This window comes from Marinifilum fragile JCM 15579, assembly GCF_001310955.1.
In the GTDB taxonomy this organism is placed as follows: Bacteria; Bacteroidota; Bacteroidia; order Bacteroidales; family Marinifilaceae; genus Marinifilum; species Marinifilum fragile.
Genome location: NZ_BAZX01000001.1, coordinates 172503 through 230173 on the forward strand (window position 1 = coordinate 172503; position 57671 = coordinate 230173).

General features: G+C 35.8%; 51 protein-coding genes and 1 pseudogene (2 of these 52 cut by a window edge). 26 read left to right on the forward strand and 26 right to left on the reverse strand.

From position 1 onward, the window contains the following. The 7 genes in view from JCM15579_RS00840 to JCM15579_RS00870 are tightly spaced (at most 38 nt apart) and all read right to left on the reverse strand, a layout consistent with a single transcriptional unit that may run on beyond the window. On the reverse strand, positions 1–187 hold the start of the coding sequence (locus JCM15579_RS00840) for a D-glycero-alpha-D-manno-heptose-1,7-bisphosphate 7-phosphatase (RefSeq protein ID WP_054714361.1). It extends 311 nt beyond the left edge of the window; only the first 187 of its 498 coding nucleotides appear in the window; it begins with the start codon at positions 185–187; its stop codon lies beyond the left edge, outside the window. Between the two features lie 3 nt (positions 188–190). Further along, complete coding sequence (locus JCM15579_RS00845; protein ID WP_054714363.1) at positions 191–796, reverse strand: rhomboid family intramembrane serine protease; 606 nt, start codon at positions 794–796, stop codon at positions 191–193. 11 nt (positions 797–807) lie between these two features. Continuing rightward, positions 808–2889 carry an OmpA family protein gene (locus JCM15579_RS00850; protein WP_054714367.1) on the reverse strand — a complete coding sequence of 694 codons (2082 nt, stop codon included), beginning with the start codon at positions 2887–2889 and terminating at the stop codon, positions 808–810. Between the two features lie 5 nt (positions 2890–2894). Continuing rightward, entirely contained in the window at positions 2895–3848 is a 954-nt protein-coding gene (locus tag JCM15579_RS00855) for a PorP/SprF family type IX secretion system membrane protein (protein WP_054714369.1), read from the reverse strand. A gap of 2 nt (positions 3849–3850) precedes the next feature. Further along, positions 3851–4534: a T9SS type B sorting domain-containing protein gene (locus JCM15579_RS00860; protein WP_083464483.1), complete on the reverse strand. Its 684-nt coding sequence runs from the start codon at positions 4532–4534 to the stop codon at positions 3851–3853. 38 nt (positions 4535–4572) lie between these two features. Further along, the gene (gene holA, locus JCM15579_RS00865; RefSeq protein ID WP_054714375.1) at positions 4573–5574 is read right to left on the reverse strand and encodes a DNA polymerase III subunit delta; all 1002 of its coding nucleotides are present in this window, start codon (positions 5572–5574) and stop codon (positions 4573–4575) included. A 9-nt stretch (positions 5575–5583) separates the two neighbouring features. Further along, positions 5584–6354: an AMP nucleosidase gene (locus JCM15579_RS00870; protein WP_054714378.1), complete on the reverse strand. Its 771-nt coding sequence runs from the start codon at positions 6352–6354 to the stop codon at positions 5584–5586. Between the two features lie 60 nt (positions 6355–6414). Between JCM15579_RS00870 and JCM15579_RS00875 the strand changes: the two genes are divergently transcribed. Then, entirely contained in the window at positions 6415–6873 is a 459-nt protein-coding gene (locus tag JCM15579_RS00875) for a type I restriction enzyme HsdR N-terminal domain-containing protein (protein ID WP_054714382.1), read from the forward strand. Here the strand turns inward: JCM15579_RS00875 and JCM15579_RS00880 are convergent. The 5 genes from JCM15579_RS00880 to recR form a co-directional block, all read right to left on the reverse strand. Next, complete coding sequence (locus JCM15579_RS00880; RefSeq protein WP_054714385.1) at positions 6860–7396, reverse strand: GNAT family N-acetyltransferase; 537 nt, start codon at positions 7394–7396, stop codon at positions 6860–6862. The genes JCM15579_RS00875 and JCM15579_RS00880 overlap by 14 nt on opposite strands. 39 nt (positions 7397–7435) lie before the next feature. After that, positions 7436–10033 (reverse strand): TolB-like translocation protein, encoded by a 2598-nt coding sequence (locus JCM15579_RS00885; RefSeq protein WP_054714387.1) that lies wholly within the window; start codon positions 10031–10033, stop codon positions 7436–7438. Between the two features lie 77 nt (positions 10034–10110). After that, positions 10111–10503, reverse strand: coding sequence for an outer membrane protein assembly factor BamD (locus tag JCM15579_RS00890; RefSeq protein ID WP_054714390.1), 393 nt, complete (start codon positions 10501–10503; stop codon positions 10111–10113). Positions 10504–10795: 292 nt separating this feature from the next. Continuing rightward, positions 10796–12112, reverse strand: coding sequence for a dihydrolipoamide acetyltransferase family protein (locus JCM15579_RS00895; RefSeq protein WP_054714393.1), 1317 nt, complete (start codon positions 12110–12112; stop codon positions 10796–10798). 295 nt (positions 12113–12407) lie between these two features. After that, complete coding sequence (gene recR, locus JCM15579_RS00900; RefSeq protein WP_054714395.1) at positions 12408–13028, reverse strand: recombination mediator RecR; 621 nt, start codon at positions 13026–13028, stop codon at positions 12408–12410. A 236-nt stretch (positions 13029–13264) separates the two neighbouring features. Here recR and JCM15579_RS00905 point away from each other — a divergent pair, with 236 nt between their 5' ends. Together JCM15579_RS00905 and JCM15579_RS00910 are read left to right on the forward strand one after the other, a co-directional pair. Then, positions 13265–14578 (forward strand): sodium:solute symporter, encoded by a 1314-nt coding sequence (locus tag JCM15579_RS00905; protein WP_306305802.1) that lies wholly within the window; start codon positions 13265–13267, stop codon positions 14576–14578. A 364-nt stretch (positions 14579–14942) separates the two neighbouring features. Continuing rightward, on the forward strand, positions 14943–15800 hold the full coding sequence (locus tag JCM15579_RS00910; RefSeq protein WP_054714398.1) for a ChaN family lipoprotein: 858 nt from the start codon (positions 14943–14945) through the stop codon (positions 15798–15800). Positions 15801–15858: 58 nt separating this feature from the next. Here JCM15579_RS00910 and JCM15579_RS00915 read toward each other — a convergent pair whose 3' ends face one another. After that, on the reverse strand, positions 15859–16602 hold the full coding sequence (locus JCM15579_RS00915) for a DUF6261 family protein (RefSeq protein ID WP_054714401.1): 744 nt from the start codon (positions 16600–16602) through the stop codon (positions 15859–15861). 913 nt (positions 16603–17515) lie between these two features. Here JCM15579_RS00915 and JCM15579_RS00920 point away from each other — a divergent pair. The 8 genes from JCM15579_RS00920 (at position 17516) to JCM15579_RS20505 (ending at position 23165) form a co-directional block, all read left to right on the forward strand. Continuing rightward, entirely contained in the window at positions 17516–17971 is a 456-nt protein-coding gene (locus JCM15579_RS00920; RefSeq protein ID WP_054714406.1) for a hypothetical protein, read from the forward strand. Positions 17972–17986: 15 nt separating this feature from the next. Then, positions 17987–18586 carry an RDD family protein gene (locus JCM15579_RS00925; RefSeq protein ID WP_054714408.1) on the forward strand — a complete coding sequence of 200 codons (600 nt, stop codon included), beginning with the start codon at positions 17987–17989 and terminating at the stop codon, positions 18584–18586. A 10-nt stretch (positions 18587–18596) separates the two neighbouring features. Beyond that, entirely contained in the window at positions 18597–19136 is a 540-nt protein-coding gene (locus tag JCM15579_RS00930; RefSeq protein ID WP_054714411.1) for a hypothetical protein, read from the forward strand. Between the two features lie 6 nt (positions 19137–19142). Further along, positions 19143–19445 carry a hypothetical protein gene (locus tag JCM15579_RS21135; protein WP_054714414.1) on the forward strand — a complete coding sequence of 101 codons (303 nt, stop codon included), beginning with the start codon at positions 19143–19145 and terminating at the stop codon, positions 19443–19445. A gap of 8 nt (positions 19446–19453) precedes the next feature. Next, complete coding sequence (locus JCM15579_RS00940; protein ID WP_054714417.1) at positions 19454–20002, forward strand: hypothetical protein; 549 nt, start codon at positions 19454–19456, stop codon at positions 20000–20002. Positions 20003–20055: 53 nt separating this feature from the next. After that, entirely contained in the window at positions 20056–20616 is a 561-nt protein-coding gene (locus JCM15579_RS00945; protein ID WP_157471252.1) for a hypothetical protein, read from the forward strand. Positions 20617–21343: 727 nt separating this feature from the next. Continuing rightward, a complete protein-coding gene (locus JCM15579_RS00955; RefSeq protein ID WP_054714427.1) occupies positions 21344–22165 on the forward strand; it encodes a DUF4412 domain-containing protein in 822 nt (273 codons plus the stop codon). A gap of 166 nt (positions 22166–22331) precedes the next feature. Beyond that, positions 22332–23165 carry an FKBP-type peptidyl-prolyl cis-trans isomerase gene (locus JCM15579_RS20505; protein WP_218186008.1) on the forward strand — a complete coding sequence of 278 codons (834 nt, stop codon included), beginning with the start codon at positions 22332–22334 and terminating at the stop codon, positions 23163–23165. Between the two features lie 67 nt (positions 23166–23232). Here the strand turns inward: JCM15579_RS20505 and JCM15579_RS00965 are convergent, their stop codons facing one another. After that, entirely contained in the window at positions 23233–26298 is a 3066-nt protein-coding gene (locus JCM15579_RS00965; RefSeq protein WP_054714430.1) for a cytochrome c biogenesis protein, read from the reverse strand. 491 nt (positions 26299–26789) lie between these two features. Here JCM15579_RS00965 and JCM15579_RS00970 point away from each other — a divergent pair, with 491 nt between their 5' ends. From JCM15579_RS00970 to ccsA, 6 genes are all read left to right on the forward strand, one after another. After that, positions 26790–28049 (forward strand): alginate export family protein, encoded by a 1260-nt coding sequence (locus JCM15579_RS00970; protein ID WP_054714433.1) that lies wholly within the window; start codon positions 26790–26792, stop codon positions 28047–28049. Between the two features lie 30 nt (positions 28050–28079). Next, positions 28080–28679, forward strand: a complete 600-nt coding sequence (gene nrfH, locus JCM15579_RS00975; protein ID WP_054714435.1) for a cytochrome c nitrite reductase small subunit — start codon at positions 28080–28082, stop codon at positions 28677–28679. 18 nt (positions 28680–28697) lie between these two features. Beyond that, entirely contained in the window at positions 28698–30215 is a 1518-nt protein-coding gene (nrfA, locus tag JCM15579_RS00980; protein ID WP_054714438.1) for an ammonia-forming cytochrome c nitrite reductase, read from the forward strand. Between the two features lie 110 nt (positions 30216–30325). After that, positions 30326–31567 carry a cytochrome c biogenesis ResB family protein gene (locus JCM15579_RS00985; RefSeq protein ID WP_054714441.1) on the forward strand — a complete coding sequence of 414 codons (1242 nt, stop codon included), beginning with the start codon at positions 30326–30328 and terminating at the stop codon, positions 31565–31567. Positions 31568–31609: 42 nt separating this feature from the next. Next, on the forward strand, positions 31610–32131 hold the full coding sequence (locus tag JCM15579_RS20510; protein ID WP_218186009.1) for a hypothetical protein: 522 nt from the start codon (positions 31610–31612) through the stop codon (positions 32129–32131). After that, positions 32110–32394, forward strand: a complete 285-nt coding sequence (gene ccsA / locus JCM15579_RS22175; RefSeq protein WP_218186024.1) for a cytochrome c biogenesis protein CcsA — start codon at positions 32110–32112, stop codon at positions 32392–32394. The genes JCM15579_RS20510 and ccsA overlap by 22 nt, the downstream gene beginning before the upstream one ends. 219 nt (positions 32395–32613) lie before the next feature. On the opposite strand, the gene JCM15579_RS00995 is transcribed toward ccsA, so the two are convergent. Together JCM15579_RS00995 and alaS are read right to left on the reverse strand one after the other, a co-directional pair. Next, positions 32614–32964, reverse strand: a complete 351-nt coding sequence (locus tag JCM15579_RS00995; protein WP_054714444.1) for a DUF5684 domain-containing protein — start codon at positions 32962–32964, stop codon at positions 32614–32616. A 262-nt stretch (positions 32965–33226) separates the two neighbouring features. Further along, complete coding sequence (alaS, locus tag JCM15579_RS01000; RefSeq protein ID WP_054714446.1) at positions 33227–35860, reverse strand: alanine--tRNA ligase; 2634 nt, start codon at positions 35858–35860, stop codon at positions 33227–33229. A 132-nt stretch (positions 35861–35992) separates the two neighbouring features. Between alaS and JCM15579_RS01005 the strand changes: the two genes are divergently transcribed. From JCM15579_RS01005 to JCM15579_RS01025, 5 genes are all read left to right on the forward strand, one after another. Continuing rightward, positions 35993–36961 carry a M23 family metallopeptidase gene (locus tag JCM15579_RS01005; RefSeq protein WP_054714449.1) on the forward strand — a complete coding sequence of 323 codons (969 nt, stop codon included), beginning with the start codon at positions 35993–35995 and terminating at the stop codon, positions 36959–36961. A 147-nt stretch (positions 36962–37108) separates the two neighbouring features. Beyond that, complete coding sequence (locus tag JCM15579_RS01010) at positions 37109–37444, forward strand: MerR family transcriptional regulator (protein WP_054714452.1); 336 nt, start codon at positions 37109–37111, stop codon at positions 37442–37444. Between the two features lie 19 nt (positions 37445–37463). After that, positions 37464–38558: a Nif3-like dinuclear metal center hexameric protein gene (locus tag JCM15579_RS01015; RefSeq protein WP_054714455.1), complete on the forward strand. Its 1095-nt coding sequence runs from the start codon at positions 37464–37466 to the stop codon at positions 38556–38558. Positions 38559–38562: 4 nt separating this feature from the next. Further along, positions 38563–39399: a zinc ribbon domain-containing protein gene (locus JCM15579_RS01020; protein WP_054714458.1), complete on the forward strand. Its 837-nt coding sequence runs from the start codon at positions 38563–38565 to the stop codon at positions 39397–39399. A gap of 71 nt (positions 39400–39470) precedes the next feature. Next, the gene (locus JCM15579_RS01025; protein ID WP_054714461.1) at positions 39471–39794 is read left to right on the forward strand and encodes a thioredoxin family protein; all 324 of its coding nucleotides are present in this window, start codon (positions 39471–39473) and stop codon (positions 39792–39794) included. A 53-nt stretch (positions 39795–39847) separates the two neighbouring features. Here JCM15579_RS01025 and JCM15579_RS01030 read toward each other — a convergent pair whose 3' ends face one another. From JCM15579_RS01030 to porU, 4 genes are all read right to left on the reverse strand, one after another. Beyond that, complete coding sequence (locus JCM15579_RS01030) at positions 39848–40216, reverse strand: CoA-binding protein (RefSeq protein ID WP_054714464.1); 369 nt, start codon at positions 40214–40216, stop codon at positions 39848–39850. Between the two features lie 125 nt (positions 40217–40341). Further along, complete coding sequence (gene ispF / locus JCM15579_RS01035) at positions 40342–40818, reverse strand: 2-C-methyl-D-erythritol 2,4-cyclodiphosphate synthase (RefSeq protein WP_054714467.1); 477 nt, start codon at positions 40816–40818, stop codon at positions 40342–40344. Continuing rightward, positions 40818–41993: a type IX secretion system outer membrane channel protein PorV gene (gene porV, locus JCM15579_RS01040; protein WP_054714470.1), complete on the reverse strand. Its 1176-nt coding sequence runs from the start codon at positions 41991–41993 to the stop codon at positions 40818–40820. The genes ispF and porV overlap by 1 nt, the downstream gene beginning before the upstream one ends. Before the next feature lie 59 nt (positions 41994–42052). Further along, on the reverse strand, positions 42053–45832 hold the full coding sequence (gene porU, locus JCM15579_RS01045; RefSeq protein WP_054714473.1) for a type IX secretion system sortase PorU: 3780 nt from the start codon (positions 45830–45832) through the stop codon (positions 42053–42055). A gap of 338 nt (positions 45833–46170) precedes the next feature. On the opposite strand from porU, the gene gldJ reads away from it, so the two are divergent. The 3 genes from gldJ to sugE all read left to right on the forward strand — a co-directional run bounded on the left by gldJ (position 46171) and on the right by sugE (position 49397). Then, positions 46171–47685, forward strand: coding sequence for a gliding motility lipoprotein GldJ (gene gldJ, locus JCM15579_RS01050; RefSeq protein ID WP_054714475.1), 1515 nt, complete (start codon positions 46171–46173; stop codon positions 47683–47685). 93 nt (positions 47686–47778) lie between these two features. Then, complete coding sequence (locus tag JCM15579_RS01055; protein WP_054714479.1) at positions 47779–49068, forward strand: UDP-N-acetylmuramoyl-tripeptide--D-alanyl-D-alanine ligase; 1290 nt, start codon at positions 47779–47781, stop codon at positions 49066–49068. Positions 49069–49070: 2 nt separating this feature from the next. Next, positions 49071–49397, forward strand: a complete 327-nt coding sequence (gene sugE, locus JCM15579_RS01060) for a quaternary ammonium compound efflux SMR transporter SugE (RefSeq protein WP_305067095.1) — start codon at positions 49071–49073, stop codon at positions 49395–49397. Positions 49398–50304: 907 nt separating this feature from the next. On the opposite strand, the gene JCM15579_RS01065 is transcribed toward sugE, so the two are convergent. The 6 genes and pseudogenes from JCM15579_RS01065 to JCM15579_RS01090 form a co-directional block, all read right to left on the reverse strand. After that, on the reverse strand, positions 50305–51339 hold the full coding sequence (locus JCM15579_RS01065) for a glycosyltransferase family 2 protein (protein WP_054714482.1): 1035 nt from the start codon (positions 51337–51339) through the stop codon (positions 50305–50307). 65 nt (positions 51340–51404) lie between these two features. Next, positions 51405–52286 (reverse strand): lysophospholipid acyltransferase family protein, encoded by an 882-nt coding sequence (locus JCM15579_RS01070; RefSeq protein ID WP_054714485.1) that lies wholly within the window; start codon positions 52284–52286, stop codon positions 51405–51407. A gap of 26 nt (positions 52287–52312) precedes the next feature. Further along, a pseudogene (locus JCM15579_RS22180) lies at positions 52313–53112 on the reverse strand (inositol monophosphatase family protein). Between the two features lie 71 nt (positions 53113–53183). After that, complete coding sequence (gene mtaB / locus JCM15579_RS01080) at positions 53184–54515, reverse strand: tRNA (N(6)-L-threonylcarbamoyladenosine(37)-C(2))-methylthiotransferase MtaB (protein WP_054714488.1); 1332 nt, start codon at positions 54513–54515, stop codon at positions 53184–53186. A gap of 132 nt (positions 54516–54647) precedes the next feature. Further along, positions 54648–55553 carry a Ppx/GppA phosphatase family protein gene (locus JCM15579_RS01085; protein ID WP_054714490.1) on the reverse strand — a complete coding sequence of 302 codons (906 nt, stop codon included), beginning with the start codon at positions 55551–55553 and terminating at the stop codon, positions 54648–54650. A gap of 101 nt (positions 55554–55654) precedes the next feature. After that, positions 55655–56986, reverse strand: a complete 1332-nt coding sequence (locus JCM15579_RS01090) for a PhoH family protein (RefSeq protein ID WP_054714492.1) — start codon at positions 56984–56986, stop codon at positions 55655–55657. Between the two features lie 267 nt (positions 56987–57253). Here JCM15579_RS01090 and JCM15579_RS01095 point away from each other — a divergent pair, with 267 nt between their 5' ends. Further along, positions 57254–57671, forward strand: the 5' portion of a protein-coding gene (locus JCM15579_RS01095; protein WP_054714496.1) for a bifunctional folylpolyglutamate synthase/dihydrofolate synthase. Its footprint extends 869 nt past the window's final position; only the first 418 of its 1287 coding nucleotides appear in the window; it begins with the start codon at positions 57254–57256; its stop codon lies beyond the right edge, outside the window.

Sequence of the window (57671 nt, forward strand, 5' to 3'; positions counted from 1 at the left end):
TATAAATTCCTTTTGCAACTCCACCTTGATTGGTAACAATAAACAACTTGTAGCCAGCTTCAGTGAATTTTTTCAATGATGGAATAATACCATCGTTAATTACAAAGTCTTCAATACGATAAATGTAATAATGCCCCACATCGGAGTTGATTACACCATCGCGGTCAAGAAAAATAGCTTTTTGCATGCTTTAAAAATTGAGAATCTGCTGCAAAAATAAGGAGAATAATTTGGGTTTAATGATTAATGGAAACAGAAATCCGAACAAAGCTCCATAGAAGTGTGCACTATGACCTATATTGTCAATATTTTTCTTTCCCATATAGTAAGAATAATAAAGGTATCCTGCTGCGAAAATTATTCCGGGAATCGGTATTACAAAGAACAAATAAATTGGCTGTAATGGGGCAAAAAATATGGTTGCAAAAACAACGGCTGAGGTAGCACCAGAAGCACCAACTGCATTGTAATGGTAGTGTTCTTTGTGTTTGTTTAAATCATATAGCGTAGATAGAACAATAGCACCAAGATATAGGACAATGAAATAAATTACTCCTGCAGAACCAAAATTATAGCTAAAGTAGTATTCCAAAGCATCTCCAAAAAAATACAGCACAATCATATTTACCAGCAGGTGATCCCAATTGGCATGTAAAAATCCGTACGTAATTATTCTGTACCACTGATTTCTTTTTGTGATTTGATATGCATTAAACTGATATTTGTACAGCAAATCGTTGTTCTGAAAAGCTGCTAGTGAGATCAGTACTGTTATGGCAATTATTATTATGGTCATGTTGTGTTTTTCTAAAAAGCTTCTAACAGTTTAACTGTTAAAGCAGGTTTGCCTGGATCATATCCTCCAGCTTTGTATTCAACTCTATTTGTGGTAATTCCTTTTGAAATTACATATTCGGCAGCTTGTGAAGCTCTTTCAAGGCTAATAATATTATTATCCCTTTTGCCATTGTCAAAGTTTGTGAAGCCGATTATTTGAATGGCAATATTCGGATTTACAATCAATAGATTCGCTAAATTATCAAGCTCAAGAATGGTATTTTTACTTAGTTCAGCCGAGTTTTTTTCATATTCAACACCAAATAGTTGCATGTTCTCATTTTTATTGAACTTTTGCAATTCTATTTGCTCAAAATGATCCGATTGATAACGATAATTTGTAATCACTTTTGTGAAATATCCATCTTTTCGAATGATAACATCATATGATTTTGAAGGATCTATATCTTGTGAAAATTCCCCGTAATCATCAGTTTCGCATACGCTATTGATCTTATAACTACGATTAATAAGTTCGATGTTGGTTTGCTTTAGTGCACGTCCGGAAAACTGGTCAACAACACTTCCTTTAAATTTTATCCAAGGTGTTGTTTCCATGGATATATTCAGTTGTTTAGGTGCAGCATCATTTTGAGCAAAATAAAGAATCCTCTTCGTTTTATAGCCTGGTTTACTAACTATTAAACTGTAATTTTTATTGTCGAAAATATCGATTTTGAACATTCCATTCTCACTACTTTGAATCGACTTTTCTTTGGACAAATTATCCATTAAAACAATATCCACCTTGGGAATGCTTTTCTTTGAATGATTATCAACTATTCTTCCGTGTAAGGCAATAATTTTTTCTGGATTTTGAGTAAATGAATAAATATCATCATTTCCTCTTCGGTTTGAAGAAAAATAACCGCTTTCTTTCGATCCTTTAAAAATAAATCCAAAATCATCTTTTTCTGAATTGAATGGAAGACCAAGGTTTACCGGATAAGTCCAGCTATTCTGTTCAAATGTTGTTTTAAAAATATCCAGACCTCCTAAGCCAATATGTCCATCAGAGGCAAAATACAGGTAATTGTCATCACCAATGAAAGGAAACATTTCGTTACCGGAAGTGTTAACCGTAGGTCCCAAATTAATTGGTTTACTCCAAGAGAATCCCAGTTTTCGACAAACGTAAATATCTGTTCCCCCGTATCCACCTTTCATATTTGAGATGAAATACAAATATCTCCCGTCCGAAGATATACTAGGATGTCCAATTGAATAGGCATGACCTGCAAAAAGAAACAATTCAGGTTTGTCCCAAGAGCTGCCATTAAAACGTGATGAATAAATGTTCAACTCTGACTTACCTTCAAGGTTTAGATTGCCTTTGTTGCGAGTGAAATATACAAATCGTTCGTTTGGTGTAAAGCAAGCCGGACCTTCATGATATTTGGAATTAAAGGTTTCGCTAAATGGAATTGGATCCACAAAACGATCTCCTATTCTTTCGGTATAGTACAAATCAAGATAATGCTCTCCTGTTCTGCCATCAATTTCTTTTGAAGTTTTGTTATGTCGTCCTGACACGAAAACCAATCCATTTTTGTAGAGAGCTGACGCAAAATCTGACTGTGGAGAATTTATAGGAATAGATTTTACAATATATTGTTGATTGTCCTCTAATTCGTTGATAAGGTTACAGGACAGAATTAAATTTTGAATGTTTTTATCTCGAGGGTTAAGCCTGGCGTATTTTTCAAACCAAACTTTTGCTTCATTATAATTCCTAGTTCTTTTTAATAGGAGAGCATAGCTAAGAAAATCTTCAGAATTGGCTCTTGGATCCACAACCAATTTTTCCAATAAGTAAAGAGCTTCAGTATCTTCATTGATTTTAATATAACATTCAGCCAATTTTCTTTTTACATCAATATCATTTGAACTTTCCAGATATTTTTCGAAATAATTGATTGCATGGGCAAACTCACTATTATCAAAATATCGATTGCCTTTTTCGACCAATTGTGATTGTGCAAATGAAGAGATATTTCCTAAAGTGATTAGAAAAAATACTAATATGATATTTAATCCAGCTTTACTGTTCATGGTACTTAGAAATATCTTGGTGACGTAATTTTGCTCTTTTTTAAAGATAAATTGTAATTTAATATTATTTCGTGATTTGTAAAGCCTTTTGATTGATATTTTCCGAAATATTTTTCATAAGAATATGAGAAACTTAATTTCTGACTCAATTGATACCCAATGTTACCAGCCACAGAATCATCAGTTCTATATCCCAAACCAAAAGATATACCACTTTCATGAAGCATATCAAAATTAGCCATGGCTGTTGTCGTTCCTGAATAGGAACTGATTACCAAAGCAGAAGGTTTAAACTCAAATTCTGGATTAATAGGCAAGGTAGCACCAGCTCCCAAATAGCAGACTGTATTTTTGAATTTAAGCTTCATATTATCCGAAAAACCTTCAGAAGCAGGTTGATCGTTTGAGAGTAGTCTTGGGGCTGAAAATCCTAAGTAATATTTGGGTGTGTAGTAATAAAATCCGATTCCAAAATTCGGAACCCAAGTTGAAATATCCTGATTAGGAAAAGCTGGATCATCCAGAGATGGAAAATTAGGATCGTAGGTTGTCAGTTCTGTCCAGTTAATTTGCTTGTTGATAAATCCTGCCTGAATTCCCATTGACAAAGTCCCTTCGATGCTAACTTGCAGATGGTAGGCATAATTAAAAAATACAGCATTATCTTTCTGAATTCCAAACCTGTTGTTGTACACAACTGCTCCTAAACCAAAATTAGTGTAGTTTACAGGAGCTTGTATTGATAAAACGGTTGTTTCTGGAGATCCTTCTACATCTACCCACTGATTACGATAGGCAAGTACAGCTTCCATAAAGCGACTACTACCTGCATAAGCAGGATTGTAAAATAATCGATTATAAGAAAAATTTGAAAATCGGATGTCTTCTTGTGCCCAAGATTTAAAAATGGGTAATAAAAGGAGTCCAATTAATATTGCAATTTTGTAAAGTTGATTCATTCTCAATATTTAACGACAATATATCCACTTTTAACATATTCCTTGTTCTTAATAATTAGTTTAAAGAAATAGGTTCCTTTAGGCAATTTATCTCCAGGACCAAGTTTTACGCCAGCATTTTTGTAACCACCATCCCAGGCTTCCTGGTTGTTGTAATTTTTCTTTTCGTAAACTTTGGTTCCCCAACGCGAGAATACAATAAACTCGTTTTCCGGATAATTTTCAATTCCCTTAATGTAAAATTTGTCGTTAATATTGTCGTTATTTGGTGAGAATGACGAAGGGATTACTAGTTCAACCTGATTAGGATCAAGAACATTAACTACTACAAATGCATTACTGCAGCGCTTTGCCTGATCACATATTTCGTAGTAAATCGTGTCAGTTCCAAAACTCATCTCGTATGGATAATATACCATTAAGGAATTATCTTCAATTAAATAAGCCTTTCCGAACTGATCGGTTTGGCGAAGTATAGATTTTTCGATTTCTTCTTTAGATGAAAACTTGTCATTTTTTAGGAAATCTATTTCAATATAAACCACTTCGCTTGCCGAATTTTGGTTTGTAATGGAAACCGTATCGTTTTTGGCAACTGGTGGTTCACCAGTTTGTCCCAAACACAATAAACTTGTGCAGAGTGAGAATCCAAGTAACAGTAGTCGAATGGGTAGATTTATTCTCATATTAGGGTGTTGCGTAAAATTAAGTTTTAACGCTGCTGCTAATGGAGAATTTTAAAGATCAATTCTTTTAAAAGATCTCCTTGTTTCGTTCCTACATCACCATATCCTTTCGATCTTAAATCATATTCCCGCAGCATCTCAATAATTGAAACCAATTTCTTGGGATTGTAATTTTTAGATGCCAGTTTATAATCTTTTACGAAATAAGGATTGATTCGTAAACTTGAAGCAACAACTTTTTCGTTCGTTTTATTTTTTAAGAAATAATACTTTAAAACTTTGGAGAAATACGAGTGTATTAAAGCAATGGTTACAACAATAGGATGATTTTTTTCGTTGGTAGAAAAATAGTTTATGATTTGATTGGCCCTTAATACATCTTTTTTACCTAATGCATTTTGCAGCTCGAAATTGTTGTAATCTTTTGATATTCCGATGTTTTTTTCAATATCAGTAGGTGTGATTGTATCGCTATTGGTAATATTTATAGTTAGCTTTTCGATGGCATTGGTAATTTTGCCTAAATCGTTACCTAGGAATTCAGCCAATAGAAATGCGGCCTTATTATCAACTTTATATTTTAAGTTCGCAGCATATTTTTTAATCCAATCAGGAATTTGATTTTCGTATATTTTTTTTGATTCGAAAAGAATTCCATTTTGAGCAACATCTTTGGTAAAAGCTTTTCGCTTATCCAATGATTTGTATTTGTAGTTAACTACTAAAATGGTTGACTTTAAGGGATTTTTAACATACGATGATAGCTGATCGATATTCTTGATATTTTGAGCTTCCCTAACAACTACAACTTGTTTTTCGGCCATCATAGGAAATCTTCTGGCAGTTGTAACAATGGTTCCTATGTCAGTATCTTTTCCATAAAGGATGGTTTGATTGAAATCTTTTTCATGCTCAGGTAAAGCATTGTCTATAATATAATCGGTAATCTTATCAATAAAGAAACTTTCTTCTCCCATTAAAAAGTAAATCGGAGCAAATTCTTTTTTCTTAAGACTTTTAAATATCTCTTCGTATGTCATGGTTCAAACTTAAAATCTAAGGTGTTTAACAGATTTGCGATTGTGCATGATCTCTTTTAAAGCTTCAATTCCAATTTCCAGATGGTTATTTACATAGCTATCTGTTACCAAAGCATCACTTTTATCTGTTTTAACCCCTTCCGAAATCATTGGTTGATCCGACACCAAAAGCAATGCGCCAACTGGAATTTCATTGTAGAAACCAACCGTAAAAATGGTAGCTGTTTCCATATCGATTGCCATAGCACGAGTTTTGCTTAAGTATTTCTTGAAACGTTCATCGTATTCCCATACACGTTTGTTGGTTGTAAATACGGTTCCTGTATAATAATCTTTATTTCGATTGGATATAACCTGTGAAACTGCCATTTGCAATGAATATGCAGGCAATGCTGGCACTTCTGGCGGAAGATAGTCGTTTGATGTACCTTCGCTTCGAATTGCAGCAATTGGCAGAATTAGATCGCCTAATTTGTTTTTTCTTTTTAAGCCACCACATTTTCCAAGGAAAAGAACGCCTTTGGGCTTAATTGCACTAAGCAAATCCAAAATTGTTGCAGCATTAGGACTTCCCATTCCAAAATTGATAATGGTAACTCCATCGGCTGATGCATTTGGCATTGCCTTGTCTTCTCCCAAAATTTCGCAACCGTGCCATTCAGCAAAAAGTTCAACATAGTGGTTGAAATTGGTAAGCAAAATATATGGAGTGAATTCTGAAAGTTCTCGGCCTGTATATCTTGTTAGCCAGTTTTTTACAATTTCTTCTTTGGTCTTCATGAATGTGTAGCGGTTTTATAAGGAATAATCTTGTAACTTTAGCCGATTAACAGCTTTTTTATGGAAAATTTAAATTTACCAACTTATTCCTTCAAAATAAAATCTGATCTGCAAAGAAAACTAATTTTCGACAGTATTCGAAAGAAGTATGTAGTATTAACTCCGGAAGAATGGGTGAGGCAAAATTTTATTCGGTATTTGGTAGAGGAAAAAGATTATCCAGCCTCCTTAATAGCTGTTGAAAAAAAAGTTGATGTTAATTTGCTACCACAACGAAGTGATATTGTTTTGTACAACCGCAATGCCAATCCAATTATGATTGTAGAATGCAAAGCAAGTAAAATTAAAATTACACAAGATGTGTTCAATCAAATTGCACGCTACAACATGAAATTGAGAGTTCCATTTTTGGTAGTAACTAACGGATTAAGGCATTTTTGCTGCTATATGGATTACGAAAAAAAAAGTTTTAAATTTTTGGAAGATATACCCAACTATCAATCGATTAAAGATTTGTAGAGTTTATTTTCTGAAGTAAATACTCATCTAACCAGCCATTTTGTGTTTTTATCCAATCTTTTTTTAAGCCTGCTATTTCGAACCCTTGGTTTTGGAAAAGCTTTAAACTGGCCTCATTTTTTGATGTGATGTTACAGTACAACTGGTGAACTTGCAGAACAGAAAAAGCATAATCACATAAGGTTTCCAATGCTTCGGTGGCATAACCTTTTTGCTGATGTTCCCTGTTGTTAATAGATATTCCAATTCCTGCATGTTGATGAAATGGGTCAAAATCAAATAGATCTATTAGTCCAACCGGTTCCTGATCTTCTTTTCGTTCAATGACCAAACGCAATTGCTTGCTTTCAAAAATATCCAAGTGACTTGTTTCCATGTATTGCTTTAAAACAAATAAAGAGAATGGTTTAAGAGTATGACTAACTTCCCAAATTGAGGAATCGTTTTCCCAACTGTAAAGCAATTTTAAATCAGTTGGTTCCAGTGCTCTTAAGCGAATGTTATTATTCTCTAGAATTTGCATTTTATAGTACTTTATAAACTAGTTTTAACAAGTTGTAGATTAATGCTTGTTATACCATTTAATCTCTCTGGTAAAGGTATCAAGATATCCTTTTTTAACTACAGAAGAAAGACGACTTTTTGCTTTTGCTTGCGACGAGAATTTTTGAAAAGTATATCTGGACAGACCATCTTTACCATAAAACAATTGCATGTTGTCTGTTCCTAAATTATCGAAATAATTTAAAGGGCGAGCATTTTTTAAGGCCATTACCTGGATGGTATAATAGTTTTCAGTTTCTAATGAATTGTTAGCCGGTAAGCGTTCGCCTCGCAATGATTTTCTTACAAAAGCATCCCAGTAGCCATTCTTTAAAACTGTGCCCAAATCAAGAATTGCATCTCGTTTTGAATTGTAAGAGCCATAAGTGTATCGATACAATCCGGTTTTATCAACAAATACACTTACATCTCCTAAATCTTTAAAATAGCTTAAAGGCTTTGGATAACGAAGTGCCATTACTTGAATGGTATATGTGGAGGAACCTGTGTATTGAAGGCCAGAGTATAGTAATTCATCGTTAATAACGGTTCTAATAAAGGCATCCCAATAACCCATTCTAATGAGTCGATTCATAACCTTAACCGCTTTATCGTATGATTTGAATTTGCGGTAAGTGAATCGTGTTAAACCATCTTCACCAATATACACTTTTACATTATCCAGATTATCGAAAAACTCTGCTTCTATAGGAATCTTAAGTGCCATAATCTGAATGGTGTAATAAATTTCACCTCCCTTTTCCTCTTTAGCCAATTTATCGTTGGTTAAAATTTTAATTGTAGGTGATTTGAATCCTTTTTCCGCAATTACTTTTTGTGCTTTACTGGCCTCTTTATAATCCTTAAATTTACCATAGGTGTAATGATATTTATTATCGGGACCTTTGGTTTCAATCACTCCATCCAACTCCTCGAATAGTTCAGGATGCGGAGAGTTGAAGTTTCCTAAATCCAAAGTAAATGCAAGAGCACCAGAGTCAATTGCCTTGATATCTGATTTCTTAGAATCTATCGTAGATTCTTTTTGTAAAGGTTTTTCTTTCTGAATAATTGGTTTATCCTTAATTTCTTTTTGAATTGCTTCATCAACTTTTGCCAGCTCTGTTACTTTATCAGGTACTATAACTTTTGTAGGAGCACTTACATTTGGCAAAACTGTAGGTGTTACCGAAATATTTGAATCCGTTTTGGTTTTGGAAACAGGAATATCTTTTCTAATCGTATTACTTTCCTTTAGCGTTCCTGTATCATGAGTTTGATCAATTGTATTGATATCTTTTGATTTTTGAGAGCTGATGATACTATCTTGTTTTACTGCAGGAGTAGCAAATTGTTTATCATCAGGCATAGAATCTTTGCTATTTTCCAAAACTCCGATCTGGTTGATTTTACTTTCTTCAAAATTGATTAACTCAATGGTTTGTGGATAATCAGCTTCGTCCTTGGTGCGCAGAGTTAATGGTAAAAGGGTAATAACACTATGGTTTTCCTTGTTGGCATATTCAGGTGGAATATTCAGAACGGTTCTTAAAGTTCTGTATCCTTCAGCCACAATTTCAATATCGTACTTTTTACCAGCATCAATAATGAACAAAAATTTTCCAGTAGCAGTATTTGGAGAGTAAATACCAATGGTTTTTCCATTTTTACTAACAGTTAATTTAGCACCTCCAACAGGTTTGCCATTGGTGTTTACTATTTTTCCTTTCAATACAAAAAGACCAGCCTGATCTGCATTAGGTGTCTTAATCAGGAAGATGTCTGTTCTCCCCAAACTACCAGTTCGGTATGATGCAAAGTAGGCTCTTTTTCCATCCGGAGTAGGAGTGTAGTAAATGTCATCATCAGTTGAATTGATTGGATATCCAACATTTACAGGTGTAGTCCAACGTCCTTTGATGTTGATACTTTTAAAGATATCCAGACCTCCCATGGATGTGTGGCCTGCTGAACTGAAATACAAAGTTTTCCCATCAGGATGAATAAATGGAGCGTCATCGTTGTATTCCGTATTGATAGCCGGACCCAAGTTTTTTGCTTTTCCCCATTTGCCATTAGGAAGTTTGGTTACTGTGTAAATGTCCATTCCACCATATCCTCCAGGTCTATCACTTGAAAAAAACATGGTTCGTCCGTCCGCCGAAACAGAAATGTGACTTTCCTTGCTTTTGGAATTGATATTAGGTCCTAGTTTTTTTGCTTCAGACCATTCATTCCCTTGTAATTTACTCACATAGATGTCTCCACCTTCCGATTCTTTTCGACTCAGATATCCTGCTTTATAAATATAAAGTTCCTGACCATCAGCCGAAATAGAAATCGAAGCATCATGGTCAATTGTGTTAAGTTTTGGAATTCCAATCGGCTCAGTCCACGTTTCATTTACCTTATGCGAGATGTAAATATCTTCAAAATACTGACCATCAATATCAAGTTTACTGCCAGTGCCATTTCTTCGCGAAGTAAAAATCATGGTGCTTTCATCTGCAGTAACACCAGGACTGTGTTCATCATATTCGGTGTTAATTTTATTGCCGAGATTGATGATGGAGATATCCACTGGATTTTTTACCAGCTCCAAACCATTTTCACACATCTTAACTTCGCGTTGTATTTCGTTACGAAACTCTGTGTTTTGAGGTGAAATAATTTGCTGTAAGTCTTTATAAACTTTTAATGCTTCCCTGAATTGATAATTGGCGTGATAGGCCTTAGCAGATTAAAGTACACGTCAATGGGAACATTGTTTTTTGAACTGGTGTATTGAATAGATTTTTCCAGTAACTCAACCGATTTGGACTTTTCAGGAACAATATTTAAATAGCATAATCCAAGTTTAAAATTCAAATCGGCATTGCGCGAAGCTTGATCTAACAACTCTTTATAAATGCTGGCAGCCTTGGAATAGTTTCCATTTGCCAGTAATTTTTCAGCTATTTGATATTTTCTACGATCTTTAACTTTTTGCTGTTTGGGGCTGGCATTAAGAGAGTATGGACTACAAATCCCTATGTAAATAGAGAAAATGACCAATAAAATCGTCTTTGCAGAAGAAGACAATTTCATTTTTAGCTTAGGGCCTGTAGTGGGTTTTATATGTTTTAATCTAATTAACAATAACTAAATATAACTTTTATAAGTTAATAACGCCAGAGAATCTGATAAAAAAGATGGAATTGTTAATAAAAACTTCCTTTCTATCAGGTTTATTTACCTCTTGATAAATGTAATTATATAATTCTGCAATGAATAGACAAAATAAATAAAAATGTAACATTATTTAGGCATATCTATTTATAAAACACAAAAAAAGCCGAAGAATAAGATTCAACGGCTCAATTTTTAATTAAAAATGCAATTATATACCTCTGTTTGTGTCGAAATTCTCTAGGTATTCTGCAACTCTTTTAAGAAACATTCCACCAAGAGCTCCATCCACAACTCTATGATCGTAAGACAAGGAAAGAACCATTATGCTTCTGATTCCAATGGTGTCACCCTGAGGGGTTTCAATAACTGCTGGCTTCTTTTTAATAGCACCAACAGCTAGAATTGCCACTTCGGGCTGATTGATGATTGGAGTTCCAGTAGTACTGCCAAATGCTCCCAGGTTTGTAATGGTGAAAGTGCTTCCTTGAATTTCATCTGGTTGTAGTTTGTTTGCTCTGGCACGATCAGCCAAATCATTTACCTGCCTGGTAATTCCCACAAGATTTTTTTCATCGGCCGATTTTATGACTGGAACAATTAGATTTCCACTAGGCAAAGCTGTTGCCATTCCGATGTTAATGAATTTTTTACGGATAATCTTGTCACCATCAACAGAAACATTAACCATTGGATAATCTTTCAATGCTTTTGTTACGGCTTCCACAAAAATAGGAGTGAAGGTTAGTTTCTGACCTTCTTTTTGCAGGAATTCGTTCTTTACTTTATTTCTCCATTGCACCAGACCTGTTACATCAACATCAATGAATGAGGTTACGTGAGGCGAAACCTGTTTCGATTGAACCATGTACTGTGCAATAAGTTTACGCATTCTGTCCATCTCAATGATTTCAACATTATCTCCATTGTAAGATTGGTGAGAAACCGGAGCTGGCGCTGGTGCAGGTTTAGCACTAACCGGAGCAACTACTGGTTCTGTAGCTACAGGTTGTAATTTTTTATTTTCGATGAATTGAAGAATGTCTTTTTTGGTAATACGGTTGCTTTCACCCGAACCTTCAATTTGATTTAGTTCTTGTAAGCTGATGTTTTCTTCTTGTGCAATTTTGCGAACCAAAGGAGAGATAAACGAACCATTTTCAGTCTTACTTGCTAGTTTTGGTTCAGCTTCAATAGCAGTTTCTTCTTTTGGTAAGTCAAAAACTATTTCTTCTTCCACCTTTGCAGGTTCAGAGCTTGTAAGTTCTTCAGTACTTAATTCTTCGCCATCAGGAACTAAAATAGCAACTACGTCGCCTACTTGGGCAACATCACCTTCTGTGAATAAAAATTTTACAATCTTCCCTGATTGAGGAGCTGGAATTTCCGAGTCAACTTTGTCGGTAGCGATTTCAAGAATCGACTCTTCTTCTTCTACATGCTCGCCTTCTTTTTTAAGTAACTGTGTAATGGTTGCTTCTGTGATTCCTTCCCCCATTGCTGGAATCAATATTTCAATTTTAGCCATGTGTGATTGTTTTTTTGATACCCATTAAGTTAGGCAATCCCGATGAATATTTAAATAGAAATCGGGCATAGTGTTTAATTGATTGTGTTTATTTAGTCTAAATACTATGCGAATTTAATAAAATTGAAGAAAAAGACAAACGTATCCGAAGATACAATTTATCGATAAGGAGATAGATAGAAGCTAAAGGTTCAAGTTACAAGCTCAAAGTATAAAGTATAAAGTATAAAGTACAAAGTGGGGCAGATGTTTGTGAGCATTGCACATTCACCCGAACTTTTTAACTGCTAACCGTTTACAAATTTTGATCGAAAGGAGTACGGTGTAGAATCGATCTTCCCAGGGTAATTTCATCGGTATATTCCAGTTCATCGCCAATGGATACACCACGCGCAATGGTTGTAATTTTTACATCAAACTTATTTAGTTTTTTGTACAGGTAAAAGTTGGTAGTATCGCCTTCCATGGTTGTGCTTAAGGCAAGAATTACCTCGTTCATTTTACCTTCATCGGCTTTTGCAATTAAAGGATCAATTTGCAAATCGCTGGGACCGATTCCATCCATAGGAGAGATGATTCCACCCAAAACATGATAAATTCCATTGTATTGCTGAGTGCGTTCTATCGACATTACATCACGAATACTTTCAACCACACAAATGGTTTCATGATCGCGCTTTGGGTTCGAACAGATATCACATACATCGGTATCAGAAATGTTGTAGCAAGATTTACAGTGCTTGATTTCATCTCGAAGTTGAGTAATTGAAGAGCCAAAACGATGCACGTCTTCTTTGGGCTGATTTAGCAAATGCAAAACCAGACGCAATGCAGTTTTTCTTCCAATACCAGGAAGTTTAGAAAATTCGGCAACTGCATTTTCCAATAGTTTCGATGGGAAATTGGTATAGCTCATTTTGTCTTCAATTCTTAAGTTTAGCTCAAAAGTAATAAAAAACCTGTCAGGTTTCAGAAACCTGATAGCTTTGATTATTTTTGGTTTTTATTCTAAAAAAAATCGACTGTGACACCAATTACCATACTATCTGTTGTTGTTGGGTATTTTGCCCTTCTTTTATTGATATCCTATTTTACTGGTCGCAAGGCTGATAACAAAGGCTTTTTTGTTGGAAACAAACAATCGCGTGGTATGTGGTGGCCTTTGGTATGGTTGGAGCATCCTTATCGGGAGTTACTTTTATATCGGTACCAGGTTGGGTGAAATCCATCGACTTTACCTACATGCAAATGGTGTTGGGGTACATGTTGGGATACATTGTGGTGGCCAATATTCTGTTGCCACTGTATTACAAATTAAATCTGACTTCAATCTACACTTATCTGGATGGCCGATTTGGTAGGGCCTCCTATAAAACAGGAGCCTCTTTTTTCTTGCTATCAAGAACCATTGGTGCATCCTTCCGCTTGTTTCTAATGGCCAATGTTTTGCAGATAACGGTATTTGATGCCTGGGGCGTTCCTTTTGCAGTTACCGTGGTAATTACCATTCTGTTGATTTGGTTGTATACTTTTAAAGGCGGAATTAAAACCATTGTGTGGACCGATACCTTGCAAACCTTGTTTATGCTGCTTGCGGTTGGAGTGAGTATTTTCCTGATCATGGATAAACTGAACCTAAACATTTCGGGATTAACCAACATGATCAGCGAAAGCGAATATTCGCAAGTATTTGTATTTGATGATTGGCATAGCAAACAAAATTTCTTCAAGCAGTTTTTTACTGGAGCGTTTATCACCATTGTAATGACAGGCTTGGATCAGGATATGATGCAGAAGAATTTAAGTTGTAAAAATCTGGGAGAAGCCCAAAAGAACATGTACTGGTATGGATTTGCCTTTATTCCTGCCAATTTGCTGTTTCTTATTTTGGGTGCCTTGCTATTGGTTTTTGCCCATCACGAAGGAATTGCAATTCCCGAACGAGGCGATGATTTGTTTCCCTTGTTGGCAACCCAACATCTCGGCCCGGTGGTTAGCCTTTTCTTTTTGGTTGGATTAATGGCAGCAGCCTACTCAAGTGCCGACTCGGCTCTAACATCACTTACCACATCATTCACAGTTGATATTTTAGATGCAGATGAGAGCGATGAGGTAAAAACAAGAAAACTTCGCCGCCAATCTCATGTCCTGTTTTCTGCATTGTTGCTATTGGTAATCATGATATTCAGGGCAATAAACGACGATTCGGTAATTGCTGCCATTTTTACTGTAGCTGGTTATACTTACGGTCCGCTTTTGGGACTTTATGCCTTCGGTTTGTTTACCAAACTGCAAGTAAAAGACAAGTTGGTTCCGATAATCGCCATTCTTTCTCCTGTCATTTGCTATATCCTTAAAGACAATTCGGTAGATTGGTTTGGAATTACCATTGGATTTGAATTGCTGATGATTAATGGCGCATTGACATTTATAGGTTTATGGTTGATTAGTGTGAAAAATAAATAAGCTCATTTTATCTTTCTTTTTCATAAAGGAGAAAAGAACATCACTTCGAAAATTAATTCTTTGGAACTATCAAGTTAAATTTCTCCCTTTCAGGGGAGATCCCGACAGGGAGAGGGGTGTTTTGTTATCGTATAGAGAAAATAATTTTGCCACAAAGGAAAACGAAGGATATCACGAAGTAACACAAAGGTGTTTTAATGTTAATTGCGTGGTATAGTAAAGACAGCATCAATGCTGTCTCTACCCATATAGGATATTTGCAGAGACAAGGCATTGCCCTGTCTTTATTGATATAAGGCTTTGTAACGCATGCAGCAATTAAAGTTTTTTCAATATCTTAGATAGCAACTCTAAAATCACACACATGAAAAAGCTTATCTTTTTGGCTTTTATTTTAATGGCCTTTAGCAATGGGAATCCGACCTACCGACTGTTTAAAGAGAATGGCAAACCCATTCGATATCAGAAAATGATAAAACAAATTGCTGATGCGGATATCGTGCTGTTTGGAGAGTTGCACAACAATCCCATTTCGCATTGGTTGGAATTGCAGCTTACAAAAGATCTGCATCAACGAAAAGGAGAAAACCTGGTATTGGGAGCCGAGATGTTCGAGGCCGATAACCAGGAATTCGTGAGCAAGTATGTAAAAGGCGAGATGAATGAGGAGAGCTTTATGGATACCACTCGCCTGTGGAAGAATTACCAAACCGATTACAAGCCATTGCTCGATTTTGCCAAAAACAACAATTTGCATTTTGTAGCCACTAACATTCCGCGCCCATATGCATCCATGGTATTTAGAGGTGGTTTTGAAGCTCTGGAGCAACTAAACGATCAGGAAAAAAGCTGGATTGCACCGCTGCCAGTAAAATACGATGCCGAATTGCCAGGCTATAAAGCCATGAAAAAAATGGGCATGCACATGAGCGCCGACATGCTGGATAATTTTCCCAAGGCCCAAGCCATAAAAGATGCTACCATGGCACATTTTATATTGGAGAACTGGAGCAAAGGACAGCAGTTTATCCATTACAATGGCGCTTATCATTCGAACAATTACGAGGGCATTATCTGGTATTTGAAACAAGCCAATCCCGATTTAAAAATTGTAAGCATTTATACCGCGACAGCCGAAGAGATCCGCAAAATGAATCCTGAATTAAAAGGGAAAAATACCTACTGCATTGTTGTGCGCGAGGATATGACTAAAACTTACTAGAACAAAAAAAAGAGCAAACCCGAAGGTTTGCTCATGTGTGTTAATTGTTATTTAAACACTACAGGGCTATTGTAGTTTCTTCAGTATCTTTTTGGTTGCGTGTTTTGCGGGCACGCACCTTACTATTTGTTTCTTCAATACGTTCACAAATGATTTTAAAGCTGGCAGCATACTTTTCAGGAAGTGCTGCAGCTGCACCTTCCAGGTGAGGAATAAGTTTTTCGTTTATAATTTCGCGAACCTTATTTTTCTGAATCGATGGAGCGATGTAATCAACTTTGTTGGCGTTATTTTCGCTTAGTTTTTTGAATGCATCGGTAAGAGCATTGGTCGATGCCTCAAACTTTACAACTCTATCGGATACACTCAGCAGTTTGTCTACTTTCGGTTTAAATGTTTCGTTGTTCAGATTTTGCAGCAAAGCTTTACTCATAGAAATTTGCATTTCGTAGTTAAGCTTGTTCAATTGCAGGTTGTGCGATTTAATTAACTCGTAAACATCCTCGGCACATTTGGCAATTTCTTCATCGGGCATGTACATGTTGGCTTTAACAAATTGCTTTAAACACTTAAAATCATCATCAGCAATTTTGTCTTCCTTACGCACATTTTCAGCAAGAATATCGCCATGCACATGGGCAATAGACTGACTTAATAATTCATTTTCCTGTTTCAACTCATTCAGAATCATACTAAGGATAAGGTCTGCAGACCAATCTCCTTTTTCCAATTCCGAGGTTGCGACACTTGCAATGGTGTTAATCTCTTTGCTGTCGCAATAATAAAAAACACTTTCTGCCATTTCTTTTGTTTTTAGTCTTAGAGAAACAAACATCGCATCGGGTTAGTATGCTTGTTTCCATAAATTTAAGTTACATATCATTTTTTTTGAGTCGAAAGCTAAGGTATAAAATAAAAATTGAACAATAACAAAAAGTTATTAAATAATTTATGATTTGTATTAAAATGTAATTTGGCAAACTTGACAGGCCTTTGTATGAAAAATATTCATTAAATTGATTGGCTTGATATTATTTGTAAGGTTAAATAAAAGCTTAACCCTTTGCAAAGTCACTGATTATGCTGTATGCGTGATTTTTTGAATTGTATTACTGAAAATCTGCAGATAAAATACTTCGAAGTATTTATTTATTGAAAAATAGACTTTGAAAATGATGAAAGGGGTGTTTTGCTACAAATACAGCCATTGAAACACATGAAAAAGGCATATTTGTACAAATATGGCCATTGCAAGACCTGAAAAGCCCATATTGATGACAAAAACAAGAATTTCAATTCGATAAACGACCGTATTTGCGCAAAAATAGCCATTTATTTACTTTCAATGCTTCTATTTGTGCAAATAGAAGCATTGCAAAAGAAGAAACGCCTGTATTTGTACAAAAACGGCAATTTCTTCACTTTCTACGCTCGTTTTTGTACCATTATGACCATTGCAGGACTTGCAATGCCAAATGCGTTGGCAATATCTTCATTGCAATACATTCAATGCCATATTTGTTGCTCGTATTGCTGATTATTTTATTTAGATGTTAATAATAGGAGCCAAATAAATGTTTTGAATCAAAATATTTGGATGAAGAGCAAAAAAATAACCAATTAAGTGATTATAATTTTGTAGGTTTGGGTGTTGTGAAAGTGTATGCAAGTAGATCATACAAATAATAAATTTCAAACAAGAGGAATATTTATAGATGGAAGAACAATACTTATTCGAAGGAGAAAAATTTGGTTTGTCCGAAAAATCAATTCATTTATTGCGTAATAGATATAATTATAAAACTATAGACTTAGATGATGTTGATTCGATTACCATTGAAAAGGGTAAAGATCTTAATAATTGGGCTTGGGTATTGTTTATAGGAGTGATGTTATTGGCTTTTGTTGCTTATGATTCGCTTAAAATACTGAATCTTTATGGTGATGAAAACACTCATGTTATTTATTTGGAGCGACTATTAGTTCCATTGTTTCCTTTCGTTTTAGGCATTTATACAGTAATAATTTCATTAAGGAATTCGAAAGTAATGAGAATGTATGTCGGAAGTAAGAAGTACCATTTTTCGCTTCGGAGAATTATTAAAGCAGATAGCTACGACGAATTTATTGTACAAATGAAAGATCGATATAAATCTATTAGAATTAACTAAAGTGTAATTTAGAATATGACACCAGATTTTACCGACGTAATGTCGGAACGAAGCAACGAAGGATTAATAAAGATTACTACAATACAAAGGTTAGATTACCAACCTGCGGCTGTAGTGGCTGCCGAAAAAGAGTTGGCAAAACGAAATGTTGATAAGGATGAGCTTGAGACAACAAAAGAAGAAATTTTGGAAAAGAAGGTAGAAGGCGAAAAGCTCGAAGCATCAAAGGTAAAATCGTGGGTTCGCTTTGTGCATTTTTTTGTTGATATTATTACCATTTTTTTGATTTATATATTTGTTGTAGGTATTATTACTACTCTATTTATAGATGAAGTAAATCCAATGATAGCAGAGGCCACTTTACCTTTTTTATTGTTTGTTTTTTCCTTTTTCTACTACGTTATTTTAGAATACAAATACCAAGTCACTATTGGCAAGATATTGATGAAAACAAAGGTTGTAATGAAGAATGGCAGTGTTCCTGAATTACCAGATATCATTGCACGTACTTTTTGTCGCTTCATTCCCTTCGATAGAATCTCATACTTGTTCACTAAAAATGGATTTCATGATCGTTTGTCGAGTACAATGGTAGTGAAGCAAGTTGAAGAGTAAAATTATTAGTATGAGAAATAAAGTTTTAATAACATCCCTAACAATAATTGGTTTTGCCATTATTGCCTTTTATGCCACGAATTGGTTCAAAGAATTTGTGGCTATTGATTCTTGTTTAGATAAGGGAGGTAAATGGAATTATGAATTAAAGAAGTGTGAGTTTAGTGTTGATTCTGTTGATGTAAATATTGCCTATTGGATAGCGGATTATAATGATGATATGGGAGAATATTTAATAAGGGGCAAACAATTGGATTCAATTGAAAAAACACCAGAAGCATTAATAGATATTCTTAATGGAAGAGAACTGGAATGTAGCTTGGAATATAAAGGTATACAAGGTGATACTATTTGTATTGGTATTATTAATGGTTTGTATTTATCTGAACAGATGGGGACAACAGGGGCTTATTGTTTTCTGGGAGAGACAATATTTACTTTGACAGAATTGGATTCTATTAATAAGGTAAGTATTGAAATGGAAGTAGGTTCTCATGCTGGGCCAGGTGTTTATACAAGAAATGATTTTGACGATTTAGTAAAAGAATAATAATTCATGAATAATCAACCAGAAAGAGTAAATGCAGGATTAAGATTAGCCTCAATGTTAGTAGATCATTTTATAATGACTTTTGTGTGTATGCTAATAGCCGTACCTGGTATTTTTATAGCAATGTTTGATGTATTTACCATTGATCATGAACCAACCGATATATTTATGGGATCGGCTTCTTTTATGTTTTTTGTAGCTTTTCGGCCTATTTTAATAAAGATATTTTTAACGGAAGAAGTGCTGCAAAGCGGATTCTTAAACTACAGGTTATTGATATCAAAACGGGAAAGGCAGCTAACCCATTAAAATGTTTTGTGCGAAACATACCAATTGTATTTTGGCCATTAGAGGCAGTTTTTGTTTTGGCTAATCCTAAACGTAGGTTAGGTGATTTTATAGCAGGAACGAGAATCGAATATGTTGAGTACCCTGAAAAAACAAAAATGGATTGGCCAAAATTTGCCATAGCAGTTTTTATTGCCATTGGTTTCTCGTTTTTAATGTCTTTGCCATTTTCTTTTCTCGGTTCAATGCACGAAACAGAGAAGACTCCATATGTAATAGAATCATTAAATGATCAAAAATCTGAGGAGGCAAATGTATTTTTCACAACCCAACTCAACGATTTAATAAAGAAAGCAGATTTTAAAATATACGACAATATTCAGGGTGAGGATAGAGGGTATGTTGCAGGAATTTTGTATTTCAAATACCGTGAAGATTATGAAGATTTTGAACAATCGGAAAGCAAAATAAAAGAATTGTTGGCAAAAAAATATCCATTAGAACAATATTGTTGCTTTATCAAATTTGTTTACAAAGAACCTGGTAGTTTAAATACTAGGCAAAGATTTTATAAGTAAGAATACTGTAATAAAATTAAAACTTTCACAAACCAATAATTCTTTTTAGTGTAATGAAACTCTATCACCTAATATTATTAATAGTCGTTGTGTTTTACTCCTGTTCAAACGATGAATCTAATCGTATTTACGAAGAAATCGATTTATTTGAGTTGGATGATTTTATTTGGCAATCAAGATCAGATTTTGAGAATCATTACAAACATTTCTATGTACAGGAATATGACAAATTACCTTATTATGGTTTTCAGACTGAACAAGGCGTTTACGAAATGAAATGCTATACTGTAAATGAGAGTTGGCCAATAATATCAATATGGGCAGGATATCAAGGAACAGAGAGCAGAGAAGAGGCAATCGAGCGAATGAGAAGAATTGCCAATGCTCATTTTAAAACTTTACCTGTTGAGACCAATATCAATATTGATTTGTATTCTCTTGATGGTCCGGAAACTGTAGAGGTTGAAAATTTGGATGAGTTTTATAATAATGCGATTGAAGATAAACTTGAAAGTATAAAGCAATTTTGGATCATAGATGATTACATATACCAAATTGCATTAAGAAATAATCACGTGAGTGTTTCTATCTATATATTAATGGGAAAATTATAGGAGTGATTTTATTAAGCTTGTCTATTAATTAGAGCTTGTATGCCCTCGCTACCTCACGAATCCTTTCGTGTGGTTTTTGAGATTTTAATTTAAAACTAATGGAATATAAGAATACACTTAAAAAGCTATCATTCATTTCTGAAGTTGTAATATTAATTTGGTTGTTGCTACTAATCTATAATGAAATTCAAAGGTTTTTATTTCTGTATGAATGGGCTAGAATTAATCCACTATTACCAGATGAATTAGAGGATTATTATTTAATTCATACAATACTGTTATTGACAATATTTATTTTTGTAGGCATTTTTAACCTTAAAAATTTTAAATGGAGGAATTGGTATATTTTAATTGGCTCAATTATCCTTTTGTTTTTAATGCCATGTGTTTCTGATTTTTCGGGAGAATTGCTTTTTAGAGTATTCTTTAAATAAGATAATTGGTTTTAAACTCTTCCAATAAAGAAAATATTTATCGACCTGTCTGGTTTTCAAAACCTGACAGGTCTTTTTTTTGCCTACAAGTTAGCTGCATCCCCAAAGCCCATCCTCCTTTACTTGACTTGCATCTACATATTCCTTAATTTTATTCTCATGCCATTTTTACTATGAAAATAGTGTGTTGGTATATTCCCAAAACACAACCTCTCTTTGGCTTTATCGAAGCATTGAACTTCGGATGAAGCGTATACAACACTAAAAACTTTAAAGCTTGAAAAACGAAGAAAATGAAACGTAAAAATCTGCTGGTAGCCTTGTTGTTTACCGCATTGTTTGTGATGGTTTGTTATCTGCCATTATCGGCAGGATGGATTATTAAGTCGAAAACTACGGGTGAGTATGAGAGTAGTTGGAACGAGATGTATTTGCAGAATAATGTATTTAAAATGCTTGATGAGGGGCACATCTTCATTTTAAATGGAAATACTCGCGATCTTACCTTTGTGAATGTGCAAGAGAATACCTACTGGAAAGGAAACCTGGACGATTTCAAAAACAAGATGAAAGAGTTTTTTGGCAAGGCAATGGATCAGTATTCTGCGCAAATGGAGGAGGCAATGAAAAACCTTACGCCCGAGCAACGAGCCATGATGGAGCAAATGGGGAAGGATAATCCGATGCTTAATAAGATGCAAGGTACAAAAGCAAAGCCTCCGGTGGTAGATATTGTGTCAACTGGAGAAGTGATGACGATTGCCAAAAGATCGGCCAAAAAATACATTATAAAATCGGATGGAAAGAAGATGGAAGAGGTTTGGCTGGCAGAAAATATGATTTCGAGCAAGGATTGGAATCCGGAGATTTTTAGGGATTTGGCCGAAAGTATGCGTATGGGAATGGCTTCGTCGGAATACGAGGATACCGATGAGTATTGGAACTTGCACAAGAAAGGGATTCCATTAAAAACAGTTTATTTTCAGGATGAATATACCGTTGTTGAAGAGGTAGTGGAATTGTCGGAGAAAAATCTTCCTGCCTCAACCTTTGCGCCACCTTCGGATTGCAGAGAGGTGAGTTTAGAGCATATTTTTCAGAATATGGAAGAGTAGGGATCAAAAGGGAAGAAATTTTGCAATTGATTAGCTCTTGGAGGCATTTTATACCATTTTTAATTAAACCTTATTAGTTATTGGTATTTATCGCTCAAAAGAGCTTTTTTATTTTGTAAGTGCTGTATTTCATTATATTTGTCGCTCTAACACAAAATCAACTAAAATGAAGTACAATTTACTTGCCTTGATATTGGCATTTGTGGTAAGCTCATGTTCGAGCGATGGAGAGAAAGACTACAGAGAAGAAAACGATGCGGAGATTGCCGCTTATCTAATTGAAAACAATTTGAATGCAACGCGATCTGAATCGGGATTGTATTACGTAATTGAGGATGAGGGTGCAGGTAAAAACATCAGCATGATTTCGGATGTAACGCTAACTTACAAGGGTTACACTACAAACGGAGAAGTGTTTGATACAACTGGCGATAATTTGGCTTCGTTCAATCTGCAAAATGTAATTAGAGGATTTGCTGAAGGCTTGTCGTACCTTAACGAAGGATGTAAAGCTACTTTATTGATTCCTGCACATTTGGGTTATGGCAGTAAGGATCATGGTAACATATTGGCAGGATCGGTTCTTATTTTCGAAGTTGAGGTGTACTCACCTGAGATGATTGCTGAGAAAAACGATACTGACATTCAGGCTTACATCGAAAATAAAGGCTTGGATGCTACAAAAACAGAATCGGGCTTATACTACACCATGGACGTGGTTGGAACCGGAGCGCAACCAACTGAAGAATCGAATGTGAAAGTTGTGTACAAAGGCAGCTTTTTAAATGGAACAAAATTCGATGAAAGTAGTTCGGTAGGTGTTGATATTTATTTAGGCCAAGTAATTAAAGGCTGGAAAGAAGGAATTCCGTTATTTAAAGAAGGTGGAAAGGGTAAGTTGATTATTCCAGCACACTTGGGATATGGCAGTTACAATTACAGTGGCATGCCTGGCGGTTCGGTTTTGGTTTTCGAAATTGAACTATTAAAAATAAATTAAGCTTAAGTGCTTTAAGAGAATATAAAGAAAGAGGCTGTCCCTTTTAGGAGACAGCCTCTTTTGTTTTTTAGGCCTCTTCGGTTTCAGGCTCGTGATTGTATTTTTTGTAATTAAAGTATGCTATTAAACTAAGAGCAAATAGAATTGCCACTGAGTAATATACCCAAACTGGTATTGGAACAGGATCACCTTTTGCGTAGGAATGAAGTCCGGCAAGGTAATAGTTTACCCCAAAGTAAGTCATCAAGATTGATGAGTAGGACCATATCGATACCAAATTGAAAGTATAAATTGATTTTAATCCAGGAATGAAACGCATGTGCAATACAAAGCTATAAACTAGTATACTAACCAGTGCCCAGGTTTCTTTTGGATCCCATCCCCAGTAGCGTCCCCATGATTCGTTGGCCCAAACTCCGCCAAGGAAAGTACCAACGGTAAGGAAATACAAACCAATGGTCATGGTCATTTCGCTAATGCGACTCAAATCAACAACATTTTCTGCAATAACATCTTTGTTTTTCTTATTCTGAAGAATATACAGCGTTAGGTTGATCATTCCCAATATTGCACCCAAGGCCAAAAATGCATAACTCGAAGTAATAACGGCAACATGAATGGTCAACCAGTATGATTTCAATACAGGAACCAGGTTGGTTACTTCAGGATTCATCCAGCTTAGGTGCGCTACAAATAAGAACAAACCAGCCAATACTGCAGTTGCGGCCAAAGCCAATTTCGATTTTTTCGCAAATATAAATCCGGCCAGCAAACATCCCCAGGCAATAAAGGTCATGGTTTCAAAACCATTACTCCAAGGTGCACGTCCGGCAACGTACCAACGAGCCGCTAATCCAGATGTGTGCAGAACAAATCCAACTCCTAAAATTACCATAGCTATTCCTACTACCCATTTTATTGGAAAATTAGGGCGTAGGATATGCGTTACCAGAAAAATAATCAAGAAGAACCCAATTATTAAATAGTAAGGGAACAAACGCTTAAAAATATTAAGGTTGTTGTACAGGATTTCCACTTTTTGTTTCGATTCCGATGGCATTACTTCACTTCCAAATTTCTTTTGAAACTTTTTGATGCCATCAATATAAGTATCTGCGGCTTTTGTATTTCCAGAGTTTAAAGCCTGGCTCAACAATACAACCGACTTTTTAATGAACAAGGAGTCATCGGTAGCTGCATTTACCTTTGATGTTGGGTTATACCATGAACCCATTTTATCGTTGGGATTAGGAAAGATTTTCAAGAACTCACCAGTAAACACCATATAGGTAATGTTTATGCGTTCGTCAACTGCCATAATCTCTTTGTCGTAAGAAGAACGATGAGCAGGTTTTTTCGAGTAAGCATCCTGAACCTTATTACTTAGTTTGTACTGGCCCATTTCATTTACGAAATCTTTAAAAGCGCCGTATTTACCTTCGATACCAAGTTCTTTAGCCAAATCCGAATTGCCAACTTTAATCATGTTAACAGTTTGCCATTCTTGTGGATTAACAATCATACTTAGGAAGATTTGTTCGGCAGGATAACCTTTAAACTTTCCTTTTTTTGTTACTTTTCGAACCACTTCACTGGCAAGGGTGTTTACAGGTTCAAATCTTCCACCATTATCCTGAATAATAACTTCTCCAAAGCTTTTTGCTTGCTCTATGGGTACAACTTTTAAGTCTTGAGCATTTGCACTAAAGCTATTTCCAACTAAAACAAAAGCTAAAATGGCAATAAGCTTCATCTTTCTCGATTGGCGACCCAAAATTTTGAATCTACTATGTGGATTAATCAAGGACCAGGCCATTCCTATCATTAAAAGGAAATAACCAAAGTAAGTAATTGTCATTCCCCATCGGTCATGATTCACAGAAAGTATGGTTCCGAGCTCATCGGTATCATAAGAAGCCTGGAAGAACCTGTAGCCTTCGTAATTTAGTATGTTATTCATATAAATTCGGTAGTCTTTTTTAATGTCTTTTGTTTCGTCAATAAGTGTTACTTCACTAGCAAAAGAAGAAGGGCTGTTAGAACCAGGATATCTTTCCAGTTGAAAATCGTTAAGCTTCAAGGAAAATGGTAGTTCCAATATTTTAGAACCATAGGCTATGGAAATATTCACATCGCCAACCGAAGTTAATTCTGCTTTGCCCAAATAATCTTTTTTGCCTTTTACTATTAGCTCCTTCTGATGATCTCCATTTTTAACATCGAATACCAATAGAGTAGGGGCATTCTTGTCCTGACCTTGAACGTACTTAAATTTGGCAGCAGGATAGAAGTTTTTAATTACAAGTTTTGTACCGCCAATGTTGTATAATTTGCGTGGCGAAACAACGTGCCATTGTTTAGCAGCCATTGGAGTGGCATCACCACCCACCATGCTTAACTCCTGCATTGGCATCGGGCTCATCATTCTTAAACTATCTGTGTAATCAAAGACAATCGCATTAGGATGAGGATTGCTTCCAAAAGCCAATAAGTTGCTATCAACCATTTTTTGTGAGTTGTACTCCAAAGTAAAGTTTTGCATTCCACTCATTCCGGAACTACCCACTGCTACCATTTCCATTACAGGTTCACCGCTTATGTCTTGAACTAATGTAGTTTGAGCATTGGGAATAAATGTTTTTAATTTGATGTCAACTTTACTGCCATCAACCGAAATTCTCTCTTTAAAGTCATCCGATTTAACGGCGGAAAGAGTGAACTTTTCACTTACCTCAGATGTTTTACCATTCTTTTCCAATTTCATATCAATGTATGAATTCATCGTGGTAATTTGGTTGGTGGTGTGTCCTTCACGAATGTGCATGTTTCCTTCGTATCCTACATAGCGAGTAAATGCAGAACCTACAATTATTACAATGAAAGAAGCATGGAAAATGAAAATAGACCATTTCTCGCGCTTGTATAACTTATATCTAAAAATATTGGCTATCAAGTTAAGCGTAAGTAATAAAAGTAAAATCTCGAACCAGCGAGCATCATAAACCATTGCTCGAGCTGCCGGAGTTCCAAAATCATTTTCTATGAATGTTGCTGTTCCAATTGAAAATGCAAACAGGATAATGAGTACGCCCATCATCTGCATAGAGAATAGAAAATTCAAAAGTTTCTTCATCTGATTCAATATAGTTTTAAAAAGTACGCAAGTACTACTGGTTAGTTTAGAATGTTAGTGTATATAAATTGGATTTCAAGATACGCTTTTCTTTATAAATTAAAAATCGACGCATATCGGTCGATATGATGAAAAATCTATGTTTTTATGTCAATATAAAAGTGTAACTTATTGCTTGTTAGGTGATAATTGAAGAGAATGGGAACGAATTTTAGGTTACAGTGATCTTTTTTGTATTTAAAATTAGGAATTCAGTTTGTATTCTTATTAAGATTAAAAATAAATTAAGATATAAAGGTGTTTTGTTGTGTTGTATCAAAATCATCTGAAAGTCAAGAGTAAAAAAGGATAAAAAGGTATTAAAATTTAAATATAATAAATTTAAATAATCCATTAATCTTGAAATGATTTAATAATTCAATTAGTATTGTAACATATTATATAATTACTGAATTGAATTAGAGATTTTTAATTTAAAATCTAACCAAACTATGAAAAAACTATTTCGCCTATTGCTAGTCCTTTTTCTAGGACTGGTGCCATCATTAGTTATGGCTCAGCTTACTTTTACCGGAGAAATCAGACCACGTACAGAGTATCGTCATGGTTTAAAGTCTCTTTTTAACTCGTCTGATGATGCTGCTTTTGCAACATCGCAGCGTACACGTTTAAACCTGGGTTATGCAGAAGAAACATTCCGTGTTGGATTGTCGGTTCAGGATATCCGTACATGGGGAGATGTTGCTCAATTAAACATGTCAGATAAGAATCAATTAATGCTTCATGAAGCATGGGGAGAAATTATTTTTAATGAAAACTTCTCATTAAAGGTTGGTCGTCAGGAATTGGTATATGATGACTCACGAATTTTGGGTAATGTAGGTTGGGCTCAACAAGCCAGAAGTCATGACTTGGCATTGCTTAAGTTTAAAACCGATGAAAATGGTAAATTTCATGTTGGTTTTGCAGTAAACAATGATGCAGAATTTCTTACAAGACAATTGTATACAACCAATTACAAGAGTATGCAGTTTGCATGGTACAACAGAAAATCGGAACAATTTGATTTTAGTTTACTGTTTATGAATGTTGGACTGGAAAGAGATGCTGATCCTTCAGGAGACATTGATAGAGATACAAGATATAGTCAAACTTTTGGTACTCATATGAATTATCGTCCTGGTAAAATTTCTTTTACAGGTTCGTTATATGCTCAAACAGGTAAGGATGCTGGAGATAATGATTTAAGCGCATACATGTTCAATTTAGGTATGAAATTCCCTGTTGCTGATAACTGGAAAGGGAATGTAGGTATCGAAATGTTATCAGGAACTGATGATACAGAATTGGAAGATAACAACTCATTTACTCCACTTTTTGGTACAAATCATAAGTTTAATGGTCATATGGATTACTTCTATGTTGGTAATCACGTAGGGGATGTTGGTTTAACTGATATTTATGGTGGATTAAATCATTCAAAGGGGCAGTGGTCATTTGCAAGTGCAATTCATTTGTTCTCAACAGCTGCAGATCTTTATTCAGGTACGGAAAAACAAGATAAATATTTAGGAACAGAGGTTGATTTATCTGTAGGATATAATTACTCAAAGAGTGTTTTGATTAAAGCTGGTTACTCACACATGTTTGCAACGGATTCGATGGAAGCATTAAAAGGTGGTGACAAAGATGAAACTCAAAACTGGGCTTGGGTAATGCTTGTATTTAAACCAAATTTCTTGAAAAAATAAGGCAAACTCAATACATCTAAACTTTTGCTAATGGTAAGATTATTTAAATTTTTAACACCACCTCCAAAATGGAAACTTCCGGTTTATGTAACGCTGGGGATATTCTTTGGCTTAGGGTGCTATGTGCTTTATCTTTCTAAAGCAGCATCTTATCTGTCCGATGCTCCCGAGACTTGCGTAAACTGTCATGTTATGGCTCCACAATATGCTACATGGAACCATAGCTCACACCGGGAAGTTGCCACGTGTAACGATTGCCATGTTCCACACAATAATGTCTTTAATAAGTACTATTTTAAAGCCAAGGACGGATTGCGTCATGCAAGTATGTTTGCATTGAGAATGGAACCAGAGGTAATTTTTATACTCGATGAGGGGAAGAAAGTAGTTCATAACAACTGCATTCGTTGTCACAGTCAGCAACTGACTGATCCGAAACTGGCAGCTCAAGTGCCAAATCATGCCCACAATACTCAGGATAGAGTTTGCTGGGAATGTCACCGGGAGGTACCACATGGAAGAGTGAATAGCTTATCTAGTGTACCACATGCCAGAGTGCCACTTCCAGAAAGTCCAGTGCCAGACTGGCTAAAAGAATATATGAAAGAAACAGAATTAGAAAACGAATAAAACTTAAACTAATATACTATGAAACCAATACACGAATCTGTAGGCAAAAAACCAATGTTGGGATGGTTGATCTTCCTGGTTACTTTGGTTGTTGTATTCCTACTTGGATTGTTAGCTTCATCTATCATGGAAAGAAGGGCAGAATCTGTTTATGCCTATACTCCTCAAGTGGAGCACGGTCAGTGGGAACCAAGAAATGAAGTGTGGGGCGAAAACTTCCCGAGAGAATTCCAATCGTACTACAAAACTGCTGATACTATTTTCCGCAGCAAGTATAATGGTAATGCAATGATTGATATGCTTGAAGTTGACCCTCGATTGGTTGTACTTTGGGCTGGTTATGGATTTTCAAAGGACTACAACCAAGGTCGCGGACACTACTACGCTGTAGAAGATATTCGTAACACATTACGTACTGGTGGACCAAAGAATGAAAATGATGGTCCTATGCCTAATACTTGTTGGACATGTAAATCTCCAGATGTTCCTCGTTTGATGAATGAGATTGGAGTTGCTGAATTTTATAAAGGAAAATGGGCAGGCAAGGGGCATGAAGTAGTTAATCCTATTGGTTGTGCTGATTGTCATGATGCTGAAACAATGAATTTGCGTATTTCCCGTCCTGCTTTAATTGAGGCTTTCGAGCGTCAAGGAAAAGATATCAATAAAGCATCTCATCAGGAAATGCGTTCATTGGTATGTGCTCAGTGTCATGTGGAGTACTATTTCAATAAAAAACGTACCGGTGCAGAAGGTGTTCCTTACTTAACTTTCCCATGGGATAAGGGTATGGACGTTGAGGCTATGGAAGAGTATTACGATGAAATTGACTTTAAAGATTGGACTCATGCGCTAAGTAAGGCTCCAATGTTGAAGGCTCAGCATCCAGGTTACGAAGTATACCTAAAGGGTATTCATGCTGATCGTGGTGTTTCTTGTGCCGATTGTCATATGCCTTACAAATCGGAAGGTGGACAGAAATTTACCGATCATCATATTCAATCTCCTTTGAACAACGTAGCTAACTCGTGTCAGGTTTGTCACCGTCAGGAGACTGATAATTTGATTAAGAATGTATATACTCGTCAAGATCAGATCATCGAAAACCGTGATAAATTAGAAGAATTGTTAGTACGTGCTCATGTTGAAGCTAAAAAAGCTTGGGATCTTGGTGCTACTGAAGAAGAAATGAAGCCAGTACTGAAGATGATCCGTCACGCACAATGGCGTTGGGATTATGCAGCTGCTTCTCACGGAGGATCATTCCACGCTCCAACTGAAATAGGTCGTGTTATTACAACTGGAGTAGAGCGTGCACAAGAAGCTCGTATTGCTTTGGTAAGAATTTTCCATAAATATGGATTTGAAGGTGAAGTTCCTTATCCAGATATCGCTACTAAAGCTAAAGCTCAGGAATTTATAGGACTTCCAATTGATAAATTGAAGAAAGAAAAGGAAGAATTCAAGAAGAATATTCTTCCTCAATGGGATAAGAAAGCTAAAGAACGCGAAGCTACCTATCAAGTAAAAATGTAAATTAGATACCGTTCAAATATCAGGTTCAAGTGCCGTCCATTTTTGGACGGCATTTTTATAAGATTCAAAAATTGTTACGATCTTAAGGAATCTTGTTTAAAATTTGAGATATGAGGAAACCCACTAAACCATTATGGCAAACCCCCTGGGGATATGCAGAAAGTTTTTTAATTGCCCTTGGATTACTGTTAATTGGATTTCTGTTGGAATTTACCATTCAATCCAATTCTGGAACATCAATCAGGTATCCAATGAACTTGATTTTGGGAGCAGTTTTTTTAACTTTTCTGTTGGTGTTTTATCGATTGATTCGCAAATCAAATCTGTATTATTTTTTATCGGGAGTTCCTGCATCAGTTGGTGCAATTGCTGTTTTAACCCTGTTGGTTATTATTATGGGTATTACTCCTCAGGTTTCAATGCAGGAAGAAAACCTGATTACAAAGTTGAGTTTAAATCAGCTTACCACCTCTTGGCCATTTCTGTTTATCAACCTTTATTTACTGGTTGTTTTGGCTTTGGTAATTGTACGTAAGAGTTTTCCTTTTCGATTAAAGAACTGGGGCTTTGTATGCAGCCATTTGGGTTTGTGGATAACCATTTTTGCGGCTGGATTAGGCTCAGGCGATTTAATGCGATTAAAAATGGATTTGTATACAAATAAAACAGAATGGAAGGCTTACGATAATAATGGGAACTATTACGAATTGCCGCTTGCCATTAAATTGAACGATTTCTTGATTGAAGAGTTTAATCCGAAGCTGGCAGTGGTTGAAAATGAATCCGGGAAACTTTATGAAGCAACAAAACCTTCAATGATTATGATTGAAGATGAGTTGGAGTGTGCGCTTCATGATTGGAATATTAAAATTGATGATTTTCTTGCGTCATCAGGAAGGGTAGGTGAGAAGTATCATCAGATGTATGATTTTGGAGCAGCTCCGGCGGCTAAAGTAAGTGTAGCTGTAAATTCATCAGATACACTTTCTGGCTGGATTTCTTGTGGAAGTTTTAACCGTCCTCACGAGTCACTAAAACTTGACGATAAGTACTCGTTATTGATGACAGTACCAGAACCTAAAAAATTCTCTTCAAAAGTCACCATTTTCACTCCTGATGGACAAAAGGAAGAGCAGTTTCTAGAAGTAAACAAACCACAAAGCGTAAACGGATGGAAAATATACCAGCTGAGTTACGATGAAAAAATGGGGAAATACTCTAATCTAAGTGTAGTAGAAGTAGTAAAAGATCCTTGGCAAGTTTATGTATATATAGGCATTTTCATGATGATGATTGGGTCTATATACATGTTTTGGAGAGGAAATAAAGTAACGATTAGCAGGGAGCAGTAATATTACTGATAACTGTTTACTGATAACTGTAAACTGAATAAGATGATTTGGAACTATTTTTTAATGGCAGCTGGAGTGAGTTCTGCAAGTTGGATTTTATCGGCATTAATTCCTAAAAAAGATTTTATCAGGAATTTATTGGTGCTAATGGGTATTCTTAGCATGGCTGTTTATATTGGATTTTTATGGAATAGTCTTGAACGCCCTCCTCTAAGAACTCTTGGGGAAACAAGATTGTGGTATTCATTGTTTATATCAATTATTGGATTGATCACCTACTATCGTTGGAGATACCTTTGGATGCTTTACTATTGCTTGTTTATGTCGCTCTTGTTTTTGTTTATCAATTACATGCATCCCGAGAATTTTTCGAAAACTTTAATGCCAGCCTTACAAAGCCCATGGTTTGTTCCGCATGTAGTTGTGTACATCATTTCCTATGCATTTTTGGCAGCCTCTTCGCTTGTAGCCATTTATGGTTTGTATCAAGTAAAAAGAGAACGGTTCGATGTAAAATATATGCTTGTGGCAGATAATTTGGTATATCTTGGCTTTGCTTCTTAACCTTTGGACTACTTTTTGGTGCTTTATGGGCCAAAGAGGCTTGGGGACATTATTGGACCTGGGACCCGAAAGAAACATGGGCATTCATCACCTGGATGGGATACTTGGTATACATTCATCGTAGATATCAGAAACCAAGTAAGTATGTTTCGGCTTTGTGGATTTTAGCACTAGCATTTGTAATTCTTTTGGTGTGTTGGTTCGGAGTGAACTACTTGCCATCAGCTCAGTTTAGCGTACACACCTATAGTATGCAGCCTTAAAGTTAATTATTAGCTACCATTGGTTGGTGGGAGACCACCATAGCTACTAGTGGGACATCACCATAGGTACTAATGGCAGGTCGCCATAAGTACTAATGTGAGACTGCCATAAGTACTAGTGGGAGGGTGCCATGAAGATGAGTATGAAAGTCAAACTAAATATTGTATAAAAAAACGCCAGTTCATACGAATTGGCGTTTTGTATTATAAATAGCTTGCTTATTCTTGCTTAAGACCTGCAGGTCCCTGGTAAGTTGCATCTCCTAATCCTAGAATTGGATAGAAAATAAAAGGCAAGAAAATTAATCCCAAGGTAAAACCAGTATCTTTTCCAAAACTTTTTGCTAAAAGATTTGTCATCCAAATCGTCCAGATAAAAGAAATAGGGAATAAGAAAATAATTAGTAGTAACCACCACCATGGTTTACCAACTATTTTAAGTAATACAATAATATTGTAGAAAGGAACTAAACACGCCCAACCTGGTTGGTTAGCTTTTGTATTAATCTTCCATGCCGAAACAATCATTAATACAATAAATCCCAAATAAAAAAGTAATCCTATTGTCATAAATTTAATTCAATAATTCTCCTACTCGTTTGGCTTTTCGGATTCGCCCCGTTTATGGTTTCTGGACTCCATTTATTAAGCAGGCACGAATGTAACAAATTAAATTATTATGCTTTCTTATTTTGTATATGCTTTTCGCTTTGTAAGCATTGAATTTATTGATGGTTTAATCAATTAAATCTATCATGGATTAAGAGGATGGATTTTCATAAAAAAACGTCGATTCCAATGAATCGACGTTTTTTATACTTGCAGCTTTTATTTATCCTTCAATTTTGTGAAGTACCATTTTCTTGGCTTTTTCGATAGCTTGTTCCAATCCTTTAGGATCCTTACCACCAGCTGAGGCAAAGAAAGGCTGTCCACCACCACCACCTTTGATTTCTTTGGCAGCTTCGCGAACAATATTTCCTGCATGCAGGTCATATTCTTTCACAAGGTTGTCAGAGAACATGATGGTTAGGTTTGCTTTTCCACCTAAATCGGCACCTGTAATGAATACCAGATTCTCAACTTCACCTTTTAATTGGAAAGCGATGTCTTTTAAATCAGCAGCACTTCCAACAGTTAATGGCTCTGTAATGAAATTTACATCTTTGGTTACAGATATGTTCCCTTTAAGATCATTCTTCATCACTTTTAAGCGATCTTTCATAAAGCCATCCAAATCCTTTTTCAAGCCTGAATTTTCGGACATCAGGTCTTCAATGTTTTTAAGTAGATTTTGGCTCGATTTAAATATTTTTTCAATATTTCTTAGAGTATTCAGCTTGTCGTTGATGTATTGTTCTGCTTTATCAGCGGTAATGGCTTCAATTCTTCGAACACCTGCCGAGATAGCTCCTTCTGAAATAATCTTGAATAAACCAATCTGGCCTGTTGCTTTAACGTGCGTACCACCACATAGCTCAACAGAGTCGTCAAATTTTACAACACGAACCAAATCACCATATTTTTCACCAAATAAAGCCATTGCTCCCATATTTACAGCTTCAGCCATTGGGATATGATTCTTGATTTCAACAGCAATATTCTCTCTGATTTTCTTGTTTACAATTGCTTCAACTTTAGCAATTTCTTCTTCGCTTACTTTTTGGAAGTGAGAGAAGTCAAAACGCAAATGATCAGGATTCACCAACGAACCTTTTTGCTCAACATGATCGCCTAAAACTTCACGCAATGCATGATGCATTAGGTGAGTAGCTGTATGGTTGTTTGCAGTAAGTTTTCTTTTACTATCACTTACATAAGCTTTAAAAGTTGCTGTTGGATCGGTTGGCAATTCTTTTGCAAAGTGTACAATCAAACCATGTTCTTTCTTGGTATCGATGATCGAGATTTTCTGGCCATTTGCTTCAATGTAACCAGTATCCCCAACTTGTCCACCACTTTCACCATAGAAAGGAGTGATGTTGAATACCATTTGGTAAGAATCTTTTCCTTTGCTAGTGATCTTTCTGTAACGAGTAATTCTTACATCCGTGCTTAAGTAATCGTAACCAATAAATTCCTCAACATCATCTTTTAAAAGCTCAACCCAATCGCCAGTATCAACCGAGGTTGCAGAGCGAGATCTGTTTTTCTGAGCTTCCATTTCTGTATTGAATTCCCTTCTGTTTACAACCAAATCTTGTTCTTTCAAAATCAATTCAGTTAAATCCAATGGGAATCCGTAGGTATCATACAATTCAAAAGCCAATTTACCTGGAATAACCTTAAAGTCATCAGCTTTTGTTTTTTCTATAATCTGATCTAATAATCGAATACCATTCTCAAGTGTTCTTAAGAATGAATTTTCTTCTTCCTTAATTACTTTTTCAATTAAAGTTTGCTGTTTCACCAACTCAGGGAAGTGCTGTCCCATAACTTCAATTAATACAGGAATCAAACGATACATAAATGGATCTTTAAATCCTAAGAAGGTATAACCGTAACGAACAGCTCTACGAAGAATACGACGAATTACATATCCTGCCTTATTATTCGATGGCAATTGTCCATCAGTTATGGCAAAGGCAATGGTTCTGATATGGTCAGCAATTACGCGAAGTGCAATGTCAATTTCTTCATTTTTACCATACTCTTTGCCAGCCATTTTAGCAATGGTTTGAATGATTGGTTGGAATACATCTGTATCGTAGTTCGAAGTTTTTCCTTGCATTGCCATACACAAACGTTCAAATCCCATTCCTGTATCAACGTGTTGATGAGGAAGAGCTTCTAAAGAACCGTCAGCTTTTCTGTTGAATTGCATAAATACAAGATTCCAGATCTCAATTACTTGTGGATGATCCATATTTACAAGATCTCTACCTGAAGTAATTTTCCTTTCTTCATCACTTCTCAAGTCGATGTGAATTTCAGAACAAGGACCACATGGACCTTGATCACCCATTTCCCAGAAGTTATCTTTTTTATTGCCATTGATAATATGGTTTTCAGGAAGATATTTCATCCAATATCCAGCTGCTTCATCATCACGATCTAACTTATCTTCAGCGCTACCTTCAAAAACAGAGGCATATAAACGATCCGTTGGCAGTTTATAAACTTCAGTTAAAAGTTCCCATGCCCAATCAATGGCTTCTTTTTTAAAGTAATCACCAAACGACCAGTTTCCCAACATCTCGAACATGGTGTGATGATAGGTGTCGTGTCCTACCTCTTCAAGGTCATTGTGTTTTCCCGAAACGCGCAAGCATTTCTGAGAGTTGGCAATTCTATTGTACTTTACTGGCGAATTACCAAGAAAAATATCCTTAAACTGATTCATACCAGCATTGGTAAACATCAAGGTAGGATCATCTTTAATTACCATCGGTGCTGATGGAACGATTTTATGTTGCTTTGAATTAAAAAAATCCAAAAATGCTTGTCTTATTTCGCTAGAATTCATGAGTCTATTATGTTTTAAATAGATGAGATTTCGATACTTAGCTTGCAAAGTTAGATTATTTCCTTAATTTTGTTGACTTAATTGAGCAAAAATTTAGGCTTTTTCTGTAAAAAATTAACCTAAAAGTATTACATGGCGAAAACGAAGTATCGGTTTAACCCTGAGTCTGTTAGCTACGAAAAGGTAGAGATTAATTTTAAGACACGTTTTGTCAATGTTCTTAAGCATATGGCTTCCAGTTCAGTACTAGCTATTTTTATGGTTGTAGTATTGTTCTATTTCTTCGGTTCACCCAAGGAAAGATCATTGGAGAGAGAAAATCAGAGATTACTTACCCAATACAGTTTATTAAATACAAAACTTCAACAGGTGCAAACGGTTCTAAGTGATTTAGAACAAAGAGACGATAACATATACCGTGTTATTTTTGAAGCAGAGCCTATTCATTCAAACATCCGTAAAGCGGGCTTTGGAGGAGTAAATCGTTACAAGCATTTGGAGAGTATGGATAATGCTGAGCTTGTAATTTCAACTACCAAGAAGCTGGATCAGGTTGCAAAAACATTGTATGTTCAAACCAAATCTTACGACGATGTTGAGGAAATGGTAAAGAATAAATTTAAAATGCTTTCTGCAATTCCTGCAATTATGCCACTGGCGATAAAGGATTTTGGACGTATTTCGGCTGGTTATGGTTGGAGGATTCACCCAATTTATAAAACTCGTAAATTTCATGATGGAATGGATTTTACTGGAAAGATTGGAACTCCGATATATGCAACTGGAGATGGAGTGGTAAAAACAGCTAGGAAAGAGAGAGGTTACGGTAAGAAAATCGTAATTGATCATGGATATGGTTATACAACTATTTATGCTCACTTGGATAATTACAGGGTAAAAAAAGGACAAAAGGTAAAGCGAGGAGAAATTATTGGAGAACTGGGGAATACAGGTATTTCAACAGGACCTCACTTGCATTATGAAGTAAGAAAGGGACGAAAGACATTAAATCCAATTAACTACTATTTTAATGACCTTACAGCAGAAGAATATGACCAAATGGTTGCATATGCCGAAAACACTGGTCAAACAATGGATTAATTCTACCGACAAAAATTAGGAGAACATAAAAAGTGGCACGGAAAAATTTATTCCGTGCCATTTTATTTATTACTTTAGTTAATAATTTATTCCCATATACTTAGCTTTGCCCTGGTTAAAAAAGGGTAAGATTTAAAATTAATCGACGTGCCTTACAAAGAGAAGAAAATAGAAAAACTTTATTATTCAATTGGTGAAGTTGCTGATATGTTTAAGGTAAATACTTCCTTAATTAGATATTGGGAAAAAGAATTCGATATCATAAAGCCAAAGAAAAATAAGAAAGGAAACCGATTTTTCACTCAGGATGATATTGAAAATTTTCATTTGATTTTCCATTTGGTAAAAGAGCGAGGAATGACTTTGAAGGGAGCCAAGCAAAAACTAAAAGAGAACAAAGAGGATACGGAGAATAATTTTACGGTTGTGTCCCGCTTGCAAGAGATCAAAGATTTGTTGTTGGAAATCAAAGATGCATTGTAATCATTAAAACTTATTAGAATTGAAAGTACGGGATATTATTTCGTCTATAGAAGAGGTTGCGCCACTATCGTACCAAGAATCGTATGATAATGCTGGACTTATTGTGGGAGAATACAATCAAGAAGTTAGTGGTATTTTAATCTGTCTTGATGTAATTGAAAGAGTTGTTGAAGAGGCAATTCAAAAAGGAGCGAATCTAATTATTGCTCACCATCCGATTGTATTTAAAGGATTAAAAAGATTTAATGGATCAAACTATGTGGAGCGAACTGTAATGATGGCCATTAAGAACAATATTGCCATTTATGCTGCACATACCAATATAGATTCGGTTTGTGGAGGAGTTAGCGAGAGAATTTGCGATTTAATAGGCTTGCAAAACAAGAAAATTTTATCCCCAATTGGAGAAGATCTTAAGAAATTGGTGACTTTTGTTCCTAATGATCATGCGCAAAAGGTGAGAGATGCACTTTTTAACGCTGGAGCTGGTAGCATTGGGAATTACGACTCGTGTAGTTTTAATGTGGAAGGAGAAGGAACTTTTCGAGGTGGAGAAGGAACAAATCCGTATGTAGGAGAAAAAGAGAAGTTACACTTCGAGAAAGAAGTAAGAGTTGAAACTATTTTTCCAAAGCACTTAAAAGGAAAAGTTGTGGGGGCAATGCTAAATGCTCATCCATATGAAGAGGTTGCCTATGATATTTATTCTCTCGACAATAATAATCCTCAAGTTGGATTAGGAATGATTGGAGAATTGGAGAGAGAAGAAAATACTATTGATTTTTTGAAAAGAATAAAAGAAACATTTGGTTGTGGATGCATCAGATATACCAATATTAATAAGGAAAAGATTAAAAAAGTAGCTGTTTGTGGTGGAAGTGGAAGTTTTTTATTGAGAAATGCCATATCAGCTAAAGCCGATATATTTGTTACCGGAGACTTTAAATATCACGAGTTTTTTGATGCTGAGGACAAGTTAATAATTGCCGATATTGGACATTATGAAAGTGAACAGTTTACTCGAGATATTTTTTATGAGATAGTTACAAAAAAATTACCTAACTTTGCGGTTCATATTTCTGAGATAAATTCGAATCCAATAAATTATTTGTAAACATATGACAACACAAGATCCAAAAGCTTCAGATTTTAAGGATATTTCAGTTGAAGAAAAATTACGTACGTTGTACGAAATGCAATCTGTTGATTCTGAGGTAGACCAAATTAGAACGCTAAGAGGGGAGCTTCCTTTGGAAGTGCAGGACTTGGAAGATGAGATTGCCGGACTTGATACCAGAATCGAAAATCTAAATAACGAGGTAAAAGAACTTGTCGATACGATTGCTAAGAAAAAGCAAGAAATTAAAGAAGCTGGTTTGTTAATTAAAAAGTACGAAGCTCAGCAGATGAATGTTCGCAATAACCGTGAGTTTGATTCTATTTCTAAGGAAATCGAATTCCAAAACCTTGAAATTGAACTATGCGAAAAGCGTATTAAGGAGTTTACTGCGGAAATGGGTAACAAAAAAGCTTTAATCGAAAATTCAGAAGCTATTTTTGCTGAGAAGAAAGCTGATTTGGAATCTAAAAAAGGTGAGTTGGATGCGATTGTTTCCGAGACTCAAAAGGAAGAAGAAAAGTTGATGGGAAAGTCTGAATCATTCAAAAATAAGATTGAAGAAAGACTTTTAACAGCTTATACAAGAATTCGCTCGAATGCAAGAAACGGATTGGCAGTGGTAACTGTTGAGCGTGATGCTTGTGGAGGTTGTTTTAACAAGATTCCACCACAACGTCAAATGGACATCCGTTCTCGTAAGAAGATTATCGTTTGTGAGTATTGCGGACGTATTTTGGTTGACCGTTACATTTGCGATTACGATAACAGTCTTGAGGAGGCAGATAAAGCTGCAGCTGCTGCTAAGCCAAAAAGAAGAACTCGTAAGAAAGAATAGTACGATTTTGAAAAATATAGAAACGGTTATCTTTATGAAGGTAACCGTTTTTTATTATAGCATATTGCAATATGAATATAGCAGATTATAAAGAATTACAGAGCTTGAAGAATGAGAGAGAATCGTTTTATATTTATTTTTCAGCTCCAAACTGTGGCGTTTGCAAGGCATTGCAACCTAAATTGGAGGATTTGTTTCAGACTAATTTTGCCAAATTAAAAGCATATCATGTAGATACTGCACTGCAGCCTGACATTGCTGCCCAGGAAGGTTTATATACAAACCCTTCATTGCTTGTTTTTATTGATGGACAAGAAGTTTTAAGAAGAAGTCGAACGATTGGGCTGGATGAGGTAAATGAGTCGTTAAACCGATATTATAAGATGTTTTTTTAAGAATAAAAAATGCCAGTAATTCAATTACCGGCATTCCTTTTAATGTTATTATTCTAATAAACTCCTGTATTCAGCATCACCAATGGGCATGCTTCTTCGGTTTCGATACCGTGGGCATTTGCTTTTTTATAAAATTCCGGATTTTCAGTTCCTGGAGGAAATAGTATTCTTTCAGGTTTTAATCCAATAATATAATCATGGAAAGACTCTAGATTTTTTGGTGAAAGATAAATTGCTATTGTTTGAACTTTAGTCTCACATGGCTTTCCTGTTTGGATTGTAACATCAGAAATGATTCCTTCCTTGTTTCCTACTGCAACTGTTTCAATATCGTGCTTTCGAAGAAGTTTTACGCATTTATTTGAGTATCGATCTTCATTAGTACTTGCGCCTAGTACGAGTGTTTTTCCTGTATTTTGCATTTTAAAATATTTATATATCTATATGTAATAAATATAGTAAAATTGATGAAAGTAGCCTTGCAAAACGAAATAAAAAAAGCCTTTTACAGATATGTCAAAAGGCTTCTTTTTGTATTCTTGAATAATTATTTCTCAATTAAAACAGTTGCATAAGCTGATATACCTTCCTGTTTTCCCACAAAACCTAATTTTTCGGTTGTTGTGGCTTTGATGGCCAAATCATCCAAATCTATTCCCATTACCTTTGCAAGGGTTTCTTGCATTTCAGGAATTAATGGTTTGATTTTAGGTTTTTGTAATGCAATTGTTGAGTCGATATTTCCTATTGAATACCCTTTCTCAGCTATGATTTCAACAGTTTTTTTTAGTAAAATTTTGCTATCAATTCCTTTAAAATCATTTGAAGTATCTGGGAAATGATAGCCAATATCTCTCATGTTTGCTGCTCCTAAAAGAGCATCGCATATTGCATGAATCAAAACATCACCATCCGAATGAGCAACACAACCTTTGTTGTGTTCAATTTTAATTCCTCCCAACCAAAATTCTTCTCCTTCGGCCAATTGATGTACATCGTAGCCAAATCCAACTCTAATCTTCATTACTTAATAATTTTATCAAGATTAGCAGTTAAGGTGAATCTTAAAGTATTTTTAAGAGGGTTGTTTTGGGTTGTTGGAATCAAGTAAGAAAAATCAATATCAAACATGTTTAGTTTTATTCCTAAACCCGCTGTGAAATACTTGCGATTCCCTTTGTCTTCGTTTTCATAGTAGTATCCACCTCTAAGTGCAAATTGCTCCTGATACCAATATTCAAGACCAAGTGACCATGCAATTTCCTTAAACTCTTCACTCATTCCTCCAGGAGCATCTGTAAAAGAGCTAAAAATACCGCTTACTACAGATTTATCTGAGGTTTCACTTCCAACAATAACACCATCATTATTATCTTCATCTAATGATCCGCTGTTTGGAGTTGGAACCAAAAGCTTATTCAGGTCTGCAGCAATGGTAAGCGAATTGTATCTGTCCAATTCCATTTTTAGTGCAGTACCCAATTTCAAATTGGTAGGAATAAATTCCTTTTCATCATCGTTGGTGTAGCTGATTTTAGAACCAATATTAGAAATGTTTAGTCCCCAGGACCATACCATGTCTCTTCGATTTCTTCTGAATTCATGCTGATAATAAATAGAAACGTCTGCTGCAAAAGCATTTCCTGCTTGAGTTTCTATGCCAGCTACATATTGAGATTGGGTTAAATCTGATCTAATGTATCTGAAAGCAATACCTCCTGAAAACTCATCGCTCAGTCTTCTTGAGTATGCAATATCAAATGCCCATTCGTTTGGGTTTTGTGCAACCGGAATGTCGTCAGCTCTTTCTAAAAACGCAATTTCACCTAAAGAGAAGTAGCGAAGAGATGCGCCAATAACTTGATTCTTATCCAATCGATAATATCCGGTAAGGTAAGAAATGCTCATATCATCTACCAAATCCCGAAGCCAAGGAGTATATGATGCTGATACACCATAATTTCCATCTATCATGGCAAATTTTGCAGGATTCCAATGCATCGAATTTACATCAGGAGATGTTGCCACACCCGCATCACCCATTGCACCAGCTCTTGAGTTTGGAGTAATGGTTAAAAAAGAAACCGCAGTTGAAATGTAGTTTGCACCAGAAGTTGAAGTCTGGGCAGAAACCTTACCAATGCCTGAAACAATTAATAGACATAGTACGATTGTGATTAAAGTTAGTTTTTTAGTCATAATAAAAATATATAATAGTCTGCAAATATAAATCAATTAACTAGTTTTGTGGAGTTTTATTATTTCAGGATCACTAATTTTTGAAATTTATTTACAGTTTTTCCATTATCAGCTCGAACTTTTACACGATAGAAGTATACTCCACGGCCAATGGAATTTCCAAAATCATCTTTTCCATCCCATTGAATGGGTCCAACCCTTTTGCCAGATGAACTAATTGTAGTTTCGATGGTTTTAATTAATTTTCCTGATACTGTTAGAATTTGAATGAGAACATCCAATTCGCTCGAAGCTTGATTGTGTTCAAAGTAAAAGCCAGTATTTGTGGTAAATGGATTAGGATAATTTAGCACATGTTTGATCACCAAATCAGCTGTTTCAGCAACAACAAAGTCTAAACTGGCAACCGATGAGTTATTCACATTATCCCAAACTTTTAATTGTATTTCATGTTCCCCGGTTTCCAATTCACTAAGCTGGTAACTTACTTTTCCGCTTTTGTAGTTGTCCAAATCTGCTTCGTAGAAGTCATTTAATTCTATTGGGTTTTCAGATTTTTGATCCAGTATTGCAATTAAATCATGGCCAATTGAGTTGCCAACGGTATTGATTCCGCTTGCATCTTGAACGATAGCCAATAAAAGGGGATTTTCATTGGTCATTCCTCCTGAGGTAAATTGTTCATCATTCATGTATAATTCTATTTCCGGACCAATTTTATCATCACTAGCACCAGGATTGGTTCCTCCAACTATAATAGAATTAGTAAAACCAGCAGCATCGGAAGTGCTGCTTGATGCATAATATGAGATTTTACCGTTACCATATTGATAGTTTATATCTTTTGGGACAAAGAATGAAAAATTGAAAATACCATTTTTAATACTTGCCTTTCCCTTATATAATATGCTGGTTTGGCTTGTATATTCAAATGGATCTCCATCATTCCCTCTGGTTGATTTATTGATGGCTTTGTCGTAAATGGTTGGGTAAACAATGCCATTAAAACTATTTAGATCTACTCCAGATCCAGAAGTAATTTTACCTGAGATTTTAATCTCACTAAGAGCTTTTAATGTGTCCACGGGTTGGGATAGTACCACATCATTTAGGTGTGTACTAATAGCATTGTGTTCAGGATAGTTTAGGCGCAGTGCTGGATCACCCAAAAGAGTGAAATTTCGTTTGTTGATTCCCGATGAAGTTGCATTTTTAGTCAGTCTCATGATATCACCCAAGCGATAAAATTTCCCATCCGAGCTTCGTTCAAATGCATAATTGTAGAAATTTTGATTCAGGGTAAAATTTGGAGATGAAAAAACAAGTCGGGTAGTTGTGAATAGTCCAATCCCACCTCCATTATCGCGAAGAAAGATTATTTCTCCAGCCGATAATTTTTTGTAGTTATCGAATCGACTGAACTCACATGTTGCAGTCATAAACAATGGAAGTTTTACAGGATTCTGCCAGGAATATATGTCATCAGTCATTAGAATGTGCTCGTGAGCCAGACCATTTTCATTACCGTGTCCCGTGTAATTCATGATCAATGTTCCTTTGTTAATACTTTCATTGATTTCCGTATTTACACTAGGATATCGCTGACCAGCCGAACTTGTTATTTGCTCAAAATCATCTAAAAATATTCTTTGAGCTCTGTATTGAGGGTGATTGTTTTCAATTTGGACAGCTAGCCTGTTGGCATCTCGCATGTGAGTATTGCTATCTTCATCGTCACCGATAAAACAAATCATTGTTTGCCAATCACCTTTTTCTGCAGAATTGTAATTTAGAATTTTCTTAACTACGATCTGCGCCTCTTCAGAAGTATTCACAGGGAATCTTCCTATTCCAATATCTACAAGTCCTGTTGCTTCTCCTTCACCATCGTCCAAAAGTCCGAAATAATCATCGGTTACGAAGGATTGTGTTGGACTAAGTGAGTTCTCAGATTGGTAGGTCAATATCTTATTCGTGTTACTTTCTCTATCCGATTTATTATCGAATGAACCATCTCCAAATAGCAATAGGTATTTGATCATATCCGATTCGCCTGTTGAGCGATCATAGAACATTTTAACAAAATTTCGAATGGCTGAAACATCATGTGCACCTGAAGAAAACTCATTAAAAATTGCATTCTGATCTACAACAGTAACGTGTAAATCATCATTGTTTCGGTGATAAGCAGCAACCTGTTCGGCATATGATAAAAATTGATTGGCACTAATAATCAGCATGTCAGTTTGTGGCAAGGAATGTAAATTTTGATTTTGTAGGTTGCCAATCACTTTTGGTTCAGGAAAATTGCCTTCAGGATTGAAAACTATAAATTCTTTTAAACTGCTGGTTGTTGTGTTAAAGCTCCCTGTAGTCCCATTTAAACTAAGAGGAATTTGTTTTATCGCATTTTGATTGCTAACATCCCAAACGCTTGTTGAGGCAGAACAGTTCTGAATTTGAAAGCGCGAAATATTGCCAGTTGCTACAGATTCGATATCTCTAAACGCCATTTGTGAACCTTTTAGAGATAGATTGCAGCGAGCATTTACCCTTAAGTAATCTAACCAACCAATGGATGAAGCAGAGCTTTTTTCATATTCCAGATGGATATCAAGCTTGTCATTTGAAGGTGTGAAACTGGGAAAGCTTTTTTCTTCCAATTTCGCATAAGTAGCTGTATAGCTTCCTGTGTTAACGGGCGAAAAATTAATAGTGCCAATGTTGATTGAACCAGAACTCAACTTTAAGGAGGTTGCTGAGGATGATCTTGCAGCGAAACGTGCTGTAACAATTGCGTTGGAAGTATTTTGTATGTTGGCGAAATTAAAACTGTAATCAAACTCTGTTGTTACATCGAATTCCTGTCCCAACCACAATCTGCCACTTTCCAATAAATTGGTTTCATCAATGTCGATTACTCGATAATCATTAAAGGCATTAACTGTATTTGTAAAACTTGATTCGGAGTTTTGCTGTGGTATAATTTGTGCACTTCCTTGGTCTGAACTCAAAAAGTAATAGGCATGATCGGAGTACAAATGGTTTTCATGAACGAATTCAGATTTATCTTCGTCATATCTCCAATTTCTGGGTCCTTTGGCATAGAATAATAAGAAATCACCATCATTAAAAGCTCCATCGCTGCCAGTGTTAAAATATATAGGAACTAAGGGAAGATCATCTTTTATCAATTCTGAATTCATTTTTGGAAGCATTCCTCCACCATAACCATAAATACGAACATTTGCCGGATTAGAAATTCCCATATCAATTAATTGTTGATAGGTAATTTTGTGAATGGCAGTTGTATCAACCGAAATTTTCACCCAGTTTCCGCTGCTTAAAACAGAATTGCTCGCATAGTTTTTTACAGACTTAACACTTCTTTGTTGGTTGATCTTTTTGAATCGAAGTTTAAAGTTGATTAGTTTTTCAATTGTTCCATTAGTTGGATTTTTTCTAATCGGAATAAATTGTACTTTTTGATATTGAATTTTTCTGATTGAAACCGACTCTGTTTCAGGCTTTATTTCTGAAGAAAAAGTTTTATTTCGTAAAATTTGCTGTTCTATGGAACTTAACTGTTCAAAATGCGTATCCAATAACTCAACAGAGAAAATTTCTCCGTCTGAACCTGTTCTTTGTAAGTGATAAAATTCAGGTAACCAGTTGTTCGTCAGATCAAGTGATGCGCCATTAAAGCTTATGGTTCTAATGTTTTCTCCATCTGGAGATGAAATATAAGTATCAGACCAATTTAGCTTGAAAGTTTCGGAAGTTTGCGAAAAACTCAGTTTTCCGATCAATAAAATTAGAACAATTATGAGATAGCGCATTTTTTGGGTTTAAGTATCGTTATTGAAAACAGAATTAACGCAAATTAAATAAAACTTTACACATTGGCGAGTAAACTGCATATGATATCTGAAACTTGAGATTTTTACTGTAGCTGAAAATCTTTTATTAAAAAATGATTCAGCTTGCGAAATGAAGAGAAAATCAGAAATTAAATTTTACTTCAGAGTATCAGTTAGATGAGTAAAGATTAGATTTTTCAATGAAAAATGTTAAATATTTAATCGAAAAACTAAAATCATATACAATAAAATTATAGCACTTTTAGTTATATTTGTTGAGTTAAGTATTTTTGAAGATAAACTACATTCAATCTATTATGAAACTAAATTATAGCATAGTTATTGCTGTTTTTGCTGCTGGATTAATGATCTTCCCATCATGTTCGAAGGTTAAGAGTTTGGTAGGTAAAGGAGAAAAGTCAAAAACTACGGGATGGGCATACAATGATCCTGACAATGGAGGTTTTGAATATCATAGCGGTTACCAACAGGCTACAGGTCCCGGACTAAAATTTGTAGAAGGTGGTACTTTTACCATGGGTAGAACCCAACAAGATGTAATGTACGATTGGAATAATGTACCTAGAAGAGTTACGCTTCCATCTTTCTATATCGATGAAACAGAAGTTCGTAATGTTGATTATCTTGAATACTTACATTGGACAAAGAGAGTTTACGTTTCTTATCCTGAGGTTTATAAGAAAGCATTGCCGGATACTTTGGTTTGGCGCGATGAGTTGGCTTACAACGAACCATATGTAAATAATTACCTACGTCATCCAGCTTATGCTGAATACCCAGTAGTTGGTGTATCTTGGGAACAAGCTGTTGATTACTGCGAGTGGCGTACCGATCGTGTAAACGAACAGATTCTGATTGATAAGGGTATTTTAAATCCGGATCCTGCACAGAGAGATGAGAATAACTTTAATACAGAAGCATATTTAGCTGGACAGTATGAAGGTTCAGTAAACAAGAACTTACCTGATTTAGATCCGGATAACGAAGAAAGACAAGTTCGTTGGACTGATGGTATTCTACTTCCTAAATACCGCCTGCCATCCGAAGCAGAATGGGAATATGCTGCTACTGCATTGATTGGAAATTCGGAAGAAGAACGAATTACAGATAAAAGAATTTTCCCATGGAATGGACATTGGGTGAGAAACGAGAATAAAAAAGTTCGTGGTAAGATGATGGCTAACTTTGCTCGTGGACGAGGAGACTATATGGGTACTGCTGGTGCTTTGAATGATGCTGGTGATATTACAGCACCTGTTAACTCATTCTGGCCAAACGACTATGGATTGTATTGTATGGCTGGTAATGTTAGCGAATGGGTTGCTGATGTTTACCGACCAATGTCGCCAGAAGATATTGCAGAATTTAATCCATATCGAGGAAACGTATTTAAAACAAAAGTACGTGACGAGGAAGGAAATATCGCTGAAAAAGATAGTTTAGGACGCATTCGTTACAGATTGCAAAAAGATGAGGAATTGGTAGGACGTGAAAACTATAAGACTGCCGATAATCGTAACTATCGTGATGGTGATGTAAGTTCAAGTATTGTTTCTGATTACGAATGGAACAATCCAGAACATCAAACACAAGGTTCGAGCCGTATGTATGTGCAAGGTAGAGGACAAGATGGTAGCGATTTCAGCTCTATGGTTACTGATAACTCAAGAGTGTATAAAGGTGGTTCTTGGAAAGACAGAGCTTTCTGGTTGGCACCAAGTGCTCGAAGATTCTTGGATCAGAAAGAAGCAAGAGATGATATTGGTTTCCGTTGTGCGATGACTCGCGTAGGTAGACCTACTAGAAAATAGAGAAGTAGTTTTCGAAATAAAACAAAACCCCATTCTATAAAAGGATGGGGTTTTTTATTAATTTCGTCATTCAAATATTACGAGACAATTCCAATGGAAAATTCTAAACTATACAGCTTATTTAAACAGTATCCAATTGTTGTTACTGATACAAGAAAGATTGTTCCCAATTCGATTTTCTTTGCATTGAAAGGGGCAAATTTTAATGGGAATAAGTTTGCTGAATCAGCAATTGAACAAGGATGTAAATACGCTGTGGTTGATGAAGAAGAATTTGCAGTGAATGACTCCTGTATTTTGGTTGACGATGTTTTGACAGCATTGCAGGATTTGGCCAGAGAGCATCGCAGGAGTTTAGGAATTCCAATTTTGGCCATTACAGGTACCAATGGAAAAACTACGACCAAAGAATTGGTTAATGCTGTATTGAGCATGAAATACAAAACTTTTGCGACTCAAGGCAACTTTAACAATCATATAGGCGTGCCTTTAACATTGCTATCAATGACCGAGGAAACAGAATTTGGAGTTGTTGAGATGGGAGCAAATCACCCAGGGGAAATAAAGTTTTTGTGTGAGATTGCAGAACCAAATTTTGGAATCATTACCAATGTTGGGAAAGCGCATTTGGAAGGTTTTGGCTCGTTCGAAGGGGTTAAGAAAACCAAGAAGGAGTTGTATGATCACTTGCAGGGTAGAGGCAAGGTGTTTGTGAATTGCGAGAATGATCATTTAATGGGAATGCTGAATGATCAGGAAATATATAGTTATGGAAATAGCGAAAATGCCGATAGCAAAGCTAAGTTCTTGCAAGCTGCACCTTACTTGGTATTGGAATTAAGATCTCCGAAAATTGGCAAGCTTTACATCAAAACCAAATTGATTGGAGGCTACAATTTCGAGAATGCCCTGGCAGCCGTTACGGTAGGACGATATTTCGATATCAAGGAATCGGATATAAAAGTGGCCCTGGAGAACTACGAACCCAGCAATAATCGTTCGCAATTGAAGAAGACTGAAAAGAATGTTTTGTTTTTGGATGCATACAATGCCAATCCGACCAGTATGGGAGTTGCGGTGAATAATTTTGCCGATTTGCCAATGAAAAACAAGCTGGTGATTTTGGGAGACATGTTGGAACTGGGAGAAGATTCGGAAAAGGAACATCAGCAATTAATTGACTTGTTGCAGGAGAGAGCTTTGGAGAATGTTTACTTAGTAGGAGACATTTTCTCGAAGGTGAATACCGAAAATCAGTACAAAACTTTCCTTAAAGCGGAAGAGGTTGCTGCCATTTTGGAGAAAGAAGAAGTTAAGAATCATTACATCCTGATAAAAGGATCGAGAGGGATTCAATTGGAGAAGTTGGTTGAAAAATTGTAGAAATGGGAATAGCTTGGATTTATTTAATTGTAGCGGGATTATTTGAGGCCGTTTGGGCCATTGGACTAAAATATGCACAAGGATTCACGAAACTGTGGCCAAGTGTAATCACCATTGTTGCTATGGGCATTAGCCTGTACTTTTTGGCTTTGGCCATTAAAAATTTACCAGTTGGTACAGCATATGCTGTTTGGACAGGGATAGGAGCTTTATCTACAGCGGTACTAGGAATCGTTTTGTTTGGAGAGCCTGTTCATTTCTCTCGTATATTTTTCATGTTCCTTCTGCTGGTTGCCATTATTGGATTGAAGTTTACGGCTACTACCTAGATGTTTTTTTGTCGATAGTTTGAGATCCATTTGATGAATTAGGAATCATTACCCAAGCAGAATCGATTGTTATTGATTGGTAAGATATTGCGGTGCTTTGCACCTTAATGATAATTGCAATGTCAACCTATCTATAAATATTAAGCAGCGTTGCTGCTTAAAGACAAAATAAAGTAGGAAGCTCATATTGAATTGGTGTGGAACACCAGAATATTTATAGCTCAAGGTTCAATATAAATGAACATGGGTACAGCGTACCGTAATTTTTCCAATTATTTATCTCCAGGAATTCGTATTTAGCGGCTTATGATCTGTGGAAAGAACAGACATCCTATTTATTTGCATTGAAACATTAATGAAAAATAGTTACTGATTTATTTTTCATTTATTGAATACAACTTCTTCTGTTGTTCTGTTATTCAGTTATCTTTTGTGCCTACTTGGTTGAGATTCTTGTTCTTCTAAAGATAGTTTGTTTGTAATGTGTTGCAATACATGCTTGTAGTGTTGTTCTTGTGACTTTATATTTTATTATGTAGCCCCAATGGAAAGCTTCAACCGAGTGGTGGAATACTTCAACCGAGCGCTGGAATGCTTCAACCTGAGGGTGGAAAATTGCAACCGAGCGATGGAAAACTTCAACCGAGCACTGGAAGATTGTAACCGATCACAGGAATGCTTCAATCTGAGGGTGGAAAATTGCAACCGTTTGGCGAAAATCTGCAACACAATGAAGGAAGATTATAACCGAGCGACGGAATACTATAAATAGGCAGTGGAATGCTGTAACACATCTGTTCTAAAACTTAACCATTGGATGAGGCATGGCAAAATAGGGTCTGATTGCTACAGCCAGGCATTTAAGCATTATTAATAATTAGGAATTTAAAGCAAACAGTCAGTATGGCTATGCTTTTAGTTGCTGTTCAATCTCAGAATATCTTTTCTTTGATCTGAGAAAGTAATCGAAAATGATGCTATTGCGGTAAATTTCTTTGTGATGATTCTTACTTACAAGAGGCAGCAATTCTTTACGCTTTTTACGGAATTGGCCAATCATGCCATAGAATGACATGTGCGCCTTAAATACGGCTGCAAAGTTGGCAAATTCGCCACCAAGCAAGAATTTTAATGCTGCAACTCCATCTAATACCATTCTGTAAAAGAATGTAGATATGAATTTATTGGGTGGCAGGTTTTTGTACAACATCAGCAGATTGTTGCGGAAATTTAGGAACAACTTACGCGAACTGTGGTTGGGAAGGGTTGCCCCGCCAACATGGTAAACCGTTGAGTTGGTGTCGCAAATGATTCTGTAACCCTGGTTTTTAATACGCCAGCACAAGTCGATTTCTTCCATGTGCGCAAAGAAATCTCCATCTAAACCACCTGTATTCTTGTAGATTTCAGCTCTGATAAACAAGGCAGCACCGCTGGCCCACAGTACATCAATATTTTTATCGTACTGGGCGGTATCCTCTTCAATGGTATCAAGAATTCTACCTCGGCAAAATGGGTATCCCAAATAATCGATAAAACCTCCTGCAGCACCAGCATACTCAAAACCCGACTTGTTGTGGTAAGCTTTAATTTTTGGCTGAGCAGCAGCAATATCGGCATTGTTTTCGAACTGCTGGTAAATGGAATCTAACCAGTTTTCACTCACTTCCACATCCGAGTTCAGCAGAACAAAGTATTCATGATCGAGTTGAGCCAAGGCTCTGTTGTATCCTTCGGCAAAACCATAGTTTTTATCCAATTGAATCAATCTGATATCAGGATATTCCTGCTCAAGAAATGCAATGGAATCGTCGGTTGAGGCATTATCAGCCACAATAACTTCAGCCCATTCTCTTTTAGAGTGGGTAACAACCGAAGGAAGGAACTGTTTTAAGAGTTCTTTGCCATTCCAGTTTAGTATTACAATTCCAATTCTATTCATTTCTTCTTAAAAATATCTATAAATCAGTAACTCTATTGTTTTGTTGACTGATAACTATTTACTGATTACTGCTCACTGTTTTTCTTGTGCTTCCATCGCTTGTGCGACCATAGCCAATAAGCAGGATTCTTCTGAATGATTTCCTCTAAAACGCGAGTATGTTTTTCTGTAATTTCATTGTCTTCGGTCTCTTTAGGATTATCGAACAATTGGATGAAATCAACCTCATAATATCCTCGTTTTACCTTTTGCATACTACAAAATACAACGGCCTGATCCAATTTCTTGGCAATACGTTCGGTTCCTTGCAAAATAGGTGTATCCTGATTTAAGAATTTGGTCCAGTAATGAATGCTGTTTTTGTTTGGAGTTTGATCGCCAAGAAAAACAGTTACGGTAAATTCTTTTTCGCTTCTATACCTTAGCATGGTTCGCAAAGTATCATCTTTCGGAAGCGTTTTGGCACCAAATCGTTCTCTTAATTGGATGTATAATTTATCGAAAACCTTATTGTGAAGTGGTTTGTAAATTGGAAGCAAATTAACATCTTTCCAGGCAGGAAAGGAAGTCATCCATTCCCAATTACCATAGTGACCAAGAATAGCCATTACGCTTTTGCCAGATTCTTTGTACTGATCGAAAAAATCAGGTTGTAGGAACTTACATCTTTTTTTGATTTCCTTCTCGCTTATGGTCCATAGTTTAATGGTTTCGATAAAGCTATCGCAGAAATGCGAGAAGAATTCTTTTCCTATTTTTTTAATCTCCTTATCAGATTTCTCGGGAAAGGCATTCTTTAAATTGGTATGAACAACCTGCTTGCGATAACCCACAACATGGTACACAATAAAGAAAATGATATCAGAAAAGATATAGAGTACTGGCAATGGCAAATAACTCAATAGTTTTATAAAACCATATGCGATATAGGAAAAAATCTTAGTCATGTTTATCAGATCAATAAAAAAGAGAGTTATTTGAGCATGTACTTTTGCACTACCGATTTAAATTCTTCCTGAACCAAACCATTTGATGCAATGATTTCTTTTCCGAAGATGTAATCATCGCCTCCTTTAAAGTCGCAAACCGCTCCACCAGCTTGTTTCACAAGGAAAGAACCAGCTGCAACATCCCAGGCCTGAAGGCTGTATTCGTAAAATGCTTCGAATCTACCGCAAGCCACATAGGCCAAATCGGTAGCCGCAGAACCAGGACGACGAACACCATGAGAATTCAGGATGAAATACTCCAAAGTTGCCATAAAGTTTTTTAGCAAATCGTAATCGTAGTATGGAAATCCTGTTGCGATTAAGGACGCATCAACTGTATTTGCCTTTGAAACATGAATTGAATTGCCATTTAAGAAAGCACCATTGGCACCTTTCCACGAGTAAAAGCATTCGTCAAGCTGATTTCGTAAACTACGCCCAAAACAATCTCATCGTTTTCCTGCAAGGCAATACTCACTGCAAAAGGAGAGAAGCCATGAATGTAATTGGTTGTTCCGTCAAGCGGATCGATGATCCAATTGAAACGATCGGCACGATAGGTTTCTGTTCCTTCTTCAGCAATAAAACCAGCTTCGGGAAGGATTTTCTTCAATTCGGTAACAATTAATTCTTCCGATGTTTTGTCAACATAGGTAACAAAATCGTGCATGCCTTTTGTTTCAACAACATCTGCTTTAATTTTATTCTGTTGCTCTTTAATAAAAGCACCAGCTTTTTTAGCAATTTCGTTGGTTTCAAGGCATAAATCTTCCAATTGGTTCATGACAAATTCGATTGGTAGTGATTTAAAATTGATAATTTACCTCAAAGCTAATATCAATTCTTGAAATATGATTAAATAATCGGTCTAAAACTGAACTCCGCCTCATTTAACAATTTAGCATCAACATGTCCATTTTCGTTAATGTTTACAAGCTGAACTTTTGCCAATTGATTGCTTAGGTTTTGGTTGTAAGGAATTTCTACCTTGATGTAATTTTCGGTGAATCCGTACATTTTACCATTGTCGTTGTATCCTTCAAACAATACTTCAAGTTCCTCGTTCAGGTGTTCCTGGTAAAAAGCTCTTAGTTTTTTATCAGATAAGATCTGGAACATTTTAGCACGACGCTTTCTCTCTTCAACAGGCACCGATTCTTTAATTTCAAGCGCCTTTGTACCTTGTCTTTCCGAATAAGGGAACACATGAAGTTGGCTAATTGGCAATTCATTGATAAACATGTAGGCATCGTTGAAATCTTCTTCGTTTTCTCCACGGCTACCAGCAATCACATCAACACCAATAAAAGCATCGGGAAGTAAAGATTTGATTTTCTTGATACGTTGAGCAAACAACTCTCTGTCGTATCTTCTCTTCATCAGCTTCAGAACCTTGTTCGATCCTGCCTGCAATGGAATATGAAAGTGGTTTACAAATTTCTTTGAACCGGCAACAAAATCAATGATGTCATTGCTCAACAAGTTCGGCTCTATTGATGAAATTCTGAAACGCTCAATGCCTTCCACTTTTTCCAATTCTTTAATCAGATCCAAGAAAGTTTCGTTGGTACTTTTACCAAAATCACCAATGTTAACACCAGTAAGGATTATTTCTTTAGCACCTTCGGCAGCAACCTTTTCGGCTTGCTTTACCGTGTCGGCTATGCTGTTGTTTCTGCTTCGTCCTCTGGCATAAGGGATGGTACAATAGGTACAGAAGTAATTGCAACCATCCTGAATTTTCAGGAAGCATCTGGTTCTGTCACCCATTGAGTAGGATGAGTGAAAATCTTTAACCGATTCCACCTCGCAAGGTTGTAGATCACCCGTTCCTTTTTTCTCAAGGTGATCGATATATTTATGAATATTGAATTTTTCGTTTGCGCCTAGTACCAAATCAACACCTGGAATTTCAAGGATTTCCTTTGGTTTTAATTGAGCGTAACAACCAATAACTGCAACAAAAGCATTCGGATTGGTTTTAATTACTTTCTTAATAGCTTGTCGACATTTCTTATCGGCCTGATCGGTTACCGAACAAGTATTGATTACGTAGATATCAGCTTTTTCTGTCATCTTCACCGTTTCGAAGCCCATTTCTTTAAATGATCTACCTATGGTTGAAGTTTCTGAAAAATTCAATTTGCATCCTAATGTATAAAATGCAACAGTTTTACCTTGCAACATATTCTTTCCCTCTGCTGATTATTAAATTATTGCGATAAAAAAGAACTGATCAATTTCAATTGAATCAGTTCTTATTATTGCAAATAAAATAGTTTGCAAATTTATAAAAAGAATTAGGTTTTAAGGCAATTCCTAACTAATTAGAAGCCTATTGGACTTATATTCTTTATAAAGTTGATGGACAATACCATCGGAAACTCCAATTTTAGGTACATGAATAGTATCTGCTTTTGCCCATTCCATTACGCTTAAGAAAATTGTTGCTGCAGGAATAATCACATCGGCTCTGTCGGGATTCATATTGTAATTAATCATCAATTCTTCGTAAGTGTATTGTTTTAAGTCGTAATAAATGTTTTTTAATTCCCTGTAGCTGATGTATTTTTCTTTTCTGGGGGTAGCAAGTTTTACCAAGCGGTTGATATTACCTCCAGAACCAATAATCTCAATATTTTCGCAGTTAGGGCAAATGTCTAACAAACATTCTTTAATTCGGATAAACTCACCTTTGGGAACGCAGTCTTTCAGGATTTTAATAGTTCCAACATTAAAGGAAGCTGAGAAAGTGCAAATACCTTTCGAGAATAGTGTGATTTCTGTACTACCACCACCAACATCAACGTACAAATAATCTTTGTTTGGCTCTAAAGTATCAGCAATTTTATTGTCGAATATGATACTGGCTTCTTCTTTACCATCAATAATATCAATTTTAATATTCGACTCGTCTTCGATTCGTTTAATGATTTCTGGTCCGTTAGCAGCTTCACGCATGGCCGAGGTAGCACATGCACGATAATTAACGACTTCGTGAACTTCCATTAAATGTCGAAAGGCTTTCATCGATTTAATCAATTTCTCACCTTTTATAGGGGAAATAAATTTATCAATGAAAGTATCAGTTCCCAAGCGAATAGGAACCCTGATTAATGATGATTTTTTAAAATGCGTATTTCCGCCTTCCTCAAATACGTTCATAAACAGTAATCGGATGGCATTTGATCCGATGTCTATGGCAGCAAATTTCATTATTTTCATACGCGGTGGATTTGATTTTAATTTTGGTTACAAGCTTCAAATCATTTCATGCTTTCTCTAATCAATTTAAAAGAAATTTGGCAGTAATGCAACTGGTATATTTACAGTAAGTTACTGGCAAGTTCAGCCAGGTGACTTCGTTCACCTTTCAGTAGGTTTACATGTGCAAAAATATCCTGACCTTTCATTCTGTCTGATAGATATGCCAAGCCGTTTGATTTTTTATCCAAATATGGTGAATCAATCTGTTCTATATCACCAGTAAAAATCATTTTTGTTCCTTCACCAGCCCTTGTAATTATCGTTTTGATTTCATGTGGAGTTAGGTTTTGTGCCTCATCAACAATAAAATAAGTGTTTGACAAACTTCTGCCTCGAATGTAGGCCAGTGGTGTAATTTGTAGCTTTTCTTCCTTCAGAAGTTCGTCAATTTTAAGATATTCTTTACTGTGGATGTTGAACTTATGCTTGATTACACTTAAGTTGTCAAACAGAGGTAGCATGTATGGACCAATTTTTTCTTTTGCATCGCCAGGAAGATATCCTAAATCCTTATTTGCCAAGGCAACAATTGGTCTCGCCAAAAATACCTGATCGTACATATCGTGTTGAGCAAGAGCAGAGGCTAAGGCCAAAAGAGTTTTCCCGGTACCAGCTTTACCAGTTAAGGCAACCAAAGAAATTTTAGGATCCAATAGAGCATGCATCGAAAAGGTTTGTTCGGCGTTTCTCGGATAAATGCCATAAGCATTTGGCTTTTCAACTCGAGTAACTAACTTTTCAACCGGATCGTAATGTGCCAATACACTTGAAGAGTTTCCTTTCAAAATAAAGTACTCATGACCTGATTTAAGCAAATCAATTCCAAAATCTTCTTCAGGAATACCTTCGTGACTTTTGTATAGCGATGAAATTTTCTCATCATCAAAATTATCAAGAGTCGTAATGCCAAGACTCATTACATCATCTAAATCCTGAACCTGATCATTTTTGTAATCTTCAGCAAGTATACCTAACGACTTGGCTTTCATTCTAAGGTTGATATCCTTAGTTACCAAAATTACTTTTTTGCGCTTGTATTGTTTAAAAAGGTGTTCGGCTATTGCCAAGATTCTGTGATCCGGGATGTTTTCCTGAAATGAGGCTTTCATTGTAGGAGAAAATTCCTTTCCTGTCTCAATGTAAAGTGTTCCTAAACCTTTACCAAGCTTAGCTCCATCTTTAAAAAGGTTATCACCTGAGATTCTGTCAAGTTCTCTTGTGAATTCTCTGGCGTGAAAATTTATCAGGTCATTTCCTTTTTTAAATTTATCCAACTCTTCGAGAACAGTAATTGGTATAACAACATCGTTCTCTTCAAAATTATAAATTGAATTAAAGTCGTGTAGGATAACGTTTGTATCCAAAACGAAAATCTTTTTGAGTTTTGCCATATTGGGTGTTCTTAGAGGTTAATTTCGACCAATAGATTTAGTCGATTTACAAATGCGATTAAAAACTGTTTCAACTTAAATTGGTTAAACTTTGGTTTCTGATTAAAAATCAGCGAATAAGGCTTTTCTATTTTGAAATATTCAAATATTACAGTCTTTAATAGTTTTAATTTAGCAAAAAATATAGGAAAATCATCCTATGAAATATTTTTTTAAGAATTTTTACTCTTCTTTGCAAAAGATTTAAAATCAGTAAAGATTTTTGAAATGACTTATCAGGAAACACTAGACTATATGTTCACTCAGCTGCCTATGTACCAGCGTACAGGTAAAGCAGCTTACAAGGCCAATTTGGATAATACTTTGGCTTTAGATGCGTACTTTAATCATCCACATAAAAAATTTAAGACGGTTCATGTTGCCGGGACAAACGGAAAGGGATCGGTATCTCATTCTATTGCTTCGGTATTGCAAAAATCGGGTTTTAAAGTTGGTTTGTATACATCCCCACACTTGCGTGATTTTAGGGAGAGAATCAAGATTAATGGACAGGTGATTTCGGAATCTGCTGTAGTTGATTTTATAGGAAATCACAAGGCTAAATTTGAAGAGTTGAAGCCATCGTTTTTCGAAATGACTGTTGCATTAGCTTTTGAATATTTTGCATCGGAAGAGATTGATATCG

Coding starts and splice junctions, on each gene's coding strand:
- JCM15579_RS00845 (WP_054714363.1), bottom strand. CDS start 796: ATGACCATAATAATAATTGCCATAACAGTACTGATCTCACTAGCAGCT.
- JCM15579_RS00850 (WP_054714367.1), bottom strand. CDS start 2,889: ATGAACAGTAAAGCTGGATTAAATATCATATTAGTATTTTTTCTAATC.
- JCM15579_RS00855 (WP_054714369.1), bottom strand. CDS start 3,848: ATGAATCAACTTTACAAAATTGCAATATTAATTGGACTCCTTTTATTA.
- JCM15579_RS00860 (WP_083464483.1), bottom strand. CDS start 4,534: ATGAGAATAAATCTACCCATTCGACTACTGTTACTTGGATTCTCACTC.
- holA (WP_054714375.1), bottom strand. CDS start 5,574: ATGACATACGAAGAGATATTTAAAAGTCTTAAGAAAAAAGAATTTGCT.
- JCM15579_RS00870 (WP_054714378.1), bottom strand. CDS start 6,354: ATGAAGACCAAAGAAGAAATTGTAAAAAACTGGCTAACAAGATATACA.
- JCM15579_RS00875 (WP_054714382.1), top strand. CDS start 6,415: ATGGAAAATTTAAATTTACCAACTTATTCCTTCAAAATAAAATCTGAT.
- JCM15579_RS00880 (WP_054714385.1), bottom strand. CDS start 7,396: ATGCAAATTCTAGAGAATAATAACATTCGCTTAAGAGCACTGGAACCA.
- JCM15579_RS00885 (WP_054714387.1), bottom strand. CDS start 10,033: ATGTGTGAAAATGGTTTGGAGCTGGTAAAAAATCCAGTGGATATCTCC.
- JCM15579_RS00890 (WP_054714390.1), bottom strand. CDS start 10,503: ATGAAATTGTCTTCTTCTGCAAAGACGATTTTATTGGTCATTTTCTCT.
- JCM15579_RS00895 (WP_054714393.1), bottom strand. CDS start 12,112: ATGGCTAAAATTGAAATATTGATTCCAGCAATGGGGGAAGGAATCACA.
- recR (WP_054714395.1), bottom strand. CDS start 13,028: ATGAGCTATACCAATTTCCCATCGAAACTATTGGAAAATGCAGTTGCC.
- JCM15579_RS00910 (WP_054714398.1), top strand. CDS start 14,943: ATGAAAAAGCTTATCTTTTTGGCTTTTATTTTAATGGCCTTTAGCAAT.
- JCM15579_RS00915 (WP_054714401.1), bottom strand. CDS start 16,602: ATGGCAGAAAGTGTTTTTTATTATTGCGACAGCAAAGAGATTAACACC.
- JCM15579_RS00920 (WP_054714406.1), top strand. CDS start 17,516: ATGGAAGAACAATACTTATTCGAAGGAGAAAAATTTGGTTTGTCCGAA.
- JCM15579_RS00925 (WP_054714408.1), top strand. CDS start 17,987: ATGACACCAGATTTTACCGACGTAATGTCGGAACGAAGCAACGAAGGA.
- JCM15579_RS00930 (WP_054714411.1), top strand. CDS start 18,597: ATGAGAAATAAAGTTTTAATAACATCCCTAACAATAATTGGTTTTGCC.
- JCM15579_RS21135 (WP_054714414.1), top strand. CDS start 19,143: ATGAATAATCAACCAGAAAGAGTAAATGCAGGATTAAGATTAGCCTCA.
- JCM15579_RS00945 (WP_157471252.1), top strand. CDS start 20,056: ATGAAACTCTATCACCTAATATTATTAATAGTCGTTGTGTTTTACTCC.
- JCM15579_RS00955 (WP_054714427.1), top strand. CDS start 21,344: ATGAAACGTAAAAATCTGCTGGTAGCCTTGTTGTTTACCGCATTGTTT.
- JCM15579_RS20505 (WP_218186008.1), top strand. CDS start 22,332: ATGAAGTACAATTTACTTGCCTTGATATTGGCATTTGTGGTAAGCTCA.
- JCM15579_RS00965 (WP_054714430.1), bottom strand. CDS start 26,298: ATGAAGAAACTTTTGAATTTTCTATTCTCTATGCAGATGATGGGCGTA.
- JCM15579_RS00970 (WP_054714433.1), top strand. CDS start 26,790: ATGAAAAAACTATTTCGCCTATTGCTAGTCCTTTTTCTAGGACTGGTG.
- nrfH (WP_054714435.1), top strand. CDS start 28,080: ATGGTAAGATTATTTAAATTTTTAACACCACCTCCAAAATGGAAACTT.
- nrfA (WP_054714438.1), top strand. CDS start 28,698: ATGAAACCAATACACGAATCTGTAGGCAAAAAACCAATGTTGGGATGG.
- JCM15579_RS00985 (WP_054714441.1), top strand. CDS start 30,326: ATGAGGAAACCCACTAAACCATTATGGCAAACCCCCTGGGGATATGCA.
- JCM15579_RS20510 (WP_218186009.1), top strand. CDS start 31,610: ATGATTTGGAACTATTTTTTAATGGCAGCTGGAGTGAGTTCTGCAAGT.
- JCM15579_RS00995 (WP_054714444.1), bottom strand. CDS start 32,964: ATGACAATAGGATTACTTTTTTATTTGGGATTTATTGTATTAATGATT.
- alaS (WP_054714446.1), bottom strand. CDS start 35,860: ATGAATTCTAGCGAAATAAGACAAGCATTTTTGGATTTTTTTAATTCA.
- JCM15579_RS01005 (WP_054714449.1), top strand. CDS start 35,993: ATGGCGAAAACGAAGTATCGGTTTAACCCTGAGTCTGTTAGCTACGAA.
- JCM15579_RS01020 (WP_054714458.1), top strand. CDS start 38,563: ATGACAACACAAGATCCAAAAGCTTCAGATTTTAAGGATATTTCAGTT.
- JCM15579_RS01025 (WP_054714461.1), top strand. CDS start 39,471: ATGAATATAGCAGATTATAAAGAATTACAGAGCTTGAAGAATGAGAGA.
- JCM15579_RS01030 (WP_054714464.1), bottom strand. CDS start 40,216: ATGCAAAATACAGGAAAAACACTCGTACTAGGCGCAAGTACTAATGAA.
- ispF (WP_054714467.1), bottom strand. CDS start 40,818: ATGAAGATTAGAGTTGGATTTGGCTACGATGTACATCAATTGGCCGAA.
- porV (WP_054714470.1), bottom strand. CDS start 41,993: ATGACTAAAAAACTAACTTTAATCACAATCGTACTATGTCTATTAATT.
- porU (WP_054714473.1), bottom strand. CDS start 45,832: ATGCGCTATCTCATAATTGTTCTAATTTTATTGATCGGAAAACTGAGT.
- gldJ (WP_054714475.1), top strand. CDS start 46,171: ATGAAACTAAATTATAGCATAGTTATTGCTGTTTTTGCTGCTGGATTA.
- JCM15579_RS01055 (WP_054714479.1), top strand. CDS start 47,779: ATGGAAAATTCTAAACTATACAGCTTATTTAAACAGTATCCAATTGTT.
- sugE (WP_305067095.1), top strand. CDS start 49,071: ATGGGAATAGCTTGGATTTATTTAATTGTAGCGGGATTATTTGAGGCC.
- JCM15579_RS01065 (WP_054714482.1), bottom strand. CDS start 51,339: ATGAATAGAATTGGAATTGTAATACTAAACTGGAATGGCAAAGAACTC.
- JCM15579_RS01070 (WP_054714485.1), bottom strand. CDS start 52,286: ATGACTAAGATTTTTTCCTATATCGCATATGGTTTTATAAAACTATTG.
- mtaB (WP_054714488.1), bottom strand. CDS start 54,515: ATGTTGCAAGGTAAAACTGTTGCATTTTATACATTAGGATGCAAATTG.
- JCM15579_RS01085 (WP_054714490.1), bottom strand. CDS start 55,553: ATGAAAATAATGAAATTTGCTGCCATAGACATCGGATCAAATGCCATC.
- JCM15579_RS01090 (WP_054714492.1), bottom strand. CDS start 56,986: ATGGCAAAACTCAAAAAGATTTTCGTTTTGGATACAAACGTTATCCTA.